This is a genomic window from Streptococcus sp. HMSC072G04 (assembly GCF_001813295.1).
Lineage (GTDB): Bacteria > Bacillota > Bacilli > Lactobacillales > Streptococcaceae > Streptococcus.
Genome location: NZ_KV812016.1, coordinates 1 through 55,175, shown reverse-complemented (window position 1 = coordinate 55,175; position 55,175 = coordinate 1). Strand labels below are relative to the sequence as shown.

The window sequence follows — 55,175 nt, the reverse complement described above, 5'->3', positions numbered from 1 at the left end:
CCACCAGATGATGGAACCATGTTCTTCAAAGAGTTGCGCTACATGTTCGATGGTTTCAGCCTTCATGATTGGTGTTCCGTCTTCTGCATAGAAGATTGGAAGGGGCACACCCCAGGCACGTTGACGAGAGATGACCCAGTCACCACGGTCACGAATCATGTTGTAGAGACGCACTTTCCCCCATTCTGAGTGGAATTTCACTTTTTCAATTTCGTCCAAGATATCTTGACGGAATTTCGATACTGAGGCAAACCATTGTGGAACTGCACGCCAGATGATTGGTTTTTTCGTACGCCAGTCAAATGGGTAGGAGTGAGAGATTTCTTCTTGAGCAAGGAGCAAATCACCAAGTTTTTCGATAACTGTTGGAACAACCTTGTCATAGAACTGACCTGCAAAGTCAGGGCCAGCATTTTCCATCATGATTCCGCGTTCGTTAACAGTAACAGCAACTTCGAGGCCATTGGCAATCCCTACATTGTAGTCATCCTCACCAAAACCAGGAGCAGTATGGACGATACCAGTACCTGAATCAAGGGTTACATGCTCACCAAGGATCACCAATTCATCCACTTCAGGATCCCATGGGTGTTCTGTCACGATATGGTTCAATTCTTTTCCTTGGTAAGTTGCAAGGACTTCAGCATTTTCCCAACCAAATTTTTCAGAAAGGCTTGGCAAGAGCTCAGATGCTAAGACATACTTGCGGTCAGATCCAGCAGGTTTCACTACGACATAATCAAACTCTGCACCCACCGTCAATCCACGAGAAGCTGTAACAGTAAATGGAGTTGTTGTCCAGACAACGATGTAAGTGTCTGTATCTAGGATACCCTTACCATCTTTAACTTTGTTCGCATAGTAAAGAGACGTTGATACCAAATCATGGTATTCAATCTCTGCTTCAGCGAGGGCTGATTCAGAAGACCAAGACCAGTAAACAGGCTTAGCCCCACGGTAGATATAGCCTTTATTGGCCATTTCACCGAAGACACGGATTTGTGCTGCTTCATAGTCAGGCGTCAAGGTTACATAAGGATGGTCCCAATCACCTGAAACACCTAAGCGTTTAAAGTCTTCGCGTTGTTTATCTACTTGAGAAAGAGCGTATTCACGGCAGAGTTTTAGGTACTCAACCAAGTCCATTTCTTTACGTTTCACACCTTGTTTAGCCAAGACTTGCTCAATTGGCAAACCATGGGTATCCCAACCTGGGATGTACGGTGCATAAAAACCTGACATAGACTTAGAACGAACAATGATATCTTTTGAGATCTTGTTCATGGCATGTCCTACGTGGATATTTCCGTTAGCATAGGGAGGGCCATCATGAAGCGTAAAATGCGGTTTTCCTTCATTCAACTCTTGACGGCGTTGATACAATTTTGCATCTTCCCATTCTTTTTGCCAAACTGGTTCCTTCGTTGGAAGCCCAGCCCGCATTGGAAAAGCTGTTTTTCCAAGATTCAATGTTTCTTTGAGTTTCATTGTGTCTCCTTATTGATTTAAAAGCTATAAAAAAACACGAGCATCCTAAAAAGGACGATTGCTCGTGGTACCACCTTTGTTTGAGAAGTCGCAAGCGACCTTCTCCTCTCATCCCGTAACGAGGGAAACGTCCGTTCTTACTCAAGGGTTCAGAACGAATACTGTAAAAGGATCATCCATTAAGAGGGAGTGCAGATCTTCCACCATCATCTGCTCGCTAGACCTATCATTAATGGACCTGTTTTTACAAAATTATAAAATATTGACAGATTCACGATTTGCATCATCTTTTGGTTGAACAGTTTCTTCAACCTCAACGACTTCCTCATTTTCATGACGAGCGTGCTCTGCCTCTTCTAAAGCGGATTGAACTTTTTCATTCAAACCTTCAAACGCTTGTGTTGCACCCAATTCTAAATTAGCAGCTTCGATGCGTTTTTGCAATTCTTCGATTTCAGCTGGAGAGAATTGACGAGTCAAATCAATGTTATCATCTTCTGCATGATGATGGTGAACTGATTCACCCAAAGCTTTCTCCACAATTTCACGGAAAGCTTCATCACTTGTTTGAATGTACATAGCTGTTGGACGAAGAATTTCATCCCATTCAGGTGTATCGATAATGCTCAATTGGCTTTCGATGGTTGATTTCAAACGTTGATGGAAGACGCGTGTCTTGTTCTTCAATTCCTCTGTTTCAACGGCAACCTTCTTGGCATTATCCGTTGCGTGACGAAGGATTTCATTTGCTTTTTGTTTTGCTTCATCTACTAAGTGCTGTGCATCTTGTTCAGCTTGACGAACAATATTTTCAGAACGTTCGTTAGCTGCTTGTTTGACACGTTCAGCAGTATCTTGTGCAATCAAAACAGATTGACTCAATGAATCTTTCATTTCATCAAAATAGTTTAAGCGTTCTTCAAGAGCTTGAATTTTTGCTTCTTGATCATGATTTAAACGAACAAGATCTTCATAATCGCGAACAACAATATCTAGAAATTCTTCTACTTCGTTCGCATCATACCCTCTAAATTTAACGCCAAAAGTTTTATCTTTAATTTCTAAAGCAGTAAGAGCCATAACTCCTCCTCATTTTTTACTTAAGAGTACTTCAACAGTTACTTTATATTTTCCACTCTTTGAAATACCATTTTCAGAAACAATTTTAAGACGCCCAAAGCGTCGGACACTGACTAAATCATTCAGACCTACAATATAGCTAACATTGGAAGTAGTCGCATAGTTAACTTTCACTAGACCAGAACTAATCAACTGACTAGCTTGTGAGCGTGAAAGCTTGAAGGTCCCAGCAATCACCTTATCTAACCGATAACTCGACACGAGAATATCTCGCTTCTGGCTTTCTTCCTCTATGATTATTTGTTCAGATAGAGGAACTTCCCTCAGCTTAACAGGTACCCGAGAAATTTTCTGGATGTGATCCATGAAATAGGGAACAAAACGCTGTTCAACAAATACTTGGATCTTTCCATCACTCGTCAGAATATCTCCAAAGGACTTGCGCTCCACACCCAATTGGTGAACAATGGTCCCCAGTACCTGGGAATGGGTCAAGTGATGAAATTTTGAAGCATAGACCATTTCCAATAGGGTCAGATCAAAGTCACTTGGATCCAATTGATAATAATCCGGAGCAACAATAACCTTGGCATACTCCATTTTCTGCTCATCACTGGAAGCAAAGACCTGTAATTGGTAGCTTGCCGCGATATTTCGTAAAATAGTGACCTGATGAGGGTTTAAAAAACCCGTCACCTCAACAGAATAGCGTTCCACCACTCTTTCAGACAATTCAATACAGCGATCAATGAATTCGTGATCTTCGCGATTGAAATGTTGGTAAATCTCTGTCTGTCCCATCGTATTCTATCCAATCAAAAGTAGGAACAAGCGGGCTAATAACTGATTCATCAAGTTCAAGACCAAAAGTGCTACCAGAACTGTAAAATCCAAGCCCCCAAACTGCAATGGTAACTTTCTAAAAAGGCTCAAAAATGGTTCAACTAGGCGGTGAACCATTTGTCCAAGAGTACTCTGAGGTGCCCCAGGGAACCAAGATAGTAAGGCATAGATGACAAGAATGATGGAATAGATTTGAATGATATTTGATAAGTATTGAAAGATAACCATCTTAACGATTACGTTTCATATCATAGTCAAATTCTGTCACTTCCACATCATTTGGAAGGCGGATATCTTCAATGTTAACGACTACATTAATTGGAGTCAACAAGTACATGGTACTTGCAACACGACGAAGATTTCCTGCTAAAACATAACGAGCCCCATCCAAATAATCTAAACAACGACGTGCTTGTACTTCAGTCATATATTGGAAGTCAATCAAGATACTCTCATTAGATAGTAATAGATCAACAATTTCAGTCGCTTCTTCGTATTTGCGGGGATAGCGTACATCAATGGTAATCTTTTCATCTGTATTCGCACGATTAGCAGCCAATTCACGTTGACGTTCATGCAAGCGAGTAATATTTTCAGATGTATTTTTCGTTGTTGAAACAGGTTCCTTCACTGCCGCTGTAGACACTGGAGTCGTAACAGGTGCGACAGGAGTCGGTTTTGGTTTTACTGGTTCTCTTTGACTAATCTGTGGACGTGGAGAAGTCACTTGAGGAGTCGGCTGTGGCTGTGGAACTGGTTGTGTTTCCGCCCCAGCTGCTTTTGCCTCGCGAACTTCTACTTCTTCACCGTCTTCTGTGAAGTAGTCAATAAAGTTGTTAAATTTATCTTTTAATGACATAGTTCTTTCCTATTTAAAAAATGATGTCCCAATTCTAACATAAGTCGCTCCGTTCGCAATGGCTACTTCAAAGTCACGACTCATACCCATACTTAGTTCTGAAAAAGGCATATTTTTTAATTGTTTCTTTTCTAGTTGTTTCTGAAGTTGGTGAGTTTTTGAAAAAATATCCTGCAACTCTTCTTGACTAGCCTCAAAAGGAGCCATCGTCATTAAACCAACAATTTCAATTTTGTCCAACTGTGCGATTTCCGCTAAAACATCATCCAGTTCATCGGGTGCAAATCCATGCTTACTTTCTTCACCAGAAATGTTCACTTGGAGGAAACACTTGATTGGGTGTTCTGCTCGCTTTTGAATTTCTTGAGCCAGCTTCACCGAATCCAAGGCATGAAAGTAATCGACAAGATTGATCACGTCTTTTACTTTCCGCCGTTGGAGGCTCCCAATCAAGTGCCAAGTGAGGTCATACTCTTTTAGAGCTTGATACTTTTCTAGGAATTTATCGACACGATTTTCACCGATATGTTGGATACCTGTTTTCACCAGTGCTTCTGTTGTGGCAACATCCACATACTTGGTGACAGCTATCACATTTACTTGATCTTGACGGTTAGCTTTGTTTCTTGCTGTTTCTACTTGTTGCCGAACAAGATCAGCATTCTCTACCAGATTCATGATTAACGATTCCGGAAGAATGGTGGTGTTTCCAATTCATCATCATCTGAAGATGAATCTACGTAACGATCAACTTGATGTGTTGATGTTGGTTCAGTTTGGCGAACGATATTCTCACGACGAATATCCCAATCACCAAAGGCTGAGCCACGGTTTGGTTCTACCGCTGGACGACTTGGAGTTGTTGGCAATTCAACATCTTGTTTCAAATCAAATTCACGGTCAAATGGTGCAGCTTGTGGGCGTTGTTCACGTGGTCCTGTTTTATAAGGACGTTGTGAGGAAGCAATTCCGCTAACGCGTTCTACCTTGTCTTGACGGACACCAGTTGCAACAACCGTCACGCGGATTTCATCTTTAAGAGATTCATCAATAGATGTACCCAACCAGATGTTCACTCCGTGACCTGCAGCTTGGTTTACAATTTCTGAAGCTTCTTCAGCTTCGATCAATGTCATATCCAAACCACCTGTTACGTTGACGATCACGTCTTCTGCACCATCAATTGTAGTTTCAAGAAGTGGAGAGTAAATGGCTTTACGAGCCGCTTCGATAACGCGTTCTTCACCACTACCAACACCAATACCCATGAGGGCATTTCCTTTATTTTCCATAACGGTCTTCACGTCTGCAAAGTCAAGGTTGATCAATCCAGGACTTGTGATCAAGTCAGTGATCCCTTGAACACCTTGACGAAGAACGTTATCTGCTTCACTCAAAGCTTCAAGAAGCGGTGTCTTCTTGTCTACAATTTCAAGCAAGTTGTTATTAGAAATAATCAACAAGGTATCTACATGTTCGCGAAGTTCGTTGATCCCTTCAATAGCGAAGTTGCCACGTTTTGAACCTTCAAACCCGAATGGACGAGTCACAACTGCTACTGTCAAAGCACCTACAGCTTTGGCAATACGAGCGATGACTGGTGCAGCACCTGTACCAGATCCTCCACCCATCCCTGCAGTGATGAAGACCATGTCTGCACCTTGCAAAGCTTCTGTTAACACTTCTTCGCTTTCTTCAGCTGCCTTACGACCAACTTCAGGTTGACCTCCAGCACCCAATCCACGAGTCAATTTTGGACCCAATTGGATAACTGTTTCAGCTTTTGCACTTGAAAGTGCTTGAACATCTGTATTAGCTGCGATGAATTCTACACCGGCAACGCCTTCGTCAATCATACGATTGATGGCGTTACCGCCACCGCCACCGACACCGATTACTTTAATTACTGCACCTTGTGCCGCTGCTGTGTCAAATGAAAATGTCATAAATACTTACACTCCTTAATCAAACATATTACCGATCAAATTTTTCATTCGGTCTGTGAATGTAGTTTTTGGTTCTTGTTTGCTATCATTGCTTGCTGCTGGAATTTCTTGAGCATCTACAGGAGATTCAATCTTCTCAGCATTGTATGCAGGTACTACCGGTTGTGCTGGAGCAGCAGGTTGTGGTTGTACTTGTGGTTGCACTGGACGATCAAATTGAATCGGTTGTTGACGCAAGACTTCGTCTCCATGAACCGCAGCTTGAGCAATAATATCCACATCTGTCAAATTGCCTGCATATTCAGACAAGCTAATTACATGGGCAAAAGCTGGATTGCGAATTCCAATTTGATTTGGAACAAACAATTTCACATTTACACCAAAGACTTCTTGAGCCAATTCTTCAACACCAGGAAGGATCGCTCCTCCACCGATAATCACAATACCACCAGGAAGATCCAACAAATGTCTTCTCTCAAGATCTTGTTTGATTTGCTCAAAGATGTGTTTGATACGTGCTGAAATGATTTCAGCTAAGTACTTCTCAGTCACTTCAACTGGCTCTACTTCACCGATGACTTCTACATGGAAGACTTCGTTTCCAGCAGATGGCACATAGGCTTCACCGTAGTTGAACTTCAAGCCTTCTGCCAATTTTTGAGAAGTTTTCAATACTTTAGAAATATCTTTGGTAACATAATCGCCACCTTCTTGGTAGATATTTGTAAATTGAAGTTCTTGGCTACGAACAGATGCCACCGTTGTTTGGCCACCACCCATATCAATCACCGTTGCTCCGAATTCACGTTCGCCTTCATTCAAGACTGTTTTGATCATCGCAAGCGGTGAAATGATGATGTTTTCAACTTGTAAGCCGGCACGTTCAACTGTTTTACGCAAATTGTGCAAGATTGTACGAGGTCCTGTATAAAGAAGGCCACGCATTTCAAGTCGGATCCCCATCATTCCGCGTGGATCGCGGATTCCTTGGAAACCATCAACTGTGAATTCCTCAGGAATGAAGGTGATTACTTCACGATCCGGTGTCATGCTTTTTGTGAGTGCAGATTTGACAACATTTTCAACATCTGCATCTGTGATTTCTTTCGAATCACTTGTGACTGGAATCATTCCTTGAGTTGCTTCGATTTGTAGTAAGTTTGCAGGCAACCCAACATTGACTAGATTGATTGAAATCCCTGCTTTTTCTTCAGCTTGGCTGATTGCATTTTTAATTGCATTTGAAGCAGCTTCGATATCTACTATAATTCCATCTTTGACGCCAGCACTTTTTGCATTGCTGACTCCAATTACATTCATTTCTCCATTGACATGTTCTGCCACCAATACTTTTATTGAACTAGTACCGATATCTAAACCTGTAAAAAAGCCGTCTCTAGCCATTACACCAGTCCTCTCTCTTTATTTGTTTTCACTTTACATCTATTTATAGCCCTTTTAGTTGGAACTATCCAAACTTCATTATATCACAAAGAAGCCTAAAATGGACATTTTTTCTTCAATTATTTGAGATAATTTATGGGCTTTACCCATTCCCAGAAGAATTTTCTCCTTCTGGATTCTGTTCTTGATTCTGTTCTTGGCTTGCTTCCTCAGAATGTTCATCCTGATTTTCTGTACTTTCAGCCTTTTCTTTTTCAGCTTGCTCTTTGGCATCTGCAATGGATTGTTCACTATAGCTGAAAACTCCAGCCTCCATATCGATAGTCGAAGCATCGTCTAATTGCTTACTGATAGCCTTATAATAAGGAAGCTTGCGGGTAATTTGGGAAACAGGCACCAAGATTTTATTATCGTTTTTCATGGTAATGGTCACTAGATCCTTGGTAACCTTGCTCGGTGTCAGATCAACCGAAACAATTTTATCCGTAATGGAAGAAGAAATGGATTTCATTTCTTGAACAAATTGTCTAACCAATTCTCGATCTGAGAATTTCAAGCTAATATAGGAGGACGGCAATTCCGAAGCTGGAGTTACTGTCTCCACTACTTCTCCATTTTCCAATACTGGATAGTGGTCTTCTCCGGTCACATAATAGGCAACCACTTTGTGTTCCACGACATTGACTTTAAAGGTCACCGGGAATTGATAATGCATGTGCACTTCTTTAATCCATGGACTAGCCGTTTTCATATTTTGTTCATAGACCGATTTATGAAGGAAGGTCGTCAGGGTATAATCTTCTTCCTTGATGCGGCTTTTTTCATACAAGAGTTGCTGGTCAACCGCCTTGTTCCCTGAAAATTCAATTACTTTCTGTGTGGACAGGGGACTTAAAAAATAGATCGAGAGAAGGGCAACAATCGAGCTAATTCCGATAACTGGAAGGGCACGATAGATATGGCGTTTTGCCACTGTCGGTTCCTTCTTTGGTTTTTTCGTCTTCAAACGTTTAAAAAACGAAGGCTTTTTCTCTTGCTTCTCTGAAGGATCTAGCTCCTCTACAGCTGGATCATCCTCTTCTTCTGAACTTTCTCTATCTGCTTCTGGATCCTCTTCGCCCTCAGATTCATTTTCCTCTTCAGACTCTTTTCGTTCGTCAGATCCTTCCTCTGAGACGGAAGCTGTTTCTTTTTCTGAAAGGTCTTCGTCTTCTTGTGCTTCTTCGCTTTCAGCTTCTTCCGCTTTTTCAAGCGCTTTTTTTTCTAAATATTCTTTGTTTCTTTTTTGCCAGGCTGACAATTCTGTAATTTTGTCATCCGTTGGCGTTTTTTTATTGTCGTCCGTCATCTTTTCCCTTACTGATATCTTTTTGAAGCAGGCCATAAAAATCGTCTAGTGAAAGGAGCTCTGTCGATTTTTCCATTGCTTGGTGGTAGACTTGGCTTTGCTTCAACATTTCTTGAATGGTTTCATTAAAGGTTTCGAGCGTCAATTGATCTTCCTGCAATTGCTCTGCATAACCCTTGTCCACAAAATATTGGGCATTTTCAATCTGATCGCCACGGCTGGCTTCTTTTCCTAGCGGTACAATCAAATGGAGTTTGTTCATAGCTAAGAGTTCAAATAAGGTGTTGGCTCCACCCCTAGTCACCACTAAATCAGCCTTCTGGAGCATTGGCAAATACTGATCCGTTACATAATCCACTCGATACAAGCCACCCTCAGCCTGATTCAATGTTGAATCACCCGTCAAATTGATGATATTGTAGTGCTGCAAGAGCTCTGCTTTGTGCTCTGTCACAAATTCATTAAAGACACGCGCACCAGCTGATCCTCCGACAAAGAGAAGTGTCGGCAAGTCTTTTTGAAATCCTTGTGTTTTTTCTTCTAATTCTTCAGAAGTTGTCGGAATATGATCTGTGACCTTGGTTACCGCACCGATATGCTCACTCTTTGTCAAACCATGTGCTTGCTCAAAGGTCGTGTACATCTTGGTAGCAAATTTATAAGCAATTTTGTTGGCCAATCCCATCGAGAGATCCGACTCATGAATATAGACAGGGACACGCGTGAGTCGGGCTGCGATCACTGGTGGCACCGAGACAAATCCCCCTTTTGAGAAGAGAACTTGTGGGCGCACACGAAGCAGGATTGCAATGGACTGGAGCGTTCCCCAAGCCACCTTGAACACATCCATCATATTTTGGAAAGAGAAATAGCGACGCAATTTCCCTGTTGCAATCGAATGGAATCGTACGTCTAAGCCAGACTTTTTGATCTCTTGGTATTCGATTCCTTTTTTATCCCCAATATAATGGACTTCCCATCCATCTTCGATAAATTTTGGAATCAAGAGGAGATTAAGGGTCACATGTCCCACGGTTCCCCCACCAGTAAACATTATTTTTTTCATCTTATTTCAACCCTTTTACTGTAGCAAGGAATTCATCCCCACGCACTTCAAAATTTGGATACATATCCCAGCTAGCATTGGCAGGACTTAGTAGCACAACATCTCCAGGGCTAGCCAAGTCAAAGGCTTTCTTTGTAGCATCTGCTACATCTGCCGCATCGACATAAGGGACGCCTGCATTATCGGCTGCGCGTTTCACTCGAGGAGCTGATTCCCCTAGAATCACCATTTCCTTTAGGCCAGTAATGTGTGGCACCAATTCATCAAATTCATTGCCACGATCGAGCCCTCCTGCAATCAAGATCACCTTGCTGTTATCAAAACCAGAAAGAGCTTTTTGCGTCGCTAAAATATTAGTCGATTTGCTATCATTATAGAATTTGACACCTTGAATTTCATCCACATATTGAAGACGGTGTTTCACTCCTCCAAAAGCTGACAAGGTTTCTTTAATGACCTCATTCTCCACACCACGGACTTTTGCAACAGCAATCGTTGCCAAGGCATTCTCTATATTGTGACTACCTGGAACACCCAGTTCATCTGCTCGCATAACAACTTCTCCCTTAAACTTGAGAAGTTCATCTTCCAAATAAGCCCCATCCACTTTTTCGACCGTTGAAAATGGAAGGACCCTTGCCTTGGTTTTTGTAGCGAGTTCCTTGGCCAGGTCTTGGTTGAAGTTCAAGACAATGACATCTTTTTCTGTCATATTCTTTTGAAGATTCCATTTGGCAGCTACATAATTTTCAAAAGAACCATGATAGTCGATATGGGTTGGCATGAGGTTGGTAATCACTGCAATCTCTGGATGGAAGGCTTCAATTCCCATCAATTGGAAAGAAGACAATTCCATGACCAGGACTTCCTTTTCGGTCGCTGTTTGTGCAACTTGGCTAGCTGGAAAACCGATATTTCCAGACAATAGACCACCTTGGCCGGCAGCCGTCAAGACTTCCCCGATCATGGTTGTCGTCGTCGTTTTTCCGTTTGATCCTGTAATCCCAATAATTGGCGCATCCGAAATCAGATAGGCCAATTCCACTTCAGTGAGGACGGGAATGCCTTTTTCAAGCGCTTTTTCAACCATCGGATTGGAATAAGGAATTCCTGGATTTTTGACCATGACTGCAAAGTCTTCATCCAACAATTCCAGAGGGTGACCTCCTGTCACAACTTTAATCCCTTCTTCCAGTAAACTTTGTGCTGCTGGATTTTCTTCAAAAGGTTTGCCATCATTGACGGTCACAATCGCTCCTAAGCGATCTAACAAACGGGCAGCTGACTCGCCTGACTTAGCCAAACCTAATACAAGAACCTTTTTATTTTCAAATTGTTTCACAAATTTCATGATTTCTTCGCTCCATTTTTATCACTCTCTATTTTACCTTTTTTTAGCAAAATTAAAAAGCCCAAAGACAGAAAAAGAAACAACATCCGATGAAATCCATTCAACTGATGTTATTTCTCATTCTTATACCTCTATCTATTTCCCTAACTGTCTAGGAGGCATTCCTAGTTTAATATTTAGTTTGTTACTAGGTTCTTTTATTTGTATGGAATATAACTAACATCTCTAAACCCATTAAATTCCTCGAGACAAGCCTTGTAAATAGCTTTTCCCAGTTTCTGACATATAAGAGATCTCAAGCATTCTACGTACATAAAACTCTGCTCCTGTCCCATCCCACCATACATGATTGCTAAAGAAAACTATACAGCCTAACGTGGGATTCGTTTCATGCGCATAGGTAGGTGAATATCAATCATCTAAGACAGATCAATAAAGAAAACGTACACATAACCATTAGCTTCAACTTCTACAGACCGAATCAAAAATCACCCGCCAATAGAAAAAAATTACTCATCGATAGGTATTGTCCATAGTGGGAAAAGAAAGTTAATGCTTCATTTACTTGGACTCATCTTTCTTTCCTGTATTTCTTGGTAAAATTTTTAGGAATGATCAATCAGAAGCAAATCAGCGGAATCCGTCTCCCATTCTGCTTTTTCAGATAGCGGAATCGTAATCCGTTTTTTCACCTCTAAGGTTTCAGTATCAAATTCGACAATGGTTCCCATTTCTTTGGTAGAAGCTTTTGCTGGAGTTACTAGGACTACGACCTTATCATCAGTATAGCGTACTTCTCGGACTGTTAGACTTGTGTCACTAAAAAGATTGACAAAATCAGTACCGGATAGGTCCTTTTCAGAAACAAGTTTTAAGTCACTTGTATATTCTAATAATCGACGATCTGATGTCACAAAGCGAAAGTTATTTTTAAATGGATAGGCAGTGAAGACTCTCTCAGCTTCAAAGGTCTCTTCTTTTGCTTCTAAGCTAGTTGGATCAACACTTGTTAAGCTAATTTTATTTTTCTTTTCCTCTCGCTTCTCCTCATCATCAAAGCGACTAAAATGAGGATTCCCAACAGTTATCACTTTTCCGTCTACCAATAAGAGTTCCTGGAAATCAGACTGAGACGGATCTTGCAACTCAATCCGCTCAAATTCGTTCTTTTCCTCATCTAGGTAGAGAAAACTCATATCATCACCAACTAAATCAAATCCTGTAACGAAAATTTTTGAGTTGACTTCGATCCCTTTACCAAGGCTCAGATTAACCTTTGGTGACAGTACCTGCTTGTTTTTAGAGTTAGTGTAGCAAATGCGACTTCTCAACACACCTACACTCCCATCCTCTACAGATAATCCTTCAATCGGCCCTTTCTGTCCCTTTGAAACAAATCGAACGGAATAGTTAGTAAAATCCACAAAGGGAATTTGACTTGGATAAACGGAATAAGTAGAAGGAGACTTGAACACCAAATGAGGCCTCGTTCCTAAGGAGTAGGCATAGATTTCATTTCCTTCTTGGAAAAGCGTACCAATACTATACCCCTTTAGGGAGTGCTCTTTTTGTTCCCCTTTTTTGTCAATGAAATAGAGCTTTGTTAGGGTATCTCTTTTCCTCTTTGGACGATAGGAATAGAAACTAACAGCATATTCATACTGTGAAAACTCGCCAGAAGATTTTTTAGGGCTAGAGTTTCTACTACAAGATCCCAAGAGTAAAACACTAATCCCTCCAAAAATCAGAAACAGGTTTCGAATCATTTTTAATTTCATCACTATTCCCTCCTTATTACTTTTCTTTATTATACCCTTACCACAATCAATTAGCAAACCCACACAGGTGTCCTCCTTCTTTCATCGTTTAAATGTTTTTTAACTCTTGCTAAACAAAAAAGAGCTACAAAAGTGAAGAATTCCCCTTTTACAGCTCTAGTGCTTTCGATGTTTGTTGAATGTTTACTGTTTCAGTTTTTTTGACTTAGTTGGTAATCTCGAAATATCCACCAAAGCCAGGTAGCCAACAAAGGCGAGAAAGGCACCGACAAAAAACTCAGACGGTAGTTGGAATATCTGAAAAATGGCGAGACAAGTCAGTACGATAATGGAGACGATCAAGACCACCATTGTGACACTGTTTAAGGTACCACGAATACTTTTGGGGGTCATAAAAAGGTAAAAAAGGAGAATCAAAATCCCTAAGATAAAATAGACCATTTTGTTTCTCCTTTCTTTCCGTATTATTCAGCAGCTGCTGATTTTTTCTTTTTATTTGCTTTTTCGCGTTCTGCTTTGTTCAAGATTTGTTTCCGCAAACGGATAGATTCAGGCGTTACTTCCATGTACTCATCGTCGTTCAAGAACTCAAGAGATTCTTCTAAGGTCAAGATACGAGGAGTCTTGATAACCGCTGTTTGGTCCTTAGTAGCTGAACGAACGTTGGTCATTTGTTTGGCTTTCGTAATGTTTACGGTCAAGTCGTTCTCACGAGAGTTTTCCCCGATGATCATTCCTTCGTAAACTTCTGTACCTGGATTGACAAAGATCGTACCACGTTCTTCGATAGACATGATAGAGTATGTGGTTGCTTTTCCGTTATCGATTGAAACAAGAGCACCACGGTGACGTCCACCGATTTCTCCTGGAATCACTGGCAAGTATTGATCAAAGGTGTGGTTCATGATTCCGTAACCACGTGTCATTGACAAGAACTCAGTTGAGTACCCAATCAAACCACGCGCTGGAACAAGGAAGACCAAACGAGTTTGACCGTTACCAGTTGAGATCATATCCAACATTTCACCTTTACGTTCAGAAAGGCTTTGGATAACAGATCCTTGGTATTCTTCTGGTGTATCGATTTGAACGCGCTCAAATGGTTCACATTTGACACCATCAATTTCCTTGATAATAACTTCTGGACGAGATACTTGCAATTCGTATCCTTCACGACGCATGGTTTCAATCAAGATAGACAAGTGCAATTCCCCACGTCCTGAAACGGTCCATTTATCAGGTGAATCAGTTGGGTCAACACGAAGAGAGACGTCTGTTTGCAATTCCGCTTGCAAGCGTTCTTCAACTTTACGAGAGGTCACCCATTTTCCTTCGCGACCAGCAAATGGTGAGTTGTTGACCAAGAAGGTCATTTGAAGCGTCGGTTCATCGATGTGAAGGATTGGAAGAGCTTCAACTGCGTCTGTCGGTGTGATGGTTTCTCCAACGAAGATATCTTCCATACCAGAAATAGCGATCAAGTCTCCAGCTTTGGCTTCTTGAATTTCACGACGTTCCAAACCAAAGAAACCAAAGAGTTTGGTAACACGGAAGTTCTTAGTTGTTCCATCCAATTTAGAAAGGGTTACTTGGTCCCCAACTTTTACAGTACCACGGAAGACACGTCCGATACCGATACGTCCAACGAAGTCGTTGTAATCAAGCAGGGATACTTGGAATTGAAGAGGTTCATCTGAGTTATCAACTGGAGCTGGGATGTGATCAATGATGGTATCAAAGATCGGCGCCATTGTGTGCTCTTGATCAGCTGGATCGTCTGAAAGTGAAGATGTTCCGTTGATCGCTGATGCATAAACAACTGGGAATTCCAATTGGTCATCATCCGCACCCAATTCGATGAAGAGTTCAAGAACTTCATCTACAACTTCTTCTGGACGAGCAGATGGTTTGTCGATTTTGTTGACTACAACGATCGGAACAAGATCTTGTTCCAAGGCTTTTTTCAATACGAAACGAGTCTGAGGCATGGTTCCTTCGTAGGCATCAACGACCAATACAACCCCATCGACCATTTTCATGATCCGTTCCACTTCTCCACCGAAGTCTGCGTGTCCTGGTGTGTCCATGATATTGATTCGAGTTCCGTTATAAGCAACGGCTGTATTTTTAGCAAGGATCGTGATCCCACGTTCTTTTTCAAGATCGTTTGAGTCCATTGCACGTTCTTGCAATTCTTTACGTTCATCCAAGGTGTGCGATTGTTTCAACAATTCGTCTACCAAGGTTGTTTTACCATGGTCAACGTGGGCAATGATCGCAACGTTACGAATATCTTCTCTTAATTTTGTCATGATTTCCTCTATAAAATTTTAAATAATATTTCTAACTGAACAATTATACCACAGTCCTATCTAAAAAACACAGTTCAGCTAGTTGTAAATGTTTTCATCTTCATTTCTTTTCTCCGACTCGATTTCCTTTTCTTTTCATGATACACTGATGATAAGAATTTCAGAAAAAGAGGCTCCCATGAGATTAGATCAATTGATGGCAAACCTTCAGTACGCTCGCAAAGACATCAAACAACTTCTGGCCCGAAGGCAAATCTTGGTCGATCACCTACCAGCTCAAAAGCTATCCCAAAACATCGACCCTGGACTCCAACAAATCCAAATAGGGGATCGGATCATTCAAGAACCGCGTCACCACTACTACATGCTCTATAAACCTATCGGGGCCGTGACTGCCAAAAGAGACGCCCACCATCCAACGGTGATCGAGCTAGTGGACCCCCAGCAAGAGTACCCAGATCTCTATCCGCTTGGTCGCCTCGATCGCGATACCAGTGGTCTGCTCCTCCTCACAGATAATGGTCCCTTAGGCTTTCAACTGCTCCATCCCCAATACCATGTGGAGAAGGTCTATGAGGTAGAAGTCAATGGTCCGCTCTATGCAGCCCACATCGAGCAATTTCAGAATGGGATTTCATTCACAGACGGCCCTATCTGCAAGCCTGCCTCCTTGACCATTCTAGAAAGCACCCCCAGCTACAGCAAGGCCCAGGTCCGGATCTCAGAAGGAAAATACCACCAAGTGAAAAAGATGTTTTTGGCCATTGGGGTCAAAGTAATGACCTTAAAACGCTTGTCTTTTGGTCCCTTCACCTTGGATCCTCAGTTAGTCCCTGGAGAAAGCCGACCTTTGAATGAGGTGGAGCTCACACGGGTCAAAGACTACCTTAAAAAAACGAGATAAAAAAGCTCTAACCACACACTTTGTGCAGTTAGAGCTCTTTTTATTAAGTGTCTTTTTTCACTTTCCCATTCCAAGAATCGAGACCATAAGACAAGACATAAATGTCTGTATAGCCCTGTTTCTTAAGATAGAGAGCCGCATTGGTTACACGCGAACTACGGCTATTTTCATAGAGCAAAATTGGTTTATCTTTACGCAAGGCTGCAAGACTCAACTTCAACTGGGTAGAAGGAATGTTACGAGCTCCTAAAATATGCTTGGCATGAAACTCAGCTGGCTCTCGCAAGTCAATCAACTGCCCTTGACGAATCAGCTCTTCAAAGGTTGCATTGTCCACAAATTTAGCAGCTTTACGGATGCGGAAATAATTAAACGCCATCCATCCAAACGCTCCTAAAATAACCAACCAAACAATGATATTTCCCATCACTCTACCTCACTCTTTTTCAAAAATTCTAATTCTTGCTTGTGTTCTCTTCTTAAAACGGTATCGGCTTCTAAATAATCGAGCCGCTCCATCAGGCCTGCATCATAAAGACGTTGAAGCTCAATTTTCATCAATTCGATGTCATAGAGGCGCTTCCCTACGTAAATGATGATTCCAAAACGTTTTAAAAATTGTTGAACATCATATAGGTTTTTCATGTTCATTATTGTATCAAATTTAGAAAGGCTTTACAAGATTTTCAAGCAAATGATGAAATTTTCCGATTGCTTTACGAATAAATAAGTATGATCAACTTTTATTTTTTTACCATCGGTACTTGCATCGCCTCTTTTTTGGGACTAGTTGTCGACCGTTTCCCAAACCAATCCATTCTCGCTCCTCGTAGTCATTGTGATCAATGTCAGCACGTCCTTGGAGCTTGGGATCTCATCCCCATTATCTCGCAACTACTCCATCGTTTTCGCTGTCGCTATTGTCATCAGACCTACCCATTTTGGTACTGCCTTTTTGAGGTCTGGAGTGGCCTGCTCTTTTTAGCCTGCGCCAATGGTTACCTTTCCCTGCCTCAACTTCTAACACTACTGGGAGCTGCCGTTTTAGCCATTTATGACCTTCGCTTTATGGAATACCCCTTGGTCATCTGGTGCTGTCTCCATGCCTTGGTCCTCTTTTTATCCGGTAGTAATCTCCTCATGCTGGTCTTTTTACTCCTTGCGATTGGAGCTCACTTTTTCTTTATCGGAATGGGAGCAGGAGATTTTCTCTTACTAGCTACCTTTTCGCTAAGCTTTTCTTCTACCAAGATCCTCATTCTCATTCAGATCGCATCCATCTTAGGCATTCTCGTCTTTGCTCTCAAAAAAGAAAGAGACCGGATTCCCTTTGTTCCCTGTCTCTTTCTCAGTTATCACGCTTTACTGCTTTATACGATGTTTTGCAGATAAATTCTTTTTATTTTGCAGCTTTCGCTTCTAGATAATCAGCGATGGCAGCTACGTCCTTGTCCCCACGTCCGGAAACATTGATGATGATGATCTTGTCTTTATCCAGTTTTGGAGCACGTTTAACCGCTTCTGCAATCGCGTGTGAGCTTTCAATGGCTGGGAGAATTCCTTCTGTCTTACTGAGAAGAAGAAGAGCTTCTACTGCTTCATCATCTGTCGCTGCTACATATTCGACACGACCAGAATCTTTAAAGAAAGCATGCTCTGGGCCAACCCCTGGGTAGTCCAAACCAGCAGAGATCGAGTAAACTGGCGCTACTTTTCCATCTTCGCCAAAGACTGCATAGGTCTTCATCCCATCAACCACACCGATAGTCCCTTTGGTCATGGTCGCTGCGTGTTGATCGGTATCCAAGCCATGACCAGCTGCTTCTACCCCAATCAAGCCGACTTCCTCTTCTGCGACATACTCAGAAAAGGCACCGATGGCATTAGAGCCACCACCGACACAGGCAATCACATAATCCGGCAAACGGCCTTCTTTTTCCAAGATTTGACGTTTAGATTCTTCACTGATCACTTTTTGGAATTCATGCACAATGGTTGGGTAAGGGTGAGGTCCAACAGCAGAACCCAAAACATAAAAGGCATCCAGATCCGCCATCCATGCTCCAAAGGCAGCATCAACGGCGTCTTTCAAGGTCTTGGTACCGGTTTCAACTGCGTGGACGGTTGCTCCCATCATTTCCATGCGGAAGACATTGAGACGTTGGCGTTCCACGTCTTCTGCTCCCATGTAGACATCACAGGCCATGCCAAACTTAGCTGCTGCAGCTGCTGTAGCTACACCGTGTTGACCGGCTCCTGTTTCAGCAATCACGCGCGTTTTGCCCATGCGTTTGGCCAAGAGGATTTGCCCCAAGACGTTATTCAATTTATGCGAACCTAGGTGATTCAAGTCTTCGCGCTTCAAATAAATTTTTGCTCCACCTAAATGCTCTGTTAAACTTTCCGCAAAGTAGAGTGGTGTTTCGCGTCCAGAATAGTCTTTCAAATAATGTTTGTATTCTGCAATAAATTCTGGGTCATTTTTATACTGTTCAAAAGTTGCCTCTAATTGATTGAGCAAGTTTTGAATGGGTTCTGGTACGAAAGATCCACCAAATTGTCCGAAATAGCCTTTTGTTTCTGTCATGATTGTGTCCTCTTTTCTATATCTTCAATCCTGTTTATGATCTTTTTCTCTCGCGGGCCCTTTGAGCTGCAGTCTCACTGGGTTCCTTTGAGATACAAAAAACCTCACACAGAAAAATCTGTGTGAGGACGATTCGATACCGCGGTGCCACCTCAATTGTAGGAAGATATTCTTTCTCCTACATCTCTGACCTGTCTAACAACAGGGTGCACGATAAGGTGTGCTCACCGAATTTTTATTGTTTCAAATTCATTATCATAAACGCATCAGCCCATTTCAAGATTCACCACTGCTTGTTCGCAATCACCACAAGCTCCCTGGAAGTGAGAAAAATCTCTACTTTTCTGATGTCTTGAAGCTATTATAGCTCCCACTTCTGACTTTGTCAACAAAAATTTCAAAAAGACACTAAAATGGTCGGGTTTTACATTTCCCCATTTTTGGCTAGCAATCGTGCTCTGCAATACTGAAAGCCTAGATAAGCCAGATAAGCGCCTAAGGTATTGGTCCACAAATCATCTAGCTCAAAGACACGATTGGCATCAAACAAGAGATCTAACAGAACTTGGCTACATTCAATCCACAAGCTCATCGCAAAGCCGAAGCACAAGACCCGTTTGCGACTCCTCAACCAGGGCCATAGCCAGAGAAGTTGAAAGACCAGCGGGCTTAACAAAAAGATATTGGCTATGTTTTGGAGAATGACCTTAATGAGTTGGAGGACACTGGTGATTTGGCCAAGATTCATCACCGAATTAAGAGGAACCAGCAAGACGACGATGCGACCGAAATGTTGAATACCCGGTGTTTCCATACCTGGCTCTGGCTGTTGGGGCAAAAAACACATCAGACACAAGAGGATAAAATAGAAGAAGCTGCCACTCCGTAACAGCCTTCTTCCTCTTTTGGTTAGTTCTGTATGATCGATCAGCCCTTGTTTAAGGTTGCGCATGTTCAACAATCGCTTTCTCCCGGTCCCGTTTCATGGTATTTGAACGCAATTGACCACAGGCAGCATCAATATCTGTACCGTGCTCTTGACGCACTACACAGTTAACACCTTGTTTTTTCAAGGTATCATAGAAGGCCATGACCCGTTCTTTGGGACTCCGGCTATATTGGTCATGCTCACTGACAGGATTGTAAGGAATCAAGTTAACATAAGACAATTTCTTGATATTCTTGAGCAATTCTGCCAACTCTAAAGCTTGCTCGACCCCGTCATTGACTTCATTCAACATGATGTACTCAAAGGTCACCCGACGGTTCGTAGTCTCAATATAGTATTCAATCGCCGCAAACAATTTTTCAATTGGAAAGGCCCGGTTGATCTTCATGATGCTAGAGCGCAAGTCATTGTTTGGTGCATGAAGAGACACTGCCAAATTGACCTGCACACCTTCATTTGCAAAGTCACGAATTTTATGAGCCAAACCAGAAGTTGACACGGTAATATGACGAGCACCAATCGCTAATCCCTTGTCATCGTTGACCGTCCGGATAAATTTCAAGACATTGTTATAGTTGTCAAATGGTTCTCCGATCCCCATGACAACGATATGACTGACCCGTTCATCTTGGCCACGCTCGTCAAAGTATTTTTGAACCAACATGATTTGAGACACGATTTCCCCATTGTTCAAATCGCGTTGTTTTTTGATCAAACCAGAAGCACAGAAGGTACAACCGATATTGCATCCTACTTGAGTCGTTACACAGACAGATAAACCATAGTGCTGACGCATCAAGACGGTTTCAATCAACATGCCGTCTGGCAATTCAAAAAGATACTTAACCGTTCCATCTGCTGACTCTTGCACAATCCGTTGCTTAAGTGGGTTGACGACAAATTGATCATTTAACTTCGCAATCAAGTCCTTAGAAAGGTTGGTCATTTCTTCGAAGGACTGGACGCGTTTGCGATAGAGCCATTCCCAGATTTGTGCTGCACGGAATTTCTTTTCGCCGTTTTCTTCCGCCCAATCAATCATATCTTGGCGTGTTAAACTATAAATGGATGGTTTCATTCTTTCTTACTCCTCTTTTTGTCGAATCACAAAATGACGTTTGTTGTCTGTCTTCGTTGTCTTTTTGGTCTCAGCAGACGGTCTTGTTTTTTTCGAGTTTTTCGCTGGTTGTCCCTTGTCGCGTTCTCGTTTTTGGAAACGATCTTTTTGTTTGCGATTGCGCGAACGCTTCTTAGGCTCTCTTTCTTCTGATTGAGCTTTTTTGACCGGTGATTTCTTATCAAAGGAAGCACGATGAGGTTCCTTATTTTCAAGGACAAAATAAGCACAACCATAGCTACAATATTCTAACAAATAATCGTCTAAGCGACTTAGTTTATCCATCGTTGCAACATCGCGCTCTTCCTTATAAAAGCCACGCAAGCGCAACTGCTCATTGCTCCAATCACCAACAATGTAATCAAACTTGGTTAAAATCTCAGAAAATCTCTGACCAAAAACAGTCGCATCAAAAGCTTCCTTCTCATTTTTCAAGAGCTCAAAGGAGAGGTTTTCTGAAAGGATCTGGTCTCCTACCTGACGAAACACAGGTCCAGGAAATTTATTGTAATTATATAATTCAGGGTCAATCTCTTTTCGCATAGTGTTCCTTCATCAAAATCTATTTACTGTAACACTTTATTCTATCATAAATTTGATGACTTGCGTCAGATTTGACTAGAAAAGAGTTGAAATTCCTTTGAGAGCAAAAAGAGAGTGGGACAGAAATCGGTAATTCGTTAGAATTCGATTTCGTCGTCCCACCTCCGCACAGTTGAGTAGGGGTGTAAAAACTGATGAAATCAGCGTAGTAGAGCCCACTCAACCACTGCGTCTTGCTCGACAATTCAAAGATAATTGAGAGGCTAGGACTTTTGTCCCAGCCTCTATGAATATTCATTGCCGGATGAAAGGGGCAAATAAAGAGTGATTTTCGTATAGCTATGGGCCTTAGAATCAATCTCCATATGATAGGCTTCGCCAAATTGAAGATGCAATCGTTGGTCCACATTGTTCAAGCCAACACCTCCTAAACGAAGAAGGGTTTGGTCTGTTGATTCTGATCGGTCAAACCCTCGTCCATTGTCAAAAATCGATACGCAGGCGGAGTCTCCACTGACTTCAGTCGTCACTCGAATGAGACCTGGCCGATCGATCTCTTTAATGCCATGGTAAATCGCATTTTCCACTAAGGGCTGAAGCACTAATTTTGGAAGCTGATAGTCGCCCAACCGTTCATCTTCTAGAATTTCATAGTTGAGCTTTTCACCATAACGTTGTTTTTGAATGAAAAGATACTGGCGGACATGGTCGATTTCATCTCTCAGTAGGATTTGTTCCTGGCCTTGGTTAAGAGCCAGTCTAAAATATTGAGCCAAAGACTTAGTGATGTTGACCACGCGCCGACTATCATTAAACTCCGCCATCCAGACAATCGTATCCAAAGTATTGTAGAGGAAATGCGGATTAATCTGAGCCGAAAGTGCCCGCAGCTCGTACCTCCGTGCGTTCTGCTCCTCTTCCTTAACCTGTTGCATGAGGTGATCGATTTGGTCCAACATGGCATTAAAAGTTTGAGCGAGGTCCACCAATTCTGGAGATCCTTTGGCTGCAGCTCTCACGTGAGCATCTCCTGCTCCAATCCTCAAAATGATAGTCTGAAGGTCTCGTAAGGGTTTGATCCACAAACGCAGAACAAAGCCGATCCCTATCAAACACATGATCAAAGCTAGTAATCCTAGGCCAATGAAAGAGTAAAGGAGCTGCGACTGAAGCATCTGAAGTCCTTCAAGGGAAGCCACTCCAATCAAGGTCCAATCACTATCTGGAATCGGAACCTGATAGATAAAATTCTTCCCTCCTTTACTATAACCATCTTTCACAGCAATATAGGGCTGCATGGCCTGCATTTCTTGACTGGAAGAATAGACCGCCTTTTTAGGATGGTAGACAAACTCATGCTTTTGATTAATGATAAAACTAAAGCCTTGTTTCCCCAGTTGCAGGTGATCCAAGTAAGACTGAAGGCTATCGTAGCCAATATCCAAGCGTACTACTCCGAGATTTTGGCCAGTCTGATCGACCACTTCTTGGGTAATAGAAACCACCCATTTTTCTTTTTCCGAAGTCAAGGATTCCTTTCGAGCTGGCGTCAAAACTGGCATGGCTCTTTCCTTAATCGCCTCTTGATACCAACTTTCATTCATCATATCTGAGGAGGTCTGCATGCTGATTTTGGTATCTGTCGCTACCAGACGTCCGTCCTTGGTCACTAAGACTGCTGAGACCAGGTCCGGATCCGTTTCAATCATCGTTCGCATCAGGTGTTGAACCGTTTCTTGATCCGCACTCTTGTCTTGGGCAAGTTGGCGAACAGCCTGATCCTTGCTAAGCACTGTCGTGGTCTGCTTTAATTTTTTTAGATAGGAGGTGATGAACTGACTGCTTTGATCGATACTATTTCTTGTCGTCCGCTCTGTTTGCTGGCGGATCGTCCCTGAACTCGTTTGATAGTAAAGGCTACCGATGAGACCAAAAAGTAGGAGAATGAAGAGAAAAAAGTAGAGGACCAGCTGGATCAGCAAGGGATATCGTTTCATTCATGCTCTCCTTTTTTGTACTGCCTTGGTGTCACCCCAACAACCTGCTTAAAGCGTTGAGAAAAATAGTTCATATCTTCAAAACCAACCTGATCGGCGATCTCATAAATCTTTAGATCTGTCGTGAGAAGCAAGAGTTGAGCCTTCTTCATTCGCTCCTGGATGAGGTAGTCTTGGAAGGGGAGTCCCAATTTTTTCTTGATCAATACGCTTAGATAAGAGGCACTGAAACCAAGTTGATAGGCCAGATCCTTTAGAGTTAACTGAGAGTCTGCTAAACGAGCATGAATGGCTTCTTCCAAGTCTGTCGAATAACCATGACTGACCAAATCTTCGACTTGCGCCTTTTTTCGCTCTTGATCGAGTTTTCCCTTCACCTTTGCTAACATCTCTTCAATATCATCTTTTGAAAAAGGCTTCAGCAAATAATCATCTGCACCTAACTTGATGGCTTTCCTCGCAAACTCAAAGTCATCATAACCTGTCAAAAAAATGATATGACAAGACGGAGACTGCTCTTTGACGAGATGGGCCAGATCCAAGCCATTCATTTGTGGCATATTGATATCGGTTAGAAGGATATCAGCTGGTTTCTCTTGAAACTTCTCCCAGGCCTCACGGCCATTTTCTGCCTGGTTGATGACGGCCATCCCAAACTGTTCATAGTCTACTAAGGAAGTCAGACCCTGCCGGATAAGCTCTTCATCTTCCACAATCATGATCGCATACATGTCTTTCACCTACTTGTTTTTGCTATGCTTATTATAGCAAATTGTAGTTCCAAATGTCTCAGACATAGTCCAATAAATAACCGTAGCCCTTTTCCACCATCTCTGCTTTAGGGATGAATTTGATTGACAAGCTATTGATGCAATAGCGAAGGCCACCTTTTTCCTTAAGACCATCGGTAAAAACATGGCCCAGATGAGAATTTCCTACACGGCTCCGAACTTCTGTCCGGGTCATATTGAAACTCTTATCCTCCTTATAGATGGCCACATCAGGACTAATAGGCCGACTGAAACTTGGCCAACCACAACCAGAATCAAATTTATCCTTAGAGGAGAAGAGAGGCTCACCAGTCACGACATCTACATAAATACCGGCATCAAACTGATCCCAGTAACGATTGGAGAAGGCTCGTTCGGTATCATTTTTTTGTGTCACCGCATACTCTTCAGGAGATAACTTCTTTTTGATCTCCTCATCGCTTGGCTTGGAGTAGCGATTGGCATCAATAACAGGATAAGAAGCCTGATTGACATCGATATGGCAGTACCCATTCGGATGTTTCTTTAGATAATCCTGGTGGTAGTCCTCAGCCTTGATGAAATTAGTCAGCGGCTCTTTTTCCACTGCTAACGGTTTGTCGTATTTTTTTGCTTCTTCTTCAAAGACTTGGTTAATGGTTGGAAGGTCTTCTTGGGAGACATAATAGACACCTGTTCGGTATTGAGTCCCTTGATCATTTCCTTGTCGATTCTTCGACGTTGGGTCGATAATCCGGAAATAATGCAGGAGCAATTCTTTCAGAGATACCTTCTTGATATTGTAAGTGATGTGAACTGTTTCGGCATGCCCTGTTTGAGGGACTAATTCATACTTGGTTGTTTCTCCCTTTCCATTGGCATAGCCTGATACAGCATCAATCACACCTGGAACACGGGAGAAATATTCCTCTACGCCCCAGAAGCAACCACCAGCCAAATAAATTTCACGCTGATCCTTTGGATCAACCGTTTCATTTGTTTCCTTTTTGGCTACTGGAGTCTGACTCATCGATGCTTTTTTAATCATCTCAGTGCTTGTTTCTGATTGATCCATTCCGTTTGATCCCTTACTAAAGAAAAAGAAACCAATGAATAGTAAGCCAACGAGAAGGATAGCAAACACTTTCCATTTTGTTTCCATTGTCTATCTCCTTACTGCATGTTCTCTAGGGTCTTGAGGATATCCTCTTTATTCATATAGCCAATATGACTCTTTGCTAAAGTCCCATCACTATTGATAAAGAGCGCCGATGGATATGAACGAATCCCATACTCTTTTAGCAGTTCCCCTTTACTATCTAGCAAGACCGGGAAATCCTTGTAATCCAAAGACTGGTACCAGTTTTTGAAATCTGCTTCCGATTTTTCACCATTAAAGGTTGGAGCTACAACGGATAAGACCACATAATCCTTACCCTCCTCTGCCTTTGCTAAATCATTTGTGTCGCCTAATGTTGAAAGACAGATTGAGCACCAGGAAGCCCAAAATTTGAGGTAAACTTTCTTTCCCTTGTAATCGGATAAGCGGTAGGTCTTACCGTCTACTCCTTGCAGGTTAAACTCCTTCACTTTCTTGCCAGATGGTTGCCTAGCGCCAGCTTTGGCTGTTTGTTGGCTAATGTCCTTATTGGAAGTAGCCATTCCTTGACTCGAGCAAGCCCCCAAAAGTCCAGTACACAAGAATCCTGCAGCTACTAAAGCTAATTTCTTCATCATTATTACCTCTTTAAATAAGGAGAAAGTCATCCTCAGATGACCTCTCCCTTCTTTCATTAGTTGTCTGATTTCATATCAGATGATTCACTCTTTTCATCTTTCATTTCTGAATCGCTAGATTTCATCTCATCTTTTTTCATGTCGTCCTTCATTTCAGAACTGCTGTCAGACATCATAGATGAATCTTTCTTGTCCTCTTTTTCCATTTTATCATCGGACATGGACGAATCCTTCATGTTATCCTTCTTCATGTCGTCCTTCTTCATATCGTCCTTCTTCATCATACTACTATCGTCCGTTTTTTTCATGTCTGAATCTGATTTCTGTCCAGAACAAGCTGCTAAAGTGACGATGCTAAGTGTAGCAATAGAAAGTGCAAGAATTTTTTTCATGATTTTTCTCCTTTAATCATTCAAGATTAGTGAAACAGGGATGCGAGGCTATTAAGATTTCCAAGCATCAGCAAGATACCCATCAAGATGATGAGGGCACCACCAATTTTTTTCAAGGTTCCCATGTGGGGCTTGAGTTTAGCGAAATGTTGTAGAACCCAGCTAGAGGCCAAGGCCAAAAGCAAGAAAGGCAGAGCCAAGCCTAATGTATATACCAGCATCAGGAGAGCGCCTTGCAAAGCACCATTTCCTCCAGAAGCGGCAATGGCTAGAACCGAACTCAAAACTGGTCCGACACAAGGGGTCCAACCAAAACTAAAGGTTACCCCTATTAGAAAAGCATTGAAGAATTCATTGCGCTCCCGATTCTTTTTGAGTTGGATGGTCTTTTGTTTTTGGAGTTGTCTCAGATTGATCACTTCCATTTGGTGAATCCCTAATAAGATCACAATCCCTCCTAGCAGATAGCGAAACCATGGAGCATAAAGCACCTGGCCAAGGGCCCCTGCACCATATCCTAGAATCAGGAAAACAGTTGATAGACCTGCGATAAAACAAAACGTCTTCACCAGACCATACCAAGAAATGTCTCTTCCAAAAATTCGAACCGTCTTCACGCGTTCAGAATCCAATAGAATCCCTACATAGACTGGCATCAGTGGCAAAATACATGGGGAGAAAAAGGATAGAACTCCCGCTAAGAATACTGAAATGGAAAACAAACTAGTTTGAATCATTTCACTACCTCCCTTTCTTTCTGATACCAGTATAAAGAAAAAATCCCTCTAAAAATAGAGAGATTGATAAGCAAAAACTTGAATTTGATTAGAAGATGATTAATTCTTCGGATGGGCCTTTATCCATGCTACGAACTCGTCATAAGAGTGAATTTGTGTTTTCTCTCCAGTTGTTTCGTCTGTGGCATACAGTTCCATGACTTCTTGACCTTCCGGCGCAAACCAATGAATGATTTTATCAAACCATTCGCGTTCATTGTATTGTTTCGGACGGAAATATAATTCATCTAGATATTTCATCTGTTTTTCTAACTCTGGATATAATTTGGCAAAGTTAGAACCAGAAATATTTATTTGAGACGGATTAAAATTCATTGGATAAATTAAATTTACGTTTCTTGAAAGATTATACTTTGCTAGATTATCGTCGATCTGTTCAGAGATCCCACCCCTATCCCAATCATATTTTTGGTTAAAATATAGTTTTTGTTCTCTGTCAATCTTCTCCATTTCACTTTCAGAAATATCTTTATATTTCTCTCCACTAGCAGAAACTAATACCGATCTAATATCATGACCTGTTATATCGTACATATTTAGTTTCTCCAAATCCAGTGTCAGGTAATCATCGTCATTTTGTAAATAACTATAAGGAAAATTATGAACAGAACGATATAAATTATTCTTCCCAAGTAATTCATATAAATTAAATTTAACAATTTTTTCTTTATCATGTACACTATAACTATTAATTTGAAAATATTCTTCATTACCAATTGGGGGAGTTTTTTCAAAATTAGTAGTATCAAGTGTATGCGAAGAAAAAGTTGTAATATAATTCTGACCAAACAAAATAACACCGTCTGAATAGTTATCGACAGCCACAAAAACAAATTTATCATTGTCCAACAATTTTATTTCCCTAATTTTTGAAGGAGTTTCATTTCTATAAATTTTCTCTGAGGAATTTTTATATTTTAAAAAAATTATACTGCCAACAACAAGCATTATGATAGCTATTAACATGCTAGCTTTTTTGTTTTTCATTATGATTTTCTCCTACTTTTCTTTTACTTCACATCACCAAATACCTTTTTCAAAGCCTACTCCTTTTCATTTGATAACTGTTGATAATCGAATAGATATAACAAACTTGAAATGATTGCTAGCACACTAGTTAAAGTCGATACAAAAGGAACGAAACCAACTATAGAGGCAACGAAGAGAATTTTATGACTTTTCTTATTTACTTTTGGATTTTCATTATAGTTGGCCATTGCAAGTATAGAGATAACAAGATACAAGAGACTGATTGTATTGATTACCAATCCCCAATCACCTTTTTCAACCAGCTCAGGAACAGCATGAACGAAAGTCCACTCCCACCGTTGAAAAGAGGCATAGCTGATTACGATCGCTCCTAAAATACCAATAATCCCATTCATTAGCAACATATTATATGATTTCATAAACTCATTACTTTCTTGACCCATAATCCTTCATAAAAATGAGAAATTGATTTTCTCTCATTTCATCACTTGTCCAGCAGACTACTCTCTACTTCTTCAGATAATCAATGGCGTCTTGAAGGGTTTTGACGGGTACGATTTTCATCTTCGAATGAATTTGTTTCGCTGCTTCTTTAGCTGTTTCATAGTTTGATTTGGCCTTGGGATTGGCCTTCTTTTCTTCTTTGGAAACTGGATTATTAGGGGCAAAGAAAATTTCTGCTCCTTCTTTATCGGCTGCGACGACTTTCTTGTCAATCCCACCGATATCACCAACCGTTCCATCTTGGTTAATGGTTCCTGTCCCTGCAATATGGCGTCCCTGACGAAGATCTGGATCAGCCACCTGGGTGTAGATGGCTAGGCTAAACATCATACCGGCACTTGGACCACCAATCCCTTGGGTCGCAAATTGGACAGGAACATCGCCTTTGGCTTCAGTCCGGTCGATCAGGCTAATCCCGATTCCGTTTTTCCCGTTGGATAATTTGATGATCTTTCCGTCTGCGGTCTTGGTTTGTCCATCCTCAATATAGGTCACTGAAACAGGATCGCCAATTTTTTGAGAACCAACATAATCAATCAATTCTTTGGAACTCTTAAAGGTCTTGCCATTCACACCGGTGACGGTATCTGCAATGTTCAAGATTCCCTTAAAGGTCGAGTCATCTGCCACTTGCATGACATAAACACCAAGAAAGTCCATCTGGGTTTCTTTTCCAGCTGTCTTTAACCCTTGGTAGATGGCCATATTTTGCGAGGTTTCCATATAGAATTGGTTAATCCGCGTAAATTCTTGGCTCGAACTACCACCTGTCATATCCTTGGCAGAGTAGATATCTGTAAAAGGGGTCGCCCAAGCATAGATCAAATCAGCCGGGGTCGCTTCTTTCACTGCCACGGTTACAAAATCATAGGATCCTGACTTGGTATCCATTTTTCCATCGACTGTCATGACCGATCGAATGTCTTCTGCCGTTCCTGGCATCTCAATATAATAGGGAAGGCGAATCACAAAAGCAGCTAGCAAGAGGAGCAAGAAAAGAACGCCTGCAATCGGCCATCGGTATTCTTTCAATCGTCCCTTTTTCTTTTTAGTGGGCAAGCTTGGTTTATTCGCTTGTGTCATCTTTAATTTCCTCCATTACACTCTTTGGTACATAAGGTGAGATATCCTGCTGAAAAGCCAGCAACTCTCGAATACGTGTTGAACTAATGGCCTGGTAAGGAGGCTGGGCATAGAGATAAACCGTCTCCAATTCAGGCGCTAATTGGTGATTAAAATAATCCATATTGGCTTCGTATACCAGATCCTGTGCATTGCGCAAGCCCCGGATCAAGGTGATGACCCCAAGATTGCGCGCCACTGTCACAGCCAACTCTTGAGTCGACGTCACAATTTCAACATTTTCCAAATGAGCCAAGGCCCCTTTCACCATGCGCACGCGTTGCTCAATGGAAAAGAGTCCGACTTTTTCCGGATTATAAAAAATTCCGACATAGACACGGTCAAACAAGCGACTAGCTCGCTCGATCAATTGCACATGCCCAATGGTAATCGGATCAAACGATCCTGTAAACAATCCATTTCTATCTGACATATACTGTTACCTTACTAATTCCATAGATTTTTTCTTTCCAGATTCCCACTTGTCCGATTTCCTCAGGAAGTTCTACGTGTTTATCGGTTTCGCACACAATCATGATCTCCTCTGACAAGAGTTGGCGCTCGCACAAGGTTTCGATATCGCGGACAATCTCTTCCTTGGCATAAGGAGGATCCAAGAACACCAAATCAAAGGTGCCCGTTAGGAGACCCAAGGCCTGCTTGGCCTCCATTTTTAGCAGTTGAAACCGTTCCTTTTCCTTGGTCATGGCAATATTGGCTGCTACAATCTCCTGCGCTCTACGATCTCTTTCTACTAGAACGGCCTCTGACATGCCTCGAGAAACGGCTTCGATAGAGAGCCCACCGCTTCCTGCATAGAGATCCAGCACTCTTCCACCATCAAAGTAAGGACCAATCATATTGAACATGGCCCCTCTGACCTTATCAGAAGTCGGCCTGGTTGTTTTTCCTTCAAGTGTTTTTAGGGGACGTCCCCCATAGGTTCCAGATACTATTTTCATAGGGACCATTATACCAAAAAAAATCAGAAAATTGCGATTTGATATGGTCAAGCGACAATTAAAAGAGCCGAGCACTCTGCTCGACTCTTTCTTTCCTTATAGGATATTTTCATATTCATCGCGGACAGATTGAGGCCAGACACTGGTTTGGACTTCACCGATATGTTTCTTACGAAGCAAGAACATAGCCAAACGAGATTGTCCGATCCCTCCACCAATTGTAAGTGGGAAAAGACCATTTAACAAAGCTTTGTGCCACTCTAATTGGAGACGATCCTCGTCCCCTGTGATCGCAACTTGACGGCGAAGCGTATCTTCATCAACACGGATCCCCATTGAAGACAACTCAAAGGCTGAACCTAGAACGTCATTCCAGACGAGGATATCACCATTCAAGCCCTTGTAGCCATTTTCAGACTCTGTTGTCCAGTCATCGTAGTCAGGCGCACGTCCATCGTGTGGTTTGCCATCTGCAAGTTCTCCACCAATCCCGATCAAGAAAACGGCTCCGAATTCTTTGGCAATGGCATTTTCACGCTCTTTTGGAGTTAAATCTGGATAGCGTTCCACCAATTCTTCTGTGTGAACGAAGGTAATTTGTTTTGGAAGAACTGACTCAATATCATAGCGCGCTTCTACTGCTAATTCTGTCAAACGAATCGCCTTGTAGATCTTTTCAACCGTTTCTTTGAGGTAGGCGATGTTGCGTTGACCATTTGGGATGACTTTTTCCCAGTCCCATTGGTCTACATAAACAGAGTGGATAGCGTCTAGCGAATCTTCATCTGGACGAAGAGCCTTCATATGGACAAAGAGACCTTCTCCTTCGCCAAAACCAAAACGTGCCAAGGTATGGCGTTTCCATTTTGCGAGTGAATGCACGACTTCATAAGTCTCATCAGGAATTTGAAGGACCTTTACAGATACCGGATGTTCAATCCCAGAAAGGTTATCCTGCATCCCATCTCCGACCTTACTCAAAATTGGCCCTTGGACTTCAATGATGTCCAATTTATCTTTTAAATACTGTGTAAACGTCGTTTTAACAAACGAAATTTCTTTTTGTTGGTGGATAAAACTTTTTTTCATATAGTTCCTCATTTATAGACATTTTAGAAATGATTATACTCTTTTTTCAATCAAAATCAAGTCTTTTCATTCGTTTTCAACTGAATTTTTCTCTTGCAAAAAGGATTCATTTTTGATAAACTATATGTAACTTTTAAAACGTTACGTAGGAGAAGTGACATGTTTGATGCAAAAAAACTAAAAGAAATACGCCTGGAAAAAGGCTTGACCCAAGCAGATGTCTATGAGGATCTCAAGATTTCTCGCAAGACTTACTCCAGTTGGGAGAATGGCTTAGCAGAGCCACACGAAAAAAATCTCAGGAGGTTGGCCAAGCGCCTCTCCGTTAAAGAGGACTACTTTATTAACAAAGACTCCGCACTCTACACCTACCCTTTATTAACCCCACCTCATCAAAAGAAAGTCGACCAGTTGGCCAGCCAGTTATTGGAACAGCAGCAAAAAGTTGTTTCCTTGACAGCTTATAAGGTTCTTTCAATTGAGCTGGCAGCCGGTTTGGGACATACCTTTTATGACAACGAAACGGACTATGAAACTGTCTATTTTGACCAAGAGATCCAGCATGACTTCGCTTCTTGGGTATCAGGTGATTCGATGGAACCTCTCTACCCCAATGGCTCTGTTGCCCTCATGAAGCAAACTGGATTTGACTACGATGGGGCGGTCTACGCCCTCATGTGGAATGGAAAGACCTATATCAAGAAAGTCTATCGGGAAGCGGAAGGTTTGCGCTTAGAATCCATCAACCCTGACTACGATGATTTATTTGCTCCCTATGAAGACGAGCCCAAAATCGTCGGCATTGTGGTCGGGCATTTTCTTCCACTCGAGGTTTAAATATGCTATTTGATTATTCACGTGAGCCTCATTCTGATATTGCTTTTGTGGATATAAAAAGTTTTTATGCCAGTTGTGAATGTGTCCGTCTAGGGCTCAATCCCTTGACGACTTCTCTTTGCGTCATGAGTCGGAGCGACAATTCTGCTGGTCTGATTTTGGCGAGCTCTCCCGTTTTCAAACAAGTCTTTGGCAAGAAAAATGTCAGCCGTAGCTACGACCTACCTTTTGACCTCAAAACCAGGAAATTTAATAGCTACGTCGCTAAAAAGCAAGGATTGCCCACAGATCCAGCCTTTATTGCATCCATTGAATCCTGGGCCAAGAGAACCCTGATTGTCCCTCCACGGATGAATGCCTATATTCAGGTCAATATGGAGATTCAAAAAGTCTTTCAGGAATTTGCAGCACCAGATGATATTTTCCCTTACTCGATTGACGAAGGTTTTATCGATCTGACCTCTTCCTTAAATTATTTTATTCCAGATCCCTCCCTCTCTCGAAAGGAAAAACTGGATCTCCTTTCTGCCAGAATCCAAAAAAGGATCTGGCAGGAAACTGGAATCTACTCTACCATTGGCCTCAGCAATGCCAATCCCCTTCTTGCCAAGCTAGCCTTGGACAATGAAGCCAAGCATTGCCGAAATATGCGCTCCAATTGGTCTTATGAAGATGTAGAAAGTAAGGTCTGGAAACTGCCCCAGCTTACTGATTTTTGGGGCATTGGACGTCGGACTGAAAAGCGATTGCAAAAAATCGGGATCACGTCGATTGCTGAACTGGCCCAGGCTCACCCAGATCTCTTAAAGAAAGAATTCGGAGTCATGGGCCTTCAACTGTGGTTCCATGCTCATGGCATTGATGAAAGCAATGTCCACAAGCCTTATCGTCCGAAGTCACGAGGTATTGGTAACTCTCAAATCTTGCCCTATGACTACCATCTACAAGCCGACATTGAACTGGTGTTTCGGGAGATGGCTGAACAGGTAGCTATTCGCTTGCGACGGAAAAAAAAGAAGACCCAACTGGTCTCCATTCATGCCTCCTACTCCAAAATCGAGGGGCTTCCGTCCATTCACTGCCAGCAAAAGATTGAGCTTACCCAATCCACCAAGGTTTTATCCGATACGGTTCTGCGGCTCTTTCGTTCCAAGTACGAAGGAGGAGCCATTCGGCAGATTGGTGTTTTTTATGGAGAACTTGTCGAGGAGTCTCTTCAACTCTTTTCTCTCTTTGATGATCCAGTAACACTGGAAAAAGAGGAGAAACTCCAGCAGACGATTGACCGCATTCGGGATCAATTTGGCTTTACCTCTCTTCAGAAAGGCTCCTCACTACTAGAAAACTCACGCGCCATTGCACGCAGTAAACTAACAGGCGGACATTCCGCAGGAGGCTTAGATGGATTAACATGATCGACCGTTCTTATCTCCCTTATCAATCCGCCCGCGAATTTCAAGATCGTGGCATGGCCAAATGGGCTGGCTTCTTTTTATCCGAGCACACAACCGCCCTGCATACAAAAGAAATTGACCGCAGTCAGCTCACGGTTCTTCCACTTGCTGAACAGATCCGGCTCCTGGAGCAGGCCTTTCAACAACAAACGACGATCTCGATCACGACTTTAGAGGGGAATCAATTTGCAACCTACACAGGTTTGATTCACACCTTATCTGCTTCTGAGCTTCTTCTCAAAAGCGATGGCCACTACCACCGTCTCCTCGTAGACTCTATCATTTTTATTGAATCTGAGGAAACAGCCTATGAAACCTATTCAGACTAAACACGAATTACAATTTGATTATTTTTCGGAGAATTACCACCAATTTGAGATGGACTTTTACAAGTGGGCCGCTACTTCTACGCCGCTCGTCTTTTTAGAAGACGATATTCTCCATTCTATGGCAGCAGGCCAGCGAAACTACTTTCGTCTTCACCACACCAAAAGTCGGGATCATCGAGACCATTATTTCTATTTTAAGGTTTCCACACTCTCCCAATCACCCCTGACCCGTATTTACGCTTATACAGGACATCACTTACAAAAGATAGATCCTCATCAAACAGAGAAAAAGGATAGCTTGATCTAAGAAGCTATCCTTTTTCTTAATTTATGGGATTCACTACAGTTCTTATGAGTGATTAGAATCCATCTACGTTTGTGTAGATTTTTTGTACGTCCTCGTCATCTTCAAGAACGCTGTAAAGTTTTTCAAATGTTTCCAAATCTTCACCTGACAACTCAACTTCTGATTGAGGAATCATTTCCAATTCTGTTACTTGGAATTCTTCAACACCTGATTCACGCAAAGCAACGATTGCTTTGTGAAGATCAGTTGGAGCAGTGTAGACTGTGATCGTTCCTTCTTCTGCTTCGACATCATCCACATCCACATCTGCTTCAAGCAAAAGCTCAAAGATGGCATCAGCATCATCACCAGCAAAGACGATAACACCTTTGTTGTCAAAGAGGTAAGATACAGAACCTGAAGCTCCCATGTTCCCACCGTTTTTACCAAAAGCAGCACGGACATTGGCAGCTGTACGGTTAACATTTGACGTCAAGGTATCAACGATCAACATCGAACCATTTGGTCCAAATCCTTCGTAACGTCCTTCTGTAAAGGTTTCGTCAGTGTTTCCTTTTGCCTTATCGATCGCTTTATCAATCACGTGTTTTGGCACTTGCGCTTGTTTAGCACGGTCAATAACGAATCTCAAAGCAGTATTTAGTTCTGGATCTGGTTCACCCTTTTTAGCAGCTACATAGATCTCCACACCAAATTTAGCATATACTTTTGAGTTGGCACCATCTTTGGCAGTTTTCTTGGCAACAATATTGGCCCATTTACGTCCCATGAGGATTCTCCTTAAATTTTTTCAAATTATTTTCAATCTTTTATATTATATCATAAATCACAAGACTTGGAAGAGTTTTTTGCGTATCCTTCCAATTGGAGTTGCTCGACTATTCACCTCTTATTGATCTTCCACCCTCACAGGCACCCGGCCCCAGATCTGCTCTGGCAATTGGGGATGGCCTAGTTGATACACCTGATCCGCTTGTTGGGTCAAAGCATCCCAAGGTTCCTTACCAATTCGGGTCACGATTTCTACTGATTTTTTCAAGCCTTTGAGATGAGCTTGTCCCTTTGCGGAAAAACCTAAGACATGAATGGCGTCGGGAAGGGCTTGTTCCGTTGCCCCTACCAAGATGTAGGTCAAGATGCGGCGTACTCGCGCCTTAGTATAGCGCTTGGTTGCGACTTTCTCCACCAATTCTTCCACAGAGCTAGTACTTCGAACGGCCTCCTTTATCCGGTTGGCCAGTTCCTCATTGACCTGAAAAATCTGTGTCAAATCCGGATGGGTTAGGATTTGATAACGGAGCAGTTGGTCATAATCCTCCCAAGATACCTGTGGAGCCGACTGAAAGAGTTGGCTATTGGGCATGAATTTAGCTACAAAGTCCTGATCTTCCTTGTGCAGGCGTATACTAGTCGCAGAAGCATAGGCCACTTCTTTTTCTTCTGAATGGTAGCCTGCTCCCTGGCGTTGAATAGGCTTAAGCGTAATCCCCTTCCCAGCACAGGCCTTGGCATAAGCTAGCCCTAAAATATGATTAGGAGTATCCCCTGTGAACTCCACTCCAGCAAAGGTTTCCCACATTTTTTGGGTCTTTTGTGGATAGGATGAATCGTCTGGAAGATTTCGCAAGAAACCTTCCATTTCCACTTTTTTCTCCGAGTAAACTGTCGCAATCGCTTGGTAATCCAAGACTTCTTCTGTCCCAAAGGTTAATTGGTCAATTCCCAGACGGGACAAGATTTCTACCGCTCCCTTGGCAAAATGATCAGCTGACTGAACAGCAACGAGAAAGGGGAGCTCGACCACCAGATCCGCTCCATTTTCCAAAGCCATCTGCGCGCGAATCCACTTGTCTACAATGGCAGGTTCGCCACGTTGAACAAAATTCCCAGACATGGCCACAATCTTCAGCCCTTCTGTCTGTTCCAGCAGGTACTTGTGTCCATTATGAAAGGGATTAAATTCTGCAATAATACCTGTAACTGTCATGCTGGCCTACTTCTGTGCTACAAAAAACCAACGTTTGCTGGTCTTTGTTGGCTCTTTGTCCTCAAAGTCTGCATACAATTTGAAAGATTTAAAGCCAGCCTGCTCCAATAAGATGTCATAGGTTAAAACTTCATAGGTACGTTCCTCATGAACTTCATCGTGGCGACTAAAGCTGCCATCCTCTTCTTGGACAAAGAAGGTCAGCTCATGGACGATCGAGTGAGGTGCCGCATCCTCATAGGTATCCCAGAGCATGGCAAAGTCTTCCGCATTTTCATGATAAGAATAGCCTGGGAAAACCTTATCTGTCTGATAGGTCGAATGGACATCAAAGATAAAAACACCATCTTCATTAAGGGCATTATAGACTTCTCTGAAGACATCCCCTACTTCTACCTCGTCCTGCATATAGCAGATAGAATCCGAGTAGCAGGTCACGAAATCATAAGTGCCTGCTTGCGACAGGTCCAGCATATTGCCCTCGATAAAATCAATCTTCTGCTTGGCTGAAGCAGCTCTTTTTTCAGCAATTTTCAGCATGTCAGCACTCAGGTCTAATCCTGTCACATCAAAACCAGCTTGAGAAAAGCGAACAGACTGGATCCCTGTCCCACAAGCCAATTCCAGCAATTTTTTCCGGTCCTTACTTTTAGGAAGATGCCGGAGGGAAAAATCCGTCCATAAGTCATACAGACTATCATCCATGACCGCATCGTAGACCGCCGCAAACGTTTCATAAGTCGCCATATTCATGATACCAAGTCCGCCCGTAATCCGATAGAAAATTAGGAGCACGACGATGGAGCTAAGCTCCAAGGAGAGCTATCTATTTTCCGAGGATTACAGGACGGGTTCAAATCCTTTCTAAGATACAAAGAGCGTTAAAAGCAAAGAGAAAATAGGAAACTTTCTGCCGTATCGTCAGATACAAAGGAAGTTACTCTTTTTCTCACAGCTTTTAGCTCGTGTTCAATTATCAAATTAACCAAACACGAGGCCCCATCCTTTCTTTCCATAGAATTTCAATTTAACCAACAAAACTCAGTTGCTACCAACTGAGTTTATCTGCTTATGCTAGGGCTGCTGAAAGATCGACAGCACTTGCTTCGTGCCATAGCTTTTCTAGGTTATAATGGGTACGCATTTCTTCTGAGAAGACATGGACCACCACACCACCTAAGTCAAGAAGGACCCAACCTCCAGCTGAGTCACCTTCGACATGGCTGGCATTGCCACCAGCTTCAACGACTTTCTCACGAATATTTTCAGCGATTGCTTCCAACTGACGGCTATTCATAGAACTTGCGATGACAAAGTAATCTGTCACGCTGGTTAAGCTTTGAACATCCAAAGCCACAATGTCTTCTGCACGTTTTTCATCGGCAGCTTTAACAACAAGTTCAAGTAATTCTTTTTCTTTCATGTAATCCTCTTTCCTTAAAAAATTGATTTGTAATCTAAGACATCCGCAAAGCGTTCTGCCCAAATGTTCTCATAAAATTCATTGAGCGTTTCTGCCGGGATATCCTCTCCATCAAAGGTTGTGACAGCTCCTTCTGGAATGATCAGCTTATAGCCGTATTCAAACCCCACTTTGACGGATGTATCGACACAATATTCTGTCTGCATACCACACAGGACCAGTTGTTCAATCCCTTGTTGATCCAAGTATTCTTTTAATCCTGTCTCTTTAAATATGCTATTGTATCGCTTCTGAAACACCTTCTCATCTGCCTTCCTCTTCAACAGGGGCGATAATTGCCAATCTTCCGAAGTTAAAGCCTCTGGCGTTTCAATATGCTGTATATAGATGATCTCAATCTGCTGTTTTCTAGCCTGATCTTGCAAATAAGCGATCTTCTCTAGGAGCTTTTCGGTCTCAAAACCTGTTTCCACTAAGATATTTTGTACATCAATAATGATAAAAGCTGTCTTCACTCACTGCTCCTCTTTCAAATACTTCACAAAGGCATTGTAGGTTTCAAGGGTTTGGGGATAAATGGGCAATCCTTGGTGAGCTAGGTGTTCGACTGTGCGAGCCGTCTCATAGGCCACGGCACGATCCAAGGAGACTTGGGCGATATCACGTGCTTGATCCACTCCCGGGAAGGCCCGGTTGTGCTCAATGTAATCTGCCACATAGACAATCTTGTCTAAGGTTGACATTTGTCCACTCCCCACGGTGTGAATCTCAATACTGCGAAGAATGGCTGGATCTGTCAGTCCGAGGTCTTCTTGGATCTTGTAAATCCCGACCATCCCATGCCATACATTGTTGCCCCAGTTTTTTAATGCTGGATCCAGCTCATAGCGATCGATCAAGTCCAGAAATTCCTGATCTGATAGTTTCTTGGCGTAGTCATGTAACAAACCTGCTAGTCCAGCCTGCTCTTCATCAGCCCCATAGCGTTTGGCCAAGTCACGCGCAGCCTTCTCAACCCCTAAACAGTGAGTTAGTCGCTTTTCTGGCAGGATTTGGCGCATTTTTTCAAGCAAGACCTCACGAGAAAAGCCTAGATAGTTTTCATAGGTCATTGATACAATCCTTCTTTCTTGATGTAGTCCAAGACTGGTTTTGGCAACATAAAATTCGGCGTCCGGCCTTTGGCCACAAAATCACGCACCATACTAGAGGAGATGTCCATTAGAGGAACATCCACCCAGATCACCGGATAAGAAGTCCCTGCCTTATAGCGTGGCCGCTGGACCCCGACAAATTGCACAATCTCCACCAATTCATCGATGCGGTGCCATTTTGGTAAATAATCTACCATATCTGCACCAATAATGAAGTAATAATCGGTGTCTGGATCCCGTTCATTGAGCAAGAGCATGGTGTCGTAGGTATAGGAAATCCCTTTCCGCTCGAGTTCAATCGTCTCGATCTCCAGACCTTCAATGCCTTCAATGGCTAATTCCAGCATCTTAAGGCGATGGTGCTCTGCAATCGTCCCCTTGGCATCGACATGCGGCGGCTCATATTCAGGCATCAAGAGCACCTTATCTAACCCTAATTGTTGGCGCACTTGATCCGCAACGACCAAATGGGCATTGTGGACCGGATTGAAATTTCCACCCAAAATACCAACTTGTTTGCGTTTCTTGTCTTTGATCTCTGGCTCTAACTCTACCTTGGTAAAGGGAGTCAATAGTTCAATTGCCATAGGTTTGCTCTCCTCGATGTCTTAAATTTCTTTTACCTTCGCTGAAATTTTACGATTTTCTTTTTTGCTCGATTGTTTAAACAAGATGAGAATCCGACCAATCTTTTGGACAGTTTCCACACCGATTTCCTCTTCCAAGATTTCTGCTACTTCATGGATATTCTCATCCGTATTTTGAAGAAGGGTCACCTTGATGAGTTCACGCGCATCTAGCGCTTGGCGCACACTGGTTTTGATTTGGTCATTGAGCCCGTTTTTCCCGATTTGGATAATGGGTTTGAGGCTGTGGGCTTGGCTGTTGAGGAAAGCCCGTTGTTTGGATGTTAATGTCATATTTTTACTTCCTTTTTTTGATCGTTATTTTAAGTGGTGGGGACGGTCGGAACTAATTTTTCAAAGATCTCATCTTTGAAAAATGGATTTCCTCACCTCAAAATGGAGCCTTGGTCTCCATTTTGCCCTTGCCAATCGATCGATTGGCAACTACACCACGGCAATAACGATCTCTTTATGAGCTCACTTTGTTCGCTCTTCAGATATATTTTTTCCTGTTTTTTAAATAATAGCTTTGCGGGTAACGACGGCGACGCCTTCTGGTGCCCAGACGGCTACTTTGGCTTCTCCATTGACGCGAATCCAGCCGAGGCCTGAAATGACCAGGTCTGTCTTGTCCTTGATGGTAAACTCATGAGAAACCAAGGGCGGGAATTCTTCTTTTTCCTTGCTATTAGGTGGGGTTAGTAAGCCACCGACATGCTTGTCATAAAAGGCGGTCGCTCCTTCGAGCTTAGTTCGGTGAAGCTTGAGTTCGTTATCAAAGAAGGCGGTGAAACCTTGCTTTTCTCCCTTAATAAAGTCAAAGCGTCCCAGACCACCCAAGAAAAGGGTTTGCTCTGGATTGAGCTGATAAGTCTTAGGCTTGATTTCCTTTTTAGGGCTGACATACTTGAGATTTTTTGCTGTCAAGTAATGAGCCATCTGGTGACGATGGATAATCCCTGGTGTATCGTAGATGTAGGATCCATCGTCCAGTGGGATTTCGATCTTGTCCAGTGTCGTCCCTGGGAAGCGAGAGGTCGTGATGATATCCTTGTCTCCAGTGATTTCTTGGATGATTGCATTGATGAGGGTCGATTTCCCAACGTTGGTCACCCCCACCACATAGACATCTCGTCCCTTGCGGTACTGTTCAATCTTTTCCATTAAGTCCTTGATAGCACTCTTGTTCTGAGCAGAGGTGAGGACCACATCGACAGGACGCATCCCTTCTTCGTGGGCCCGCTCCATCAACCAATGGGTCACCTTGCTATCCTTGACAGACTTAGGCAAGATGTCTTTTTTGTTCCCGACCAAGAGGACATCATTTCCTGCTACAAAGCGTGGTAGGCCAGGGATAACGGAGCCATTAAAGTCAAAAATATCCACTACATTGACCACGAGTGCATCACTATCTCCTACCTCGTGAAGGAGCTTTAGAAAATCATCATCTGTCAGATGCACATCTGTGATTTCATTGTAGTGACGCAGACGGAAACAGCGTTGGCAATAGACTTCGCCTGTTTCCAAGCCCTTTTCAAGAGCTGATTGGGGAGTATAGCCTAGCCCCTCTTTGTTTTCTGTCTGAATGGGGGCTCCACAGCCAATACAGAATAATTCTTCCATTCTTAAATTCCTTTTTTGTATACAATCGGACCATATTTTTCGGCCATTTGCTTCATAACACGGCGTTCACGCGCCCGGTTGATCTGCGTCTTGATCGAGTCATGCTCGACCAAAGGCTTGACCAAAATCGAACGAATGCCTGCACGATGGGCAGCTCGGATATCCGTCATCAGTTGATCCCCGACCATGACCACTTCATTTTTCTCATAGTGGAAACGTTTGAGGGCACGATCAATCCCAAAGGTAAAGGGCTTGAGCGACCAGGCTTCATAGTCAATATCAAATTTCTCAACAGCGCGCTTAACCCGTTTGGGACTATTATTAGACACCACGATAACCCGAATCCCTCCATCACGAAGGTCATGCAACCACTGGCGCATCTCAGGGGTACCATCCGGATTATTCCAAGCAATCAGGGTATTATCCAAATCAACAAGGACTGCCTTAATACCTTGTTTTTTTAAGTCTGTAACGGTGAGATCATAGGCTGCTTCCACCGCAAAATCTGGTTTGTAATTTTCGATTGACACGTTTTTCTCCATTTTTTATACTCCTTTCATTGTAGCATAAAAAGGCCCATTTTGCACCCGCTTCACGACTAAAACAGCGACAGGCTCCAATCAGGTCGCTTTCACTACTCAAAAAATAGACAAAATCCTTACAAAGTTCCAAAAACATGGTATAGTAGAAGAAAAAGAACTCGGAATTTTTTATGAAACAAACAAGCTTAAAAGAGGTCTCTCCTCTTCTCCAGCGCATCATTAATTGGTCCTCCATCATTGGAGCTCTTGGGACCTTGGCCTTTTGTATCTGGGCCTACTTTGCTGGCATACTTCAATCCAAGGAAACCTTGTCAGCTTTTATTCTCCAAGCAGGCATCTTTGGACCACCTCTCTTTATCTTTCTTCAGATCCTTCAGACAGTGGTCCCTATTATTCCCGGCGCCCTGACATCTGTAGCAGGTGTTTTCATCTATGGTCATATTATCGGGACCATCTACAATTACATCGGCATCGTGATTGGCTGTGCCATTATTTTCCACCTTGCGAGAATGTACGGGCCTAAGTTCGTCCAATCTATGGTCAGTCAGAAGACCTACGACAAGTACATTGGCTGGCTCAATGAAGGCAAGCGGTTCGATCGCTTCTTTATCTTCATGATGATCTGGCCAGTTAGTCCCGCCGACTTCATCTGTATGCTGGCAGGTCTGACCAATATGACCTTCAAACGCTACATGACCATCATCATCCTCTGCAAACCTATCACCCTCGTCATCTACACCTATGGCCTAACCTATATCATCGATTATTTCTGGAAAATGGTCTAAAGCATAACACCTCCTCCTAATTGACTAGGAGGTGGTGTTTTGGTCAAAAATAGAAGTATTCCCATTTTTCTGGTTAGGCATCTCCCTATATATTTAAGAGTATGAAAAGATTTTTATACGCCATCTAGTATTAAATAACCTTTGACCAATCTAGATGGTAGTAATAAGCACTGCAATGTTTACATTTATTAATATAAATCTTCCAAGCTTCTATATTCAACGACTTCATTCTTAATAACATTTTTTTCAAATTCAAAATGGTTAAGTGGGTTATCAATCAATACCAATTTTGGAATATCGTCGAGATTGGTGACTAGAGAAAGAATAAAATCTGATTGATATTCCTTAGCTTTCTCAAATTCTTTGGCGGTCAACCGAATACGTCCTTTAGGTTTTCGAATACCTTTCACTTCAGCAAGGTATGAATGTTCTTGAACATCTACTTGGAAATCATATCCATCACCATAAAGACGAGCATCAGTCAATTGGCCACCTTGAAATTTTTCTTCCTTATCAAAATGGCGTATGAAATAGTTCTCTGCTTCCATTCCCGTTTCTTGTAGGCGTTTGAATTTCGTCCGAACAATTGGCTTTTCAATGACGGCTATACCTGTTTTCTTCCCTTCACTTGCAAGCAGCATTTTGACTATTTCTGCAAAACTGTGAACATCCTCATTTCCAAACATCATGTCAATTAAATCTTTTCGAAAACGGTAGACTTCAGCTTTTTGCCACCAACCTTTTCGATTGTTATCAAAATAGGGGTCGAATAAATCCATTCTATTTTTGACGACACTAGTTGTTTCTGCAACGCCTAAAGAAACTATGTAACGATAAAACTCGGATTTACTAGAGCATTGAAATTCCCTTATAAAAGTATCATCAAACTTAGCAAGACCGTAGCCAATCAAGTTTAACAATTCATAGTGAGGGTGTTTAGACATAACTTTCTCCATCAATAGATATTGATTTCATTATACCAAAAAAACACGGCATCCCGCCGTGTTTCTGTGTTTATTTCACCAACTTCTTCATCTCATCAATACGCGCAACGGTCGCATCGTATTTCGCTTGGTAGTCGGCTTGTTTGTCGCGTTCTTTTTGGACAACTTCTGGTTTGGCATTGGCTACGAAGCGTTCGTTAGAGAGCTTCTTACCGACCATATCCAGTTCTTTTTGCCATTTGGCTAATTCTTTTTCAAGTCGAGCCAATTCTTCTTCGACATTGAGAAGGTCAGCGAGTGGCAAGTAGATTTCCGCACCTGTGATGATGCTGGACATAACCAAGTCAGGTACTTCGACATCTGCTGCAATTTCCAAGTGTTCTGGATTTGTGAAGCGTTTGATGTAGTTGACATTGTCATTGAAGAAGGCATCGAGCTTGCTGTCGCTTGTCTTGATCAAGATAGTGATTGGCTTACTTGGCGCTACGTTCACTTCTGCACGTGAGTTACGAACGGAGCGAATCACATCTTTAAGTGCTTCTACACCAGCTGCTGCTTCTTCGTTTTCAAACTCTGGACGAACCACTGGGTATTCCGCTGTAACGATAGAGCCTTCTGAGATTTGTCCGTAAATTTCTTCAGTCACGAATGGCATGATTGGGTGAAGGAGACGCAAGATTTGATCCAAGGTGTAAAGAAGAACAGAACGAGTGATGACTTTTTCGTCCTCATTGTCGCTATAAAGCACTTCCTTAGTCAACTCAACATACCAGTCCGCAAACTCATCCCAGATGAAGTTGTAAAGGATGTGACCAGCCACACCGAATTCGAACTTGTCAAAGTTTTCAGTGACCTTACTGATCGTTTCGTTGAGGTTGTGGAGAATCCAACGATCTGTAACGTTTCCTGCTTGACCAGCAGCCACTTTAGCTACATTTTCACGCGCCACATCCAAGGTCAACCCTTCATTGTTCATGAGGATGTAGCGAGAGATATTCCAGATCTTGTTAATGAAGTTCCATGACGAATCCATTTTCTCGTAAGAGAAACGCACATCTTGCCCTGGAGCAGAACCATTTGAAAGGAACCAACGAAGGGCATCGGCACCGTATTTCTCGATAACATCCATTGGGTCAATCCCGTTACCGAGTGACTTAGACATCTTACGCCCTTGCTCGTCACGAATGAGACCGTGGATCAAGACATTCTTAAATGGTTGGCGTCCTGTGAATTCCAATGATTGGAAGATCATACGAGACACCCAGAAGAAGATGATGTCGTACCCTGTTACCAAGGTTGACGTTGGGAAGTAACGTTTGAAGTCTTCTGAGTCGACATCAGGCCAGCCCATAGTTGAGAATGGCCAAAGGGCTGAACTAAACCAAGTATCCAAGACATCTTCGTCTTGTTTCCATCCGTCACCTTCTGGTGCTTCTTCGCCAACGTACATTTCACCCTCAGCATTATACCAAGCAGGGATTTGGTGACCCCACCAGAGCTGACGAGAAATTACCCAGTCATGGACATTTTCCATCCATTGGAGGAAAGTGTCGTTGAAACGAGGTGGGTAGAAATCAACCTTGTCGTCTGTTTCTTGGTTTGCGATGGCATTTTTCGCCAATTGATCCATCTTAACGAACCATTGTGTAGACAAGCGTGGCTCAACCATAACCCCTGTACGCTCTGAGTGACCAACTGAGTGGGTCATCTTCTCAATCTTAACAAGGGCACCAATTTCTTCTAACTTCTTGATAACAGCCTTACGAGCTTTAAAGCGGTCCATACCGTTGAATTCACCAGCCAATTCATTCATAGTACCATCATCGTTCATAACGTTCACTTGCGGAAGATTATGACGTTGACCAACCAAGAAGTCATTAGGGTCATGGGCAGGTGTGATCTTCACCACACCGGTACCGAATTCAGGATCTGCGTGTTCGTCCCCAACGATTGGGATTGGCTTGTTCAAGATTGGCAAGATAACATTTTTACCAATCAAGTCTTTATAACGGTCATCATTTGGGTTAACCGCTACGGCAGTATCCCCAAACATAGTCTCAGGACGAGTTGTTGCTACTTCAAGGGCACATGAACCGTCTTCCAACATGTAGTTCATGTGGTAGAAGGCACCTTCTACATCCTTGTGAATCACCTCGATATCAGAAAGGGCTGTACGGGCTTTCGGATCCCAGTTGATGATAAATTCACCACGGTAGATCCAGCCCTTCTTGTAAAGCTCTACAAAGACCTTACGAACCGCTTTTGACAACCCTTCATCAAGGGTAAAACGCTCACGAGAGTAGTCTACAGAAAGCCCCATCTTGCCCCATTGTTGCTTGATAGTAGTGGCATACTCATCTTTCCATTCCCAAACTTTATCAAGGAATTTTTCACGACCAAGGTCATAACGAGAGATGCCGTCTTCAGCCAAACGTGCTTCAACCTTGGCTTGAGTAGCAATCCCTGCGTGGTCCATACCTGGAAGCCAAAGTGTATCGAAACCTTGCATGCGTTTTTGACGGATGATGATATCTTGAAGAGTTGTATCCCAAGCGTGACCAAGGTGAAGTTTCCCAGTTACGTTTGGTGGTGGAATAACAATTGAATAAGGCTTAGCCTTTTTATCGCCAGAAGGCTTGAAAACATCTTCGTCAAGCCATTTTTGGTAACGACCAGCCTCAACCTCGGCTGGATTATATTTAGGTGAAAGTTCTTTAGACATGTGTGTGTCCTTTCTCTATTGTTTTCATTTTTTCTTGAATCTGCTTTGCGACTTCTTCTGCAGACAGATTCGTATTATTAATTTTCAGGTAGTGGTGAAGGCCACTCGGTTGCTTTTGAGAATTAAGTTGATCTGTTTTATCAGTCTCTAAAATTTCTCTTTCAGATACCTCAAAATTCCGTTTCAAGGGTTTGTATTTCAACCGATTCTCCGTTCGATTGCGACGTAAGCGCTCCTCAAGAGACGTTTCTAATTCAACAAAGAGAATCTCTTGATGATACTCATTTAATAAATCTTGAATATCCTTCAAATACATCAGATGGTATTGATTTGAAAAATCAGTTACACCTGTTAAAATCACCGACCGATGATGCCTGGCGCTTGTTCCAAGAAAAGAAAAGTTAACGCTACGAACAAATTCCCACATTTCTTCCGTAAAATCCTGATAGATTTCGAGTGCGAAATCAATTGGTTGATGGTTGAAAAAGAGAGTCGCACCGGTGAGTTTCGAAAGTTCCTGACCAATGGTCATTTTCCCTGCAGCTGGAGCTCCAATGATGAAAACATGCATCAATCCACCTCCCACTCACTCTTCAGCAAGCCGTATCTCAAATCATCACAACGATTGCCTTGGGCATCTTTACGGTCACGGATACGAGCTTCAAGGGTGAAGCCAAGTTTCTCAGCGACTCGTTGACTTTGAAGGTTGTAACCAAAGCAAGACAATTCTATCTTGTGTAGGTTCAATTCTTTAAAAGCTAAATCAATCAAGGCACGTGCTGCTTCGGGCACATAGCCTCGCCCCCAATAGTCTGGGTGCAAGGTATAGCCAATTTCCAGCACATCATCTTCGTGGCGATGATTGAAGTCGACAGAACCAATGATTGTATCGTTCCCTTTAACCACTATGCCGAAACCTGCTGGAAGATTTTCTTTTTGATTGCGCTTGGGAAGAATGTGCTCCAGGTAATAAATCTCGTCTTCCAAGGTCTTGACGGGTGGAAAACCTGCTGGGTAAGAAACCTCTGGGAGACTAGCATAAGCATGAATATCCTCAGCATCCGCCACTGTTCGGACTCGTAAGACCAGACGCTCCGTTTCGATTTTATCTGGCAACTCAGCTCTTGTCATTCTTCTTCCTCGCTTTCTTGATAAAGCTTCCCATGGGATCGACTCGGTCATCTAGATAACGATAAACGCGCTGATGGCCGTCCCCCATAAAGTAAGTTGGTGCAAAGCGGTCATTTTTAAAATGTCCCTTGTCATCCAAGAGTTCTGGATCAGCCAGACGGTCTATAATCTTGGCAAAGATATGGCAGATGCCATCTTCCTCGATAATTCGATCTACCTGGCAATCCAAAACGACTGGACAAGCCTCCAAAATCGGAGCCTGAGTTCGTTCAGAAATCTCATAGTCTAGCCCTAAGTGATTCAACTTCTCCCGATGGCTGATAAAACCAGCCTGCTCCATCTGGAGCATGAGATTTTCATCAGGGATGTTGACAGTGAACTGTTGATAATGCTTAATCTGGGCAGCCGCATTTTCCTCAGCACCAACTCCGATGACCAGCCAATCTCCCAAGCTATAAGAGGAACTGCAGGTCGTGATATTGTTCCCAAAGTTCTGGTCCTGATACCCCAAGATGAAAATCGGAAAGCCATAGTAGAGTTTACTAGTGTTAAAAGATTGTTTCATGACAAGCTCCTTCAGCTAGGGTTGCAAAAGAAAAATCGCCCCTGTCATCAATCTGACAGGGACGAATGTGTTGATCCGCGGTACCACCCAATTTCGGGCAGATGCCCGCAACTTTATTTATTTCATTTTCATCCATTAGCAACCAGTTTTGACACATTTGTGGACTTCTCAGCACCGCCACTTTCTGTAAAATGTGGGATTCAAAACACCTCTAATAGGTTCATTTTAGCAAGTTTTCCTGGAAATAGCAAGAAATCATAAAAGCGATTATTTAAATTTAACGCCTAGTTCTTTCAATTTCTTGATTGTAGCTGGACCGATTCCTTTCAAAGCAAGGAGTTCTTTTTCTGTCCAGTTTGCGAAGTCCGCAACAGAGCGAATACCTTCATCATAGAATGTTTGCGCACGATCAAGTGCCACACCTTCCAAACTTGCAGCAAATTCTTCCACTGAAGAAGCTGCTTGTTTCACTTCTTTCGCCACTGCTTTTGTAGCTTTCTCAACCTTTTTAGGTGCTTCTTTTACAGCTGCAGTTACAGTTGCGACAGCTTTTTTCAAAAGATGTCTATTTTGATGTTTGTATTGTTTCGCACGGTTTACGTTCTTCTTTGCCATTTTTCCTCCTAAATTCAGTGATCAATTCCTAAGGCAACAAGGTTTCATCACCATTATTCCATTCAAAAATCCGTTGATGTCATTTCAACTTTTTTATTGTATCACAATCCCCTAAAAAATCAAGTCATTGCTTAATTTTCAGGTAAATCTAGCTAGTAAAACGCCTTTAATAAGGCCATTTTAATATTTTCTTTCACCAAAGAGGCCATCTGGTAAATCATGAAATCCTTTTTCAGCATGGAAATTTTCAAACTTCCCTTGCAAGAACTGATAAGCGTCCAAACGGCTTTCATAGCGAATCATCGCTATTTTAGCTCGTTCATCCTGGTCTTCATCAAAAACCTTCTTACTCTCTTCTAGAGCCATTTCATTGATCATGACTTGAGTCTTGATCCACTCCTCAAACTCCTTCATAAACTCTGTTTCGTAACTCATCTTTACTCCATTCCTCTATAAAAATCCGTATCGATCTCTCGATAAGGTTGAATGTCCTGAACATATTCCAAGACACCTTGAAAGTCTCCAACTTCATCACGCACGGCTGCATAGGTGACATGGACAAATTTCCCACGCGATTCTGATTTGAACCACATTTCATACTTGTCTTTTTTCCCTTCACGAAGCCCCTGCATGATGGCTTTGACCTTCTCCAAATATTTCGGTGGGTGACATAGCTCAACATTGCGTCCTACCTGCGATGGCGTCCTCTTAAAAATCATTTCCTCAAAAGGCGCAGCATCATTGTAATATTGGAAAATATCATCCTTATTGACAAAGGTGATCTCCATCGGCAGATGATTCAAGATCAAATTCGCTTGCTCCACTGACAAATAGCCATTACCAAACGGTTGAGGTTGCTTGCGATCGAAGCTCTCTTCTTTTTTCTTAGGGGTGAAGGTAATGGTCAATTGCCCCTCAGGAGTCTCAATGACTTGACGGTGCTCATCTCCTTTTGAAGAAGGAAGCGGTTCAGTTGAACCCTCTGACTCTTTCGACGCTTCCTCCTTGAAGTCCACGCGTTTCGGCACCCATTTCTCACTTGGGAGAATAATGGCATAACCATAAGCATCACTTTCTTCTGCAATGGAGAGCCAGTCATCCTGAGTAAAGGCCTCCAGCAAAATCATCAAGAGGATCGATTCTTCCTTGAAGATCATACCCTCAAACTCTTGCGCAAAGGCTTCAAAGCGTTCCTTGACTTCAGAAATACTAGAATCCGGTAATTTCTTGGCCGCATCCAAAACTTTCGCAAAGAGTTCCCGAATCTGGTCATCCACTCCCCACATCACTTTTGGTGGGGAATCATGCCCATATTTTTCCATAATCGGAAACATCAACTCTTCCTTACGACGGTAATGCCGGTCAAATTGACCCACCAAGCCCAGCTGACGTAACAAGCCCTTATGAATCTCCTGAATCATCTCAGGATCCTCAGTCGTCTCATAATTGTCTAGCAAGCGGCGTACCCGCATCATAGCTGCACGAAGGGCTAAGTTCTCCTGTTTAAAGATTTGAACAGGATGACCTGGATGGTCGGTATCTGCTACTTCGACCCCTTGAACAGCATTCTTAAAGAGATTGGCATGGACATCACAAAGCTCCATAACATCTTTAAAAGTAACCCCTGCATCTGAATTCATCAGTTCATGCTCCATAAGAGAGATCTCAATCGCAGACACCCCTGCAAAAGTCGCATCAAACCGTTCCTGAACCGATTCAGGGGAAGCTCCATGATGAAGCTCTAATAAGATATCTCTTAAGACGTGAATTCGTTCATCACTCATTAGTCTAGCCCCACTACTTCATAGCCATTGGCCTCTAGTGTTCGCACAATCTTCTCCATGGGAGTACCTTCTAATTTTGATCCTTGTTTCAAGGAAACCTTGCGCCCAACTGTATTTCGCATGATCGGATTGGCTAAGGGTTTAAAGCCCAACTCCACCAACAAATCCAATACCTCCGGATGTTGATCAATAACTTGAGCAACTGGAATCGATACATCAATAACATTGTCCATTTATTTATTTCCTCTACTCATTCCCTTTATTTTCTCTTTGACGAGCCCGTTCTTCTCCCCACCAAAGAGGCATCAGTTCACCTAAAGTAATGGTCTTGCGACTCTCATAATCCACCATAAATTCTAGATGACGATTCTCAGCATCTAGCTCAAGGAGAAATTCACGACAGGCCCCACAAGGCATCCCAGAACCTTCTCCATACGGAGGTTTGTCTCGAAAAGCAATAATGCGCTTGACCTTGGTCTGTCCTGATTGTTGATACATGTTGAAGAGAGCTGCTCGTTCGGCACATAAATGAAAGACGCCACAGGTTCCTTCCATACAAAAGCCCGTAAAAATCTGACCATCTGCAGCCTCAACAGCAGCAACCACATGTCGAGCATAGACAAAATCTGAAACCTCTTGAGGCGCATAGAGAGCTTTCGCCTCATGATAAAGTTTTTCCCAAATATCCATTCTTCTTTTTTCACTTCTTCACTAATTTCACAACTGCTTCTGTCCTTGCAGTATGGGGAAACATATCCACTGATTGAATGTATTCAACCTGATAAACCTTCGTCAAAGCTACTAGATCCCGTGCCAAAGTAGAGACATTACAAGAGACATAGACCATCTTTTCAGGTGCATACTGCAACAAGGTCTCGATTAATTTTGTCCCCAAGCCCGTACGAGGTGGATCCACGATCACAGCATTAGCCCGATAGCCTTCTTGGTACCAGCGAGGAATGATCTCTTCTGCTGTACCAGCCTCATAGTGGGTATTCTCAAATCCCATCCGTTTAGCATTGTATTTGGCATCTTCAATCGCTTCAGGAATAATATCCATCCCCCGAACACTTTTCACTCTATTAGCAAAAGCAAAGCCAATCGTTCCAACCCCACAGTAGGCATCAATAAGATGATCCTCTGGAGAAACATCTAGAGCCTTAACCGCCTCACTATACAATACTTCAGTTTGTTCCGGATTCAACTGGTAAAAAGCTCGAGGAGAAAGGGAGAATTCATAATCCAAAACACCTTCCAAAATGGCCTCTTCTCCCCAAATAATCTGCGTTTGTTCCCCATAAATTTCACTGGATCGAGACGTATTTTTATTAACAGCAACTGTGACAATCTCAGGGTGTTTTGTAACCAAGTCTTCCACCAAATTATTTAGATTAATCTGGCGACTAGTGACCACAATGATCTGAACCTGCCCAGACTTACGAGCCCGTCGAACCATCATGGTTCTGACACCCAGTTCTTTACGCTCATCAGCAATTGGAATCTGATAATAGGTCAATAAATCCGCTAGATCGTTGGCGATAGCTTGAATAACCGGATCTTGAACCAAACAATCTTTTAATTCCACCAAATAATGTGAATTTTGAGCATAGAGTCCCGCCTTCACCTGGCCTTTAAATTTCCTTGTTTGAAATTGCAATTTGGCCCGATAGTAAAGAGGCTCCTGCATTCCGATTGTTGGCCGAATGTCATACTGTTCAAAGCCTTCAGGTGAGAACTTTTTCAAGGCTTGTTGCAATAAATCTGTTTTAAACTCCAGCTGCTTGTCATACTTCAAATGCATGATTTGACAGCCCCCACAGGTCTCATAGATATCACACATGGGTGTCACCCGATACTTAGACGCTTTATTCACAGATAAGAGTTTGGCTTCCGCAAAATTTTTCTTGACACTTGTAATTTGGCAGAAGATATCTTCACCCTTGAGGGCTCCTGGAACAAAAACAAGGGTTTTCTGGAAAAATCCGATACCTTCCCCGTTTATCCCCATACGCTTGATTTTTAATGGAATTTTTTGTTTGACTTTAAGACTCATAAGTCTATTATACCACGTAGTTTCTCAATGGTTAAGAATATGTTACAATAAAACCATGAATACAAAGACATCTCATTTCTCCCCATTGGATTTTCCTGAGCAATTACGAACTTATATAGAGGGAGCAACTCTTTCTGATAGCTCTTCTCATTCAGGCGCAAGGGTTCTCTATCTTGATTCAGGTTACTACTTGAAAATAGATCAAAAGGGAAGATTAGAGCGAGAAGCTAGCATTGCAAGGTGGTTTGAAACCAAAGGACTGGGAACTCCAGTTATCGAATATCTATCTAAAGATAAAGACTACCTCCTGACTAAAGAGGCTATTGGCCATGATGCTCTCGCTTTTTTAGACCAGCCAGAAAAAATCTGCCGTACCATGGCAGAGGCTCTTAAAAAGCTTCACAGCTTAAATCCGAAAAATTTTCCATCAGATAATCATTTACAAGCCTATAAAGAAAGAGCCTTGAAAAACTATGAAAAAGGTGAGTTCTATGCCAAGGCGCTCCTACCCCAATTCCAAATCAACAGTCGCGAAGAGGCCTTCCAACTCATCCAAGAACATGGGCACCTTTTAAAGACAGATGCCTTTATTCACGGGGATGCCTGTCTACCGAACTTTATTCTAAAAGATGCTGACCAATTCTCTTGCTTTATTGATCTTGGTTTGGCTGATTTCAGTGACCGGCATATCGACCTCTTTTGGGCAGTTTGGTCCCTCAACTATAACCTACAAGATCCTAAATACGCTGAACTATTTCTTGACTATTATGGAAGAGATCAGGTCGATATACATAAACTTCGACTCGTTGCTGCCTTTGAAGCGTTTGGATAAAAGAAAAAATATGAAAATTACAAAACTAGAAAAGAAAAAAAGACTCTACCTTCTTGAATTAGACAATGATCAAAAACTTTACATCACAGAAGATACCATCGTCAAATATTTTCTTTCCAAAGAGAAAGAAATCAGTGAAGAAGAGCTAAAAGAAATCCAAGAGTTTGCACAATACTCCTATGGTAAAAACCTGGCCCTTTACCATCTTTCCTTTAAAGCTCGAACAACAAAAGAAGTCCGAGACTACCTTACAAAATATGAGATTGATACTGAGATTATTGATAAAGTTGTCCAACACCTAAAAGAAGAAAAGTGGTTAGATGATCGTCAATATGCCAGAAACCTGATAGAGGCCAACCTCCTCAGTGGCGATAAAGGCCCTGTCTTATTACAACAAAAAATTCAACAAAAAGGGGTCCCAAAATCTATCCTTCAAGAAATTCTTGCTGACTATGATTTTACAGAAGTTATTAGCCGTACCGCAATAAAACTCCAAAAGAAATACCAAGGAAAATACCCATTAAAAGCCATTGAAACGAAAATCATCCAAGGACTCATTTCAAAAGGTTTTGCATACAACCAAGCAAAGATTGCATTCCAAAATCTTGAACTAGAAGCAGATGAAGAAACAACCAATGAGCTCATCCTAAAAGAATTAGAAAAACAATACCGTAAATACAGTAAAAAATATGAAGGCTATGACCTAAAACAACGTTTAACCCAAGCATTAGCCAGAAAAGGCTACGATTATAGTGATATAACGTCAGCCATAAGAGAATACTTAGATTCATAAACCAAATTGAAAATTAAATAGAAAAATAAGAAAAAATTTGAAAAAATATGATACAATATAGAGGATATACTTAGATTGTAGAAAGTTGGTAAGTTATGAAACTACCTAAAGAAGGCGACTTTATTACAATTCAAAGTTATAAACATGATGGCAGTTTACACCGTACATGGCGTGACACCATGGTATTAAAGATAACTGAAAATGCAATTATTGGAGTAAATGACCATACACTTGTTACTGAAAGTGATGGTAGACGTTGGATTACACGTGAACCAGCGATCGTTTATTTCCATAAAAAATATTGGTTTAACATCATCGCCATGATCCGTGACAATGGTGTGTCTTACTACTGTAACCTAGCAAGTCCTTTTCACATTGACCAAGAAGCCTTAAAATATATCGACTATGATCTCGATGTCAAGGTCTTTACCAATGGTGAAAAAAAATTGTTAGATGTTGAAGAATACGAGAAGCATAAAGAAAAAATGCACTATTCAGATGACATCGACTTTATTTTAAAGGAAAATGTTAAAGTTTTAGTAGATTGGATAAACCAAAACAAAGGTCCTTTTTCTGAGGAATATATCAAAATTTGGTATAACCGTTATGTTGAACTGCGAAATAAATAAAGTTGGAAAGAGCGCAAGCTCTTTTTTCTTTTAACTTAATGAAAAATTACCTACAAAAAAGCCTAATGACAATCATTAGACTTTTTCGATACACTATCGGGAAGACAGGATTCGAACCTGCGACAC

At 42.2% G+C, this 55,175-nt stretch carries 63 protein-coding genes and 1 other annotated feature (1 of these 64 running past the window's edge); of the genes, 10 read left to right on the top strand and 53 right to left on the bottom strand.

All coding sequences use genetic code 11. The features are described 5' to 3' along the window. The 14 genes from ileS to typA form a co-directional block, all read right to left on the bottom strand. Positions 1–1,488: the 5' portion of an isoleucine--tRNA ligase gene (gene ileS / locus HMPREF2904_RS02970; protein WP_070659914.1), read on the bottom strand. Its footprint begins 1,305 nt before the window's first position; the window shows 1,488 of its 2,793 coding nt (coding positions 1–1,488); the start codon lies at positions 1,486–1,488; its stop codon lies off the left edge, out of view. Positions 1,489–1,740: 252 nt separating this feature from the next. After that, positions 1,741–2,568, bottom strand: a complete 828-nt coding sequence (locus HMPREF2904_RS02965) for a DivIVA domain-containing protein (RefSeq protein WP_070659911.1) — start codon at positions 2,566–2,568, stop codon at positions 1,741–1,743. Between the two features lie 9 nt (positions 2,569–2,577). After that, positions 2,578–3,369, bottom strand: coding sequence for a YlmH family RNA-binding protein (locus HMPREF2904_RS02960; RefSeq protein WP_070659908.1), 792 nt, complete (start codon positions 3,367–3,369; stop codon positions 2,578–2,580). Between the two features lie 6 nt (positions 3,370–3,375). Then, entirely contained in the window at positions 3,376–3,639 is a 264-nt protein-coding gene (locus HMPREF2904_RS02955; RefSeq protein WP_003011858.1) for a YggT family protein, read from the bottom strand. Between the two features lies 1 nt (position 3,640). Then, a complete protein-coding gene (locus HMPREF2904_RS02950; RefSeq protein WP_003005962.1) occupies positions 3,641–4,270 on the bottom strand; it encodes a cell division protein SepF in 630 nt (209 codons plus the stop codon). Between the two features lie 9 nt (positions 4,271–4,279). After that, a complete protein-coding gene (locus tag HMPREF2904_RS02945) occupies positions 4,280–4,948 on the bottom strand; it encodes a YggS family pyridoxal phosphate-dependent enzyme (protein WP_003011742.1) in 669 nt (222 codons plus the stop codon). Positions 4,949–4,950: 2 nt separating this feature from the next. Further along, positions 4,951–6,216: a cell division protein FtsZ gene (gene ftsZ / locus HMPREF2904_RS02940; protein WP_003005955.1), complete on the bottom strand. Its 1,266-nt coding sequence runs from the start codon at positions 6,214–6,216 to the stop codon at positions 4,951–4,953. A gap of 15 nt (positions 6,217–6,231) precedes the next feature. Beyond that, on the bottom strand, positions 6,232–7,620 hold the full coding sequence (gene ftsA, locus HMPREF2904_RS02935; protein WP_003005953.1) for a cell division protein FtsA: 1,389 nt from the start codon (positions 7,618–7,620) through the stop codon (positions 6,232–6,234). Between the two features lie 142 nt (positions 7,621–7,762). Then, positions 7,763–8,968, bottom strand: coding sequence for a cell division protein FtsQ/DivIB (locus HMPREF2904_RS02930; protein ID WP_070659905.1), 1,206 nt, complete (start codon positions 8,966–8,968; stop codon positions 7,763–7,765). Beyond that, entirely contained in the window at positions 8,952–10,034 is a 1,083-nt protein-coding gene (locus HMPREF2904_RS02925; RefSeq protein WP_070659903.1) for a UDP-N-acetylglucosamine--N-acetylmuramyl-(pentapeptide) pyrophosphoryl-undecaprenol N-acetylglucosamine transferase, read from the bottom strand. Before HMPREF2904_RS02925 ends, HMPREF2904_RS02930 begins: the two co-directional genes overlap by 17 nt. 1 nt (position 10,035) lies before the next feature. Beyond that, positions 10,036–11,385, bottom strand: coding sequence for a UDP-N-acetylmuramoyl-L-alanine--D-glutamate ligase (murD, locus tag HMPREF2904_RS02920; protein ID WP_070659900.1), 1,350 nt, complete (start codon positions 11,383–11,385; stop codon positions 10,036–10,038). A 605-nt stretch (positions 11,386–11,990) separates the two neighbouring features. Continuing rightward, entirely contained in the window at positions 11,991–13,163 is a 1,173-nt protein-coding gene (locus HMPREF2904_RS02915; protein ID WP_070659897.1) for a hypothetical protein, read from the bottom strand. Between the two features lie 183 nt (positions 13,164–13,346). Next, positions 13,347–13,604: a DUF3165 family protein gene (locus HMPREF2904_RS02910; RefSeq protein WP_070659894.1), complete on the bottom strand. Its 258-nt coding sequence runs from the start codon at positions 13,602–13,604 to the stop codon at positions 13,347–13,349. 23 nt (positions 13,605–13,627) lie between these two features. Beyond that, entirely contained in the window at positions 13,628–15,475 is a 1,848-nt protein-coding gene (typA, locus tag HMPREF2904_RS02905) for a translational GTPase TypA (protein ID WP_003017941.1), read from the bottom strand. Positions 15,476–15,653: 178 nt separating this feature from the next. On the opposite strand from typA, the gene HMPREF2904_RS02900 reads away from it, so the two are divergent. Next, on the top strand, positions 15,654–16,379 hold the full coding sequence (locus HMPREF2904_RS02900) for a 16S rRNA pseudouridine(516) synthase (protein WP_070659891.1): 726 nt from the start codon (positions 15,654–15,656) through the stop codon (positions 16,377–16,379). A gap of 43 nt (positions 16,380–16,422) precedes the next feature. Here HMPREF2904_RS02900 and HMPREF2904_RS02895 read toward each other — a convergent pair whose 3' ends face one another. Then, positions 16,423–16,806: a rhodanese-like domain-containing protein gene (locus HMPREF2904_RS02895; protein WP_070659888.1), complete on the bottom strand. Its 384-nt coding sequence runs from the start codon at positions 16,804–16,806 to the stop codon at positions 16,423–16,425. Next, on the bottom strand, positions 16,806–17,024 hold the full coding sequence (locus HMPREF2904_RS02890; protein WP_003017930.1) for a YqgQ family protein: 219 nt from the start codon (positions 17,022–17,024) through the stop codon (positions 16,806–16,808). The genes HMPREF2904_RS02895 and HMPREF2904_RS02890 overlap by 1 nt, the downstream gene beginning before the upstream one ends. A gap of 87 nt (positions 17,025–17,111) precedes the next feature. Here HMPREF2904_RS02890 and HMPREF2904_RS02885 point away from each other — a divergent pair, with 87 nt between their 5' ends. Beyond that, complete coding sequence (locus HMPREF2904_RS02885) at positions 17,112–17,771, top strand: prepilin peptidase (RefSeq protein ID WP_070659885.1); 660 nt, start codon at positions 17,112–17,114, stop codon at positions 17,769–17,771. 7 nt (positions 17,772–17,778) lie between these two features. Here HMPREF2904_RS02885 and trpB read toward each other — a convergent pair whose 3' ends face one another. The 16 genes from trpB to asnA all read right to left on the bottom strand — a co-directional run bounded on the left by trpB (position 17,779) and on the right by asnA (position 31,914). After that, a complete protein-coding gene (gene trpB, locus HMPREF2904_RS02880; protein ID WP_070659882.1) occupies positions 17,779–18,966 on the bottom strand; it encodes a tryptophan synthase subunit beta in 1,188 nt (395 codons plus the stop codon). 121 nt (positions 18,967–19,087) lie between these two features. Continuing rightward, positions 19,088–19,323, bottom strand: a binding site (T-box leader). Between the two features lie 67 nt (positions 19,324–19,390). Continuing rightward, positions 19,391–19,918 carry a VanZ family protein gene (locus HMPREF2904_RS02875; protein ID WP_045759157.1) on the bottom strand — a complete coding sequence of 176 codons (528 nt, stop codon included), beginning with the start codon at positions 19,916–19,918 and terminating at the stop codon, positions 19,391–19,393. Then, on the bottom strand, positions 19,905–20,993 hold the full coding sequence (gene rlmN, locus HMPREF2904_RS02870) for a dual-specificity RNA methyltransferase RlmN (protein WP_003005918.1): 1,089 nt from the start codon (positions 20,991–20,993) through the stop codon (positions 19,905–19,907). Before rlmN ends, HMPREF2904_RS02875 begins: the two co-directional genes overlap by 14 nt. Positions 20,994–20,999: 6 nt before the next feature. Continuing rightward, positions 21,000–21,575 (bottom strand): YutD family protein, encoded by a 576-nt coding sequence (locus tag HMPREF2904_RS02865; protein ID WP_049483935.1) that lies wholly within the window; start codon positions 21,573–21,575, stop codon positions 21,000–21,002. A 284-nt stretch (positions 21,576–21,859) separates the two neighbouring features. Further along, positions 21,860–23,572, bottom strand: a complete 1,713-nt coding sequence (locus HMPREF2904_RS02860) for a cache domain-containing sensor histidine kinase (RefSeq protein ID WP_070659879.1) — start codon at positions 23,570–23,572, stop codon at positions 21,860–21,862. After that, a complete protein-coding gene (locus HMPREF2904_RS02855) occupies positions 23,569–24,303 on the bottom strand; it encodes a response regulator transcription factor (RefSeq protein ID WP_070659876.1) in 735 nt (244 codons plus the stop codon). The genes HMPREF2904_RS02860 and HMPREF2904_RS02855 overlap by 4 nt, the downstream gene beginning before the upstream one ends. A gap of 58 nt (positions 24,304–24,361) precedes the next feature. Continuing rightward, positions 24,362–25,483: a peptide-methionine (R)-S-oxide reductase MsrB gene (gene msrB, locus HMPREF2904_RS02850; protein ID WP_070659873.1), complete on the bottom strand. Its 1,122-nt coding sequence runs from the start codon at positions 25,481–25,483 to the stop codon at positions 24,362–24,364. Between the two features lie 11 nt (positions 25,484–25,494). Continuing rightward, positions 25,495–26,055 carry a redoxin domain-containing protein gene (locus HMPREF2904_RS02845; RefSeq protein ID WP_070660428.1) on the bottom strand — a complete coding sequence of 187 codons (561 nt, stop codon included), beginning with the start codon at positions 26,053–26,055 and terminating at the stop codon, positions 25,495–25,497. A gap of 59 nt (positions 26,056–26,114) precedes the next feature. After that, positions 26,115–26,450 carry a hypothetical protein gene (locus HMPREF2904_RS02840; protein ID WP_070659870.1) on the bottom strand — a complete coding sequence of 112 codons (336 nt, stop codon included), beginning with the start codon at positions 26,448–26,450 and terminating at the stop codon, positions 26,115–26,117. Positions 26,451–26,476: 26 nt separating this feature from the next. Then, the gene (gene ccdA2 / locus HMPREF2904_RS02835; protein WP_070659867.1) at positions 26,477–27,187 is read right to left on the bottom strand and encodes a thiol-disulfide oxidoreductase-associated membrane protein CcdA2; all 711 of its coding nucleotides are present in this window, start codon (positions 27,185–27,187) and stop codon (positions 26,477–26,479) included. Between the two features lie 99 nt (positions 27,188–27,286). Continuing rightward, on the bottom strand, positions 27,287–28,234 hold the full coding sequence (locus HMPREF2904_RS02830; protein ID WP_070659864.1) for a hypothetical protein: 948 nt from the start codon (positions 28,232–28,234) through the stop codon (positions 27,287–27,289). A 56-nt stretch (positions 28,235–28,290) separates the two neighbouring features. Further along, positions 28,291–28,680, bottom strand: coding sequence for an insulin activator factor (locus HMPREF2904_RS02825; RefSeq protein WP_239682974.1), 390 nt, complete (start codon positions 28,678–28,680; stop codon positions 28,291–28,293). A 64-nt stretch (positions 28,681–28,744) separates the two neighbouring features. Then, the gene (locus HMPREF2904_RS02820; protein ID WP_070659861.1) at positions 28,745–29,824 is read right to left on the bottom strand and encodes a SepM family pheromone-processing serine protease; all 1,080 of its coding nucleotides are present in this window, start codon (positions 29,822–29,824) and stop codon (positions 28,745–28,747) included. Continuing rightward, the gene (coaD, locus tag HMPREF2904_RS02815) at positions 29,808–30,296 is read right to left on the bottom strand and encodes a pantetheine-phosphate adenylyltransferase (protein ID WP_070659858.1); all 489 of its coding nucleotides are present in this window, start codon (positions 30,294–30,296) and stop codon (positions 29,808–29,810) included. The genes HMPREF2904_RS02820 and coaD overlap by 17 nt, the downstream gene beginning before the upstream one ends. Next, complete coding sequence (gene rsmD / locus HMPREF2904_RS02810; RefSeq protein ID WP_031575882.1) at positions 30,286–30,825, bottom strand: 16S rRNA (guanine(966)-N(2))-methyltransferase RsmD; 540 nt, start codon at positions 30,823–30,825, stop codon at positions 30,286–30,288. The genes coaD and rsmD overlap by 11 nt, the downstream gene beginning before the upstream one ends. A gap of 96 nt (positions 30,826–30,921) precedes the next feature. Beyond that, complete coding sequence (asnA, locus tag HMPREF2904_RS02805) at positions 30,922–31,914, bottom strand: aspartate--ammonia ligase (protein ID WP_003005888.1); 993 nt, start codon at positions 31,912–31,914, stop codon at positions 30,922–30,924. A gap of 159 nt (positions 31,915–32,073) precedes the next feature. Here asnA and HMPREF2904_RS02800 point away from each other — a divergent pair, with 159 nt between their 5' ends. The 4 genes from HMPREF2904_RS02800 to HMPREF2904_RS02785 are packed head-to-tail and all read left to right on the top strand — an operon-like array spanning position 32,074 to position 34,841. Beyond that, positions 32,074–32,751, top strand: coding sequence for an XRE family transcriptional regulator (locus tag HMPREF2904_RS02800; RefSeq protein WP_070659855.1), 678 nt, complete (start codon positions 32,074–32,076; stop codon positions 32,749–32,751). A gap of 2 nt (positions 32,752–32,753) precedes the next feature. Further along, positions 32,754–34,166 carry a Y-family DNA polymerase gene (locus tag HMPREF2904_RS02795; protein WP_070659852.1) on the top strand — a complete coding sequence of 471 codons (1,413 nt, stop codon included), beginning with the start codon at positions 32,754–32,756 and terminating at the stop codon, positions 34,164–34,166. Then, entirely contained in the window at positions 34,163–34,534 is a 372-nt protein-coding gene (locus HMPREF2904_RS02790; RefSeq protein WP_070659849.1) for a hypothetical protein, read from the top strand. The genes HMPREF2904_RS02795 and HMPREF2904_RS02790 overlap by 4 nt, the downstream gene beginning before the upstream one ends. Then, entirely contained in the window at positions 34,515–34,841 is a 327-nt protein-coding gene (locus HMPREF2904_RS02785) for a DUF5960 family protein (RefSeq protein ID WP_003005875.1), read from the top strand. The genes HMPREF2904_RS02790 and HMPREF2904_RS02785 overlap by 20 nt, the downstream gene beginning before the upstream one ends. A 52-nt stretch (positions 34,842–34,893) precedes the next feature. Here HMPREF2904_RS02785 and HMPREF2904_RS02780 read toward each other — a convergent pair whose 3' ends face one another. From HMPREF2904_RS02780 to HMPREF2904_RS02735, 10 genes are all read right to left on the bottom strand, one after another. Continuing rightward, positions 34,894–35,610, bottom strand: a complete 717-nt coding sequence (locus tag HMPREF2904_RS02780) for a YebC/PmpR family DNA-binding transcriptional regulator (protein ID WP_003005873.1) — start codon at positions 35,608–35,610, stop codon at positions 34,894–34,896. Positions 35,611–35,730: 120 nt separating this feature from the next. Continuing rightward, a complete protein-coding gene (locus HMPREF2904_RS02775; protein ID WP_070659846.1) occupies positions 35,731–36,828 on the bottom strand; it encodes a nucleotidyltransferase in 1,098 nt (365 codons plus the stop codon). A gap of 6 nt (positions 36,829–36,834) precedes the next feature. Continuing rightward, positions 36,835–37,575 carry a class I SAM-dependent DNA methyltransferase gene (locus HMPREF2904_RS02770; protein WP_305366823.1) on the bottom strand — a complete coding sequence of 247 codons (741 nt, stop codon included), beginning with the start codon at positions 37,573–37,575 and terminating at the stop codon, positions 36,835–36,837. A 322-nt stretch (positions 37,576–37,897) separates the two neighbouring features. Continuing rightward, positions 37,898–38,251: a ribosome silencing factor gene (gene rsfS, locus HMPREF2904_RS02765; protein ID WP_049483439.1), complete on the bottom strand. Its 354-nt coding sequence runs from the start codon at positions 38,249–38,251 to the stop codon at positions 37,898–37,900. Between the two features lie 14 nt (positions 38,252–38,265). After that, a complete protein-coding gene (locus tag HMPREF2904_RS02760) occupies positions 38,266–38,766 on the bottom strand; it encodes a cysteine hydrolase family protein (RefSeq protein WP_070659841.1) in 501 nt (166 codons plus the stop codon). Beyond that, positions 38,767–39,363: a bis(5'-nucleosyl)-tetraphosphatase (symmetrical) YqeK gene (gene yqeK, locus HMPREF2904_RS02755; protein ID WP_013903187.1), complete on the bottom strand. Its 597-nt coding sequence runs from the start codon at positions 39,361–39,363 to the stop codon at positions 38,767–38,769. Then, on the bottom strand, positions 39,360–39,992 hold the full coding sequence (locus tag HMPREF2904_RS02750; RefSeq protein ID WP_003012335.1) for a nicotinate-nucleotide adenylyltransferase: 633 nt from the start codon (positions 39,990–39,992) through the stop codon (positions 39,360–39,362). Before HMPREF2904_RS02750 ends, yqeK begins: the two co-directional genes overlap by 4 nt. Before the next feature lie 21 nt (positions 39,993–40,013). Then, positions 40,014–40,325 carry a ribosome assembly RNA-binding protein YhbY gene (yhbY, locus tag HMPREF2904_RS02745; protein ID WP_003005853.1) on the bottom strand — a complete coding sequence of 104 codons (312 nt, stop codon included), beginning with the start codon at positions 40,323–40,325 and terminating at the stop codon, positions 40,014–40,016. Positions 40,326–40,547: 222 nt separating this feature from the next. Then, positions 40,548–41,654, bottom strand: a complete 1,107-nt coding sequence (yqeH, locus tag HMPREF2904_RS02740) for a ribosome biogenesis GTPase YqeH (protein WP_049472983.1) — start codon at positions 41,652–41,654, stop codon at positions 40,548–40,550. 2 nt (positions 41,655–41,656) lie between these two features. Continuing rightward, complete coding sequence (locus HMPREF2904_RS02735) at positions 41,657–42,184, bottom strand: YqeG family HAD IIIA-type phosphatase (RefSeq protein WP_118095844.1); 528 nt, start codon at positions 42,182–42,184, stop codon at positions 41,657–41,659. 182 nt (positions 42,185–42,366) lie between these two features. On the opposite strand from HMPREF2904_RS02735, the gene HMPREF2904_RS02730 reads away from it, so the two are divergent. Further along, positions 42,367–42,981, top strand: a complete 615-nt coding sequence (locus tag HMPREF2904_RS02730; RefSeq protein ID WP_009732361.1) for a TVP38/TMEM64 family protein — start codon at positions 42,367–42,369, stop codon at positions 42,979–42,981. A 188-nt stretch (positions 42,982–43,169) separates the two neighbouring features. Here HMPREF2904_RS02730 and HMPREF2904_RS02725 read toward each other — a convergent pair whose 3' ends face one another. The 11 genes from HMPREF2904_RS02725 to rlmD all read right to left on the bottom strand — a co-directional run bounded on the left by HMPREF2904_RS02725 (position 43,170) and on the right by rlmD (position 52,795). Further along, on the bottom strand, positions 43,170–43,925 hold the full coding sequence (locus HMPREF2904_RS02725) for a protein NO VEIN domain-containing protein (protein ID WP_070659838.1): 756 nt from the start codon (positions 43,923–43,925) through the stop codon (positions 43,170–43,172). A gap of 70 nt (positions 43,926–43,995) precedes the next feature. Continuing rightward, positions 43,996–46,647 carry a valine--tRNA ligase gene (locus HMPREF2904_RS02720; RefSeq protein WP_070659835.1) on the bottom strand — a complete coding sequence of 884 codons (2,652 nt, stop codon included), beginning with the start codon at positions 46,645–46,647 and terminating at the stop codon, positions 43,996–43,998. Further along, positions 46,640–47,218: an AAA family ATPase gene (locus tag HMPREF2904_RS02715; protein ID WP_070659832.1), complete on the bottom strand. Its 579-nt coding sequence runs from the start codon at positions 47,216–47,218 to the stop codon at positions 46,640–46,642. Before HMPREF2904_RS02715 ends, HMPREF2904_RS02720 begins: the two co-directional genes overlap by 8 nt. Further along, a complete protein-coding gene (locus tag HMPREF2904_RS02710) occupies positions 47,218–47,778 on the bottom strand; it encodes a GNAT family N-acetyltransferase (RefSeq protein ID WP_070659829.1) in 561 nt (186 codons plus the stop codon). Before HMPREF2904_RS02710 ends, HMPREF2904_RS02715 begins: the two co-directional genes overlap by 1 nt. Beyond that, entirely contained in the window at positions 47,765–48,343 is a 579-nt protein-coding gene (locus HMPREF2904_RS02705) for a flavin reductase family protein (RefSeq protein ID WP_070659826.1), read from the bottom strand. Before HMPREF2904_RS02705 ends, HMPREF2904_RS02710 begins: the two co-directional genes overlap by 14 nt. 267 nt (positions 48,344–48,610) lie before the next feature. Next, positions 48,611–48,958 (bottom strand): helix-hairpin-helix domain-containing protein, encoded by a 348-nt coding sequence (locus HMPREF2904_RS02700; protein WP_003011968.1) that lies wholly within the window; start codon positions 48,956–48,958, stop codon positions 48,611–48,613. 180 nt (positions 48,959–49,138) lie between these two features. Next, entirely contained in the window at positions 49,139–49,393 is a 255-nt protein-coding gene (locus HMPREF2904_RS02695) for a DUF1912 family protein (RefSeq protein ID WP_070659823.1), read from the bottom strand. A 2-nt stretch (positions 49,394–49,395) separates the two neighbouring features. Next, a complete protein-coding gene (locus HMPREF2904_RS02690) occupies positions 49,396–50,742 on the bottom strand; it encodes a DUF438 domain-containing protein (protein ID WP_070659820.1) in 1,347 nt (448 codons plus the stop codon). Then, on the bottom strand, positions 50,742–50,975 hold the full coding sequence (locus tag HMPREF2904_RS02685; RefSeq protein ID WP_003005810.1) for a DUF1858 domain-containing protein: 234 nt from the start codon (positions 50,973–50,975) through the stop codon (positions 50,742–50,744). Before HMPREF2904_RS02685 ends, HMPREF2904_RS02690 begins: the two co-directional genes overlap by 1 nt. 13 nt (positions 50,976–50,988) lie before the next feature. Continuing rightward, positions 50,989–51,432, bottom strand: coding sequence for a cytidine deaminase family protein (locus tag HMPREF2904_RS02680; RefSeq protein ID WP_003005807.1), 444 nt, complete (start codon positions 51,430–51,432; stop codon positions 50,989–50,991). A 10-nt stretch (positions 51,433–51,442) separates the two neighbouring features. Then, positions 51,443–52,795, bottom strand: a complete 1,353-nt coding sequence (rlmD, locus tag HMPREF2904_RS02675; protein WP_070659817.1) for a 23S rRNA (uracil(1939)-C(5))-methyltransferase RlmD — start codon at positions 52,793–52,795, stop codon at positions 51,443–51,445. Positions 52,796–52,850: 55 nt separating this feature from the next. Here rlmD and HMPREF2904_RS02670 point away from each other — a divergent pair, with 55 nt between their 5' ends. The 3 genes from HMPREF2904_RS02670 (at position 52,851) to HMPREF2904_RS02660 (ending at position 55,049) form a co-directional block, all read left to right on the top strand. Next, positions 52,851–53,627, top strand: a complete 777-nt coding sequence (locus tag HMPREF2904_RS02670) for an aminoglycoside 3'-phosphotransferase (RefSeq protein WP_049498318.1) — start codon at positions 52,851–52,853, stop codon at positions 53,625–53,627. A gap of 10 nt (positions 53,628–53,637) precedes the next feature. After that, complete coding sequence (gene recX, locus HMPREF2904_RS02665; RefSeq protein WP_070659813.1) at positions 53,638–54,420, top strand: recombination regulator RecX; 783 nt, start codon at positions 53,638–53,640, stop codon at positions 54,418–54,420. A gap of 95 nt (positions 54,421–54,515) precedes the next feature. Then, entirely contained in the window at positions 54,516–55,049 is a 534-nt protein-coding gene (locus tag HMPREF2904_RS02660) for a nucleoside tri-diphosphate phosphatase (RefSeq protein WP_070659810.1), read from the top strand. Positions 55,050–55,175: the final 126 nt, after the last annotated feature.

What these genes read in the sequence shown, in the direction of transcription:
- HMPREF2904_RS02965 (WP_070659911.1), bottom strand. Translation starts at nt 2,568, where the DNA reads ATGGCTCTTACTGCTTTAGAAATTAAAGATAAAACTTTTGGCGTTAAA.
- HMPREF2904_RS02960 (WP_070659908.1), bottom strand. Translation starts at nt 3,369, where the DNA reads ATGGGACAGACAGAGATTTACCAACATTTCAATCGCGAAGATCACGAA.
- HMPREF2904_RS02955 (WP_003011858.1), bottom strand. Translation starts at nt 3,639, where the DNA reads ATGGTTATCTTTCAATACTTATCAAATATCATTCAAATCTATTCCATC.
- HMPREF2904_RS02950 (WP_003005962.1), bottom strand. Translation starts at nt 4,270, where the DNA reads ATGTCATTAAAAGATAAATTTAACAACTTTATTGACTACTTCACAGAA.
- HMPREF2904_RS02945 (WP_003011742.1), bottom strand. Translation starts at nt 4,948, where the DNA reads ATGAATCTGGTAGAGAATGCTGATCTTGTTCGGCAACAAGTAGAAACA.
- ftsZ (WP_003005955.1), bottom strand. Translation starts at nt 6,216, where the DNA reads ATGACATTTTCATTTGACACAGCAGCGGCACAAGGTGCAGTAATTAAA.
- ftsA (WP_003005953.1), bottom strand. Translation starts at nt 7,620, where the DNA reads ATGGCTAGAGACGGCTTTTTTACAGGTTTAGATATCGGTACTAGTTCA.
- HMPREF2904_RS02930 (WP_070659905.1), bottom strand. Translation starts at nt 8,968, where the DNA reads ATGACGGACGACAATAAAAAAACGCCAACGGATGACAAAATTACAGAA.
- HMPREF2904_RS02925 (WP_070659903.1), bottom strand. Translation starts at nt 10,034, where the DNA reads ATGAAAAAAATAATGTTTACTGGTGGGGGAACCGTGGGACATGTGACC.
- murD (WP_070659900.1), bottom strand. Translation starts at nt 11,385, where the DNA reads ATGAAATTTGTGAAACAATTTGAAAATAAAAAGGTTCTTGTATTAGGT.
- HMPREF2904_RS02915 (WP_070659897.1), bottom strand. Translation starts at nt 13,163, where the DNA reads ATGAAATTAAAAATGATTCGAAACCTGTTTCTGATTTTTGGAGGGATT.
- HMPREF2904_RS02910 (WP_070659894.1), bottom strand. Translation starts at nt 13,604, where the DNA reads ATGGTCTATTTTATCTTAGGGATTTTGATTCTCCTTTTTTACCTTTTT.
- typA (WP_003017941.1), bottom strand. Translation starts at nt 15,475, where the DNA reads ATGACAAAATTAAGAGAAGATATTCGTAACGTTGCGATCATTGCCCAC.
- HMPREF2904_RS02900 (WP_070659891.1), top strand. Translation starts at nt 15,654, where the DNA reads ATGAGATTAGATCAATTGATGGCAAACCTTCAGTACGCTCGCAAAGAC.
- HMPREF2904_RS02895 (WP_070659888.1), bottom strand. Translation starts at nt 16,806, where the DNA reads ATGGGAAATATCATTGTTTGGTTGGTTATTTTAGGAGCGTTTGGATGG.
- HMPREF2904_RS02890 (WP_003017930.1), bottom strand. Translation starts at nt 17,024, where the DNA reads ATGAAAAACCTATATGATGTTCAACAATTTTTAAAACGTTTTGGAATC.
- HMPREF2904_RS02885 (WP_070659885.1), top strand. Translation starts at nt 17,112, where the DNA reads ATGATCAACTTTTATTTTTTTACCATCGGTACTTGCATCGCCTCTTTT.
- trpB (WP_070659882.1), bottom strand. Translation starts at nt 18,966, where the DNA reads ATGACAGAAACAAAAGGCTATTTCGGACAATTTGGTGGATCTTTCGTA.
- HMPREF2904_RS02875 (WP_045759157.1), bottom strand. Translation starts at nt 19,918, where the DNA reads ATGCGCAACCTTAAACAAGGGCTGATCGATCATACAGAACTAACCAAA.
- rlmN (WP_003005918.1), bottom strand. Translation starts at nt 20,993, where the DNA reads ATGAAACCATCCATTTATAGTTTAACACGCCAAGATATGATTGATTGG.
- HMPREF2904_RS02865 (WP_049483935.1), bottom strand. Translation starts at nt 21,575, where the DNA reads ATGCGAAAAGAGATTGACCCTGAATTATATAATTACAATAAATTTCCT.
- HMPREF2904_RS02860 (WP_070659879.1), bottom strand. Translation starts at nt 23,572, where the DNA reads ATGAAACGATATCCCTTGCTGATCCAGCTGGTCCTCTACTTTTTTCTC.
- HMPREF2904_RS02855 (WP_070659876.1), bottom strand. Translation starts at nt 24,303, where the DNA reads ATGTATGCGATCATGATTGTGGAAGATGAAGAGCTTATCCGGCAGGGT.
- msrB (WP_070659873.1), bottom strand. Translation starts at nt 25,483, where the DNA reads ATGGAAACAAAATGGAAAGTGTTTGCTATCCTTCTCGTTGGCTTACTA.
- HMPREF2904_RS02845 (WP_070660428.1), bottom strand. Translation starts at nt 26,055, where the DNA reads ATGAAGAAATTAGCTTTAGTAGCTGCAGGATTCTTGTGTACTGGACTT.
- HMPREF2904_RS02840 (WP_070659870.1), bottom strand. Translation starts at nt 26,450, where the DNA reads ATGAAAAAAATTCTTGCACTTTCTATTGCTACACTTAGCATCGTCACT.
- ccdA2 (WP_070659867.1), bottom strand. Translation starts at nt 27,187, where the DNA reads ATGATTCAAACTAGTTTGTTTTCCATTTCAGTATTCTTAGCGGGAGTT.
- HMPREF2904_RS02830 (WP_070659864.1), bottom strand. Translation starts at nt 28,234, where the DNA reads ATGAAAAACAAAAAAGCTAGCATGTTAATAGCTATCATAATGCTTGTT.
- HMPREF2904_RS02825 (WP_239682974.1), bottom strand. Translation starts at nt 28,680, where the DNA reads ATGGGTCAAGAAAGTAATGAGTTTATGAAATCATATAATATGTTGCTA.
- HMPREF2904_RS02820 (WP_070659861.1), bottom strand. Translation starts at nt 29,824, where the DNA reads ATGACACAAGCGAATAAACCAAGCTTGCCCACTAAAAAGAAAAAGGGA.
- coaD (WP_070659858.1), bottom strand. Translation starts at nt 30,296, where the DNA reads ATGTCAGATAGAAATGGATTGTTTACAGGATCGTTTGATCCGATTACC.
- rsmD (WP_031575882.1), bottom strand. Translation starts at nt 30,825, where the DNA reads ATGAAAATAGTATCTGGAACCTATGGGGGACGTCCCCTAAAAACACTT.
- asnA (WP_003005888.1), bottom strand. Translation starts at nt 31,914, where the DNA reads ATGAAAAAAAGTTTTATCCACCAACAAAAAGAAATTTCGTTTGTTAAA.
- HMPREF2904_RS02800 (WP_070659855.1), top strand. Translation starts at nt 32,074, where the DNA reads ATGTTTGATGCAAAAAAACTAAAAGAAATACGCCTGGAAAAAGGCTTG.
- HMPREF2904_RS02795 (WP_070659852.1), top strand. Translation starts at nt 32,754, where the DNA reads ATGCTATTTGATTATTCACGTGAGCCTCATTCTGATATTGCTTTTGTG.
- HMPREF2904_RS02790 (WP_070659849.1), top strand. Translation starts at nt 34,163, where the DNA reads ATGATCGACCGTTCTTATCTCCCTTATCAATCCGCCCGCGAATTTCAA.
- HMPREF2904_RS02785 (WP_003005875.1), top strand. Translation starts at nt 34,515, where the DNA reads ATGAAACCTATTCAGACTAAACACGAATTACAATTTGATTATTTTTCG.
- HMPREF2904_RS02780 (WP_003005873.1), bottom strand. Translation starts at nt 35,610, where the DNA reads ATGGGACGTAAATGGGCCAATATTGTTGCCAAGAAAACTGCCAAAGAT.
- HMPREF2904_RS02775 (WP_070659846.1), bottom strand. Translation starts at nt 36,828, where the DNA reads ATGACAGTTACAGGTATTATTGCAGAATTTAATCCCTTTCATAATGGA.
- HMPREF2904_RS02770 (WP_305366823.1), bottom strand. Translation starts at nt 37,575, where the DNA reads ATGGCGACTTATGAAACGTTTGCGGCGGTCTACGATGCGGTCATGGAT.
- rsfS (WP_049483439.1), bottom strand. Translation starts at nt 38,251, where the DNA reads ATGAAAGAAAAAGAATTACTTGAACTTGTTGTTAAAGCTGCCGATGAA.
- yqeK (WP_013903187.1), bottom strand. Translation starts at nt 39,363, where the DNA reads ATGACCTATGAAAACTATCTAGGCTTTTCTCGTGAGGTCTTGCTTGAA.
- HMPREF2904_RS02750 (WP_003012335.1), bottom strand. Translation starts at nt 39,992, where the DNA reads ATGGCAATTGAACTATTGACTCCCTTTACCAAGGTAGAGTTAGAGCCA.
- yhbY (WP_003005853.1), bottom strand. Translation starts at nt 40,325, where the DNA reads ATGACATTAACATCCAAACAACGGGCTTTCCTCAACAGCCAAGCCCAC.
- yqeH (WP_049472983.1), bottom strand. Translation starts at nt 41,654, where the DNA reads ATGGAAGAATTATTCTGTATTGGCTGTGGAGCCCCCATTCAGACAGAA.
- HMPREF2904_RS02730 (WP_009732361.1), top strand. Translation starts at nt 42,367, where the DNA reads ATGAAACAAACAAGCTTAAAAGAGGTCTCTCCTCTTCTCCAGCGCATC.
- HMPREF2904_RS02725 (WP_070659838.1), bottom strand. Translation starts at nt 43,925, where the DNA reads ATGTCTAAACACCCTCACTATGAATTGTTAAACTTGATTGGCTACGGT.
- HMPREF2904_RS02720 (WP_070659835.1), bottom strand. Translation starts at nt 46,647, where the DNA reads ATGTCTAAAGAACTTTCACCTAAATATAATCCAGCCGAGGTTGAGGCT.
- HMPREF2904_RS02715 (WP_070659832.1), bottom strand. Translation starts at nt 47,218, where the DNA reads ATGCATGTTTTCATCATTGGAGCTCCAGCTGCAGGGAAAATGACCATT.
- HMPREF2904_RS02710 (WP_070659829.1), bottom strand. Translation starts at nt 47,778, where the DNA reads ATGACAAGAGCTGAGTTGCCAGATAAAATCGAAACGGAGCGTCTGGTC.
- HMPREF2904_RS02705 (WP_070659826.1), bottom strand. Translation starts at nt 48,343, where the DNA reads ATGAAACAATCTTTTAACACTAGTAAACTCTACTATGGCTTTCCGATT.
- HMPREF2904_RS02700 (WP_003011968.1), bottom strand. Translation starts at nt 48,958, where the DNA reads ATGGCAAAGAAGAACGTAAACCGTGCGAAACAATACAAACATCAAAAT.
- HMPREF2904_RS02695 (WP_070659823.1), bottom strand. Translation starts at nt 49,393, where the DNA reads ATGAGTTACGAAACAGAGTTTATGAAGGAGTTTGAGGAGTGGATCAAG.
- HMPREF2904_RS02690 (WP_070659820.1), bottom strand. Translation starts at nt 50,742, where the DNA reads ATGAGTGATGAACGAATTCACGTCTTAAGAGATATCTTATTAGAGCTT.
- HMPREF2904_RS02685 (WP_003005810.1), bottom strand. Translation starts at nt 50,975, where the DNA reads ATGGACAATGTTATTGATGTATCGATTCCAGTTGCTCAAGTTATTGAT.
- HMPREF2904_RS02680 (WP_003005807.1), bottom strand. Translation starts at nt 51,432, where the DNA reads ATGGATATTTGGGAAAAACTTTATCATGAGGCGAAAGCTCTCTATGCG.
- rlmD (WP_070659817.1), bottom strand. Translation starts at nt 52,795, where the DNA reads ATGAGTCTTAAAGTCAAACAAAAAATTCCATTAAAAATCAAGCGTATG.
- HMPREF2904_RS02670 (WP_049498318.1), top strand. Translation starts at nt 52,851, where the DNA reads ATGAATACAAAGACATCTCATTTCTCCCCATTGGATTTTCCTGAGCAA.
- recX (WP_070659813.1), top strand. Translation starts at nt 53,638, where the DNA reads ATGAAAATTACAAAACTAGAAAAGAAAAAAAGACTCTACCTTCTTGAA.
- HMPREF2904_RS02660 (WP_070659810.1), top strand. Translation starts at nt 54,516, where the DNA reads ATGAAACTACCTAAAGAAGGCGACTTTATTACAATTCAAAGTTATAAA.